Genomic DNA, 57267 nt, shown 5'->3' on the forward strand with positions numbered 1-57267 from the left:
AGCCGAGGCAGAACCCCTCGTTGACCACGGTGTCGTCAAGGCGCGCGATAGGGGTCTTGAGGATGTGCGTGGACGGCGTCTGCCCTTTGGTGAGACCGACGCGCCCGTCCCTGTCGACGATGACCGGCAGCTTGTCCTGGGCGCCGGCCAGCGAGAGGCGGTACCCACCGTCCTCGTCGGCGTGCATCGGACGGGTCGGCAGCTCGTCGATGAGACGTGTGAGCGCGTCGTCGTCGAGCCATTCGATCTCGCCGGTCGAGGCCCCGGGCGGCTCACCGGGCGGCTGCAGGCTGATGGCCCCCGCCGTGTCGCCGGCGACCGCCGACAGCAGGGCGAAGTCGTTCGCGCCGCTGACGCCGAGCCGGCGGGCGAGGAGATCCCGAGGAACGCTCTCCGGGAGCAAGCCGCCGAAGAACGCCCCGACGGCCTCGCTCGAGAACGCGCCGTCAAGCGGAAGGGACTGAGATAGCGGCGGCATGCCGCTGTCGACCCAGGACTCGGCGTAGGCGAAACCCGGCGTGAGGCTGCCGTCCACCAGCATCCCGGCGAGACGACCGAAGCACCAGACCTCGAGCGTTCGCTCAGCCTCCGGCATCGGGGTCCTCGAGCTCGAGCCGGACGCCGAGCGCGGTGATCACGCGAAGCGTCTCCTCCAAGCGGACTGACGCTTTCCCCCGCTCGAGCTCGCTGAGGAAGCGGATGCCGACCCCCGCCGCCAGCGCGACGTCTTCGAGACGAAGCCCGCGCGCCTTGCGGGCAGCGCGGAGGGCGGTGCCGAGGTCGTCGGCTGTGCGGATTGCGTGGGTCTGTGACATTGTCCCGATCGGGATATCGAGAGAAGTCTGCCTATGTCATTGGCAGATATTGTCCCGATCGGGAATTCTAGCAGGATTTGAGCGCAGAACTGCGAAATTATCCCGATCGGGATTGTTAGACCTGTGATGGAAGGCGCGCGCGGCGCGCGGCGCGCTACAGCCGGTTCGGGTCCGCCGGCGCTTCGGCGGCTGGCGTCTCCGGCTCCCAGTCGACCTCGTGGCCGAGGCCGGCGGACTTCAGGACCTTCAGCGACAGCAAGGCGCACTTCATGCGGGTGGCCGAGATGTCGATGCCGAGGAGGTCGAGGATGAAGGAGCGGTCGAGCTTGAGGAGCTCTTCGACGGGCATGCCGACGATCTCGTCGGAGGCCATGGAGGCGCTCGCTTGGGAGATCGCGCAGCCGTGGCCGTCGAAGCGGATCTCCTCCACCTTGCCGTCGTCGCCGACCTTCAACATCACCTTGAGTTGGTCGCCGCAGAGCGGGTTGTGGTCTTCTGCTTCGAGGTCCGGAGACTCCATCGGACCCCAGTTGTGGGGCCGCTTGTAGTGCTGGAGGATCTCCTCGCGGTACAGGTCGTCCATGGCGAAAGCCTCCCGGCGTCAGGCGAAGATGCGGCGTACTTCGGCGAGGCCGTCGACGAGCTGGTCGACTTCCTCGCGGGTGGTGTGGACGGCGAACGACGCGCGCGTCGTCGCCGACTCGCCCAGGTGCTGCATGAGCGGCTGGGCGCAGTGGTGGCCGGCGCGAACGCAGACGCCGCGGCGGCCGAGGATCTCGGAGACGTCGTGCGGGTGCACGCCCTTTAACGCGAAGGACACCAGCGCGCCGCGCTGCTCGACGTCGCGCGGGCCGTGGATCGTCACGTCCTCCTCGGCGCCGAGGCGCTCCAGCGCGTACGCGGTCAGCTCCAGCTCGTGAGCGCGGACGCTCTCCATGCCCAGATCACCGACGAGCCAGTCGATCGCGGCACCAAGGCCAATAACTTCTGCGATCGCCGACGTCCCCGCCTCGAAGCGCGATGGCGGCGCGGCCCACTTCACGTCGTCGAAGGACACCGACGAGATCATGTGCCCGCCGCCGATCAACGGCTCGGTGTCCAACAGCACGTCACGGCGTCCGTGCAGGACGCCGACGCCCGTCGGCCCGTAGGCCTTGTGGCCGGTCCAGGCGTAGAAGTCGGCGTCGATCGCACCGAGGTCGACCGGGATCTGCGGCACGGCCTGCGAGCCGTCGACCACCGTGACGACGCCGTGCTCGCGGGCCTCGCGGACGATGTCAGCTGCCGGCGTGATCGTGCCGACCACGTTGGAGACGTGCGCGAACGCGAGCACCTTGGCGCCCGGCAAAAGCCGCGTCAGAGCCTCTCGATCGAGCAGGCCGTCGCCGTCCAGCGGCACCTCGACCAGCTCCGCCCCGACCTCGCGCGCCAGCATCCACCACGGCACGAAGTTCGAGTGGTGCTCCATGCGCGTGACCAGGATCCGGTCGCCCGCGCCGACGTGCTTGCGGCCCCACCCGTGCGCGGCCACGTTCAGCGCCTCGGAGGCGTTGCGCGTGAAGACCGTGTCCCGCGCCGCCCAGTTCAGGGCGCGCGCGATGCGCGTGCGCGCCCCCTCGAACAGGTCGGTCGCCTCGACGGCCAGCGGATAGGTCCCGCGGTGCACCGAGGCGCGATGGTGACGGTAGTACTCGTCCATCGCCGCCAAGACGACGTCCGGCGTCTGCGACGTCGCGGCGCTGTCGAGGTAGGCGACGCCCTCACGCGCGAGCGTGGGGAACTGCGAGCGAACGTCGAGCGAGGTGGTGGCGGCCATGGTCGAGGGCGAAGGGCTTAGGCGCCGACGCCCGCCTCTTCCTTGATGTTGGCGTAGCCCTCGGCCTCGAGCTGGGTGACGAGCTCCGGCCCGCCCTCCTTGATGATCCGGCCGTTGAACATGATCGACACGCGCTCCGGCTGCACGAGGTGCAGGATGCGCTGGTAGTGGGTGATGATCAACACCCCCATGTCGCTGCCCTTGGCAATCGTGTTGACCCCGTTGGCCACCACGTTCAAAGCATCGATGTCGAGGCCGGAGTCGGTCTCGTCGAGGATCGCCATCGCCGGCTGCTGGAGCGCGAGCTGAAGCGTCTCCAGGCGCTTCTTCTCGCCACCGGAGAAGCCGTCGTTGAGGTAGCGGCCGACGAACTCGCGCGGGACGTTGGTCAGCTCCATGGCCTCTTCAACCGTCTTGCGGAAGTCCTTGAGGGAGATCTCGGCCTCGCCGCGAGCCTCGCGGTGGGCGTTCAAGACCATGCGCAGGTACTTGGTGATCGTCACGCCCGGGATCGCGACCGGGTACTGGAAGGCCATGAACAAGCCGGCGCGAGCGCGCTCGTCCGGATCGGCCTCCGTGATGTCCTCGCCCTTGAAGAGGATCTGGCCCTCGGTGACCTCGAGGCCCGGGTGGCCCATGATCGCGTTGGCGAGGGTCGACTTGCCGGACCCGTTGGGGCCCATCAGCGCGTGGATCTCACCCTTGTTGACGGTGAGGTCCAGGCCCTTGAGGATCTGCTTCTCCCCGGCCTGGACGTGGAGGTTGCGGATCTCGAGCTCGGGAGCCATGAAGTTCAACTAGTCCTTGGTTCTTTCGCGGCTAGGCGACGGCGGCGGCCTTGGCCACCGCGTCGGCGGTCTGGTTCTGGGTCGGGCGGTTGGAGAAGGCGACCAGCTCGGCGAGCGTGGTCTGGGCGAGCGCCTTGACGACGCCGCCCTGGACCCGGGTCCAGAGCAGCTTGGTCGCGCACCCGTGGCCGGCGTCGGCCTCGTGGTTGCAGACCACGCGGCCGTGCGAGGACTGACCGTCCTCGGCCACGAAGCACGTCATCGGGGCGACACCGCCCTCCAGGGCGAGGACGACCTCGTCCATGTGGATCTCGGCGGGCTGACGCGTGAGGCGGTAGCCGCCGTGCGCGCCGCGCGTGGCCTCGACGAGGCCGGCCTTCTTCAACAGGGCGACGATCCGCTCGAGGTAGGCGAGGGGCAGGGCCTCCGCTTCGGCGATCGCCTTGAGCGACACCGGAGTCGGAGCGCCGGCGCCGTCGTGCTGGCGACCCAGCTCGACGAGGAGCCGCACGCCGTACTCCGCCTTGGTCGTGAAGATCATCGACCCTAATCCTACCGCAGAGGTCGGAGAAGGCGGCCTCCGGGCGCCGCGCGTCAGGCTTCGCGCGCCGCGCGGACCCCGAGGATCCCGCCGAAGACCAGCAGGCCGATCCCCGAGCCGACATCCACGAACGCCAGCAGCCGGTCGCCGACGCGCGAGCGGATCGCGGCCATCGTCAGCGAGAGCGTGGTGAACCAGGTCAGCGTGCCGGCGCCGACGCCCAGGCAGAGCAGCAGCGTGTCGGACGTGCCGTCGACCGACGAAGCCGTGGACGCCGCCGCGAACACCGCGGCCCAGGACAGGATCGTCGACGGGTTCGACGCGGTCGCCGCCAGCGACGTCAGGAACGCGCGCCCCGGCGTGCCGACCTCCTCGACCGACTCGCCGCCCAGCCGCACGCGGAACGCCGACCACAGCGTCCGGGCGCCGAGCAGGATCAGCACGCCCGCGCCGACGAGGCCCAGCGCGAGCCGCAGCGCGTCGATCTCCAAGAGCTGTCCCGCGCCGAGCGCACCTAGAAGCGCGTACGTCGCGTCCACCACCGCCGCGCCCGCGCCGATCGCGATGCCCGTGCCCACCGCGCCCCGCAGCACCGTGCGGATGCACAGCAGCGAGATCGGGCCGATCGCCGCGGCCACGACGAAGCCGAGGCCGAATCCGAGGGCGAGCAGGTGCATCGCGGCAGTGTTTCAGACGGCTGTGGCCTCGCCTACGGGTGCTGTCTCGACGCTCTCGGCGTCCCCTGGGCCGCGCCGACGCCGTCGCGCCCGGACCGCGAACGCCACCGCGTTGGCCGCCAGCCCCGCGAGCCCGAGGAACGACAGCCAGCGCCCGATGACGAACGCCGGCGGTCGCTTGGCCGCGACGGTCAGCGTCGGCGCCTCGACCTGCACGATCGCGCGCCCGCCGGTGCTGATGCCCACAAAGCGCCCGCCGGACAGGTCGAGCAGCTTCCACAGCCCGGCGACGTTCGTCACGACCGACGAGCCCGGCGGCGCGGGCGCGCGCGCCGTGACGCGTCCGTGGCCAGCGGCCTCCGGGTCGAACGCCATGTACGGCAGCTTCGCCGGGTCTTCGAGGTAGGGCTCGTTGGCCTGCGCGTAGTCCCAGATGCCGATGGAGAGCTCATCGCCGGTGTAGTAGGCGGGGAAGCCCTTCCACTCCTCGTAGGTCGCGGGGTCGCGGTGCACGTCGGACTGCCAGACCGCGCCCGCCACCGAGACGACCGCGATGATCGCCAGCGCCGCACCCAAGCCGGCTCGCGCCCGTGCCGGCACCGAAGCGCCCTTCAGCAGCACCAGCCCGGCCAGGACCCCGCCGCTGACCATCAGGTTGATGTAGCTCTCCAACCTGTAGGAGAACTGCATCATCACGAACGGCCCGTGCAGGACTCCTACCTGGGTCATCGCGAGCAGCACGATCGCCCCGACCACCACAAGAGCCCCCAGGGCGCGCAGCCACGGGTCGCGCAGGCGCGGCCGGGCGAGCGCGACGACGACTAGCGTCCACCCCATCGCCAGGACCGGCAGCGCGAAGGCCTCGTGCGGCACCTTCGGCTCGACCGTCCCGCGGCTGAGCGTGAGCAAGTGCTTCAGGTCGACGTTGGGCCGGGTGTCGTGCAGGAACTTCTCCCACTGCCAGCGCAGGTGGGCGATGCTGGTGTCGGGCCCGTAGACGAGGTCCGGGATCAAGAACCAGGCGTTGACGAGCACCGCGGGCACCGCGATCGCCAGCACGCGCAGGACGCCCGCGCGGGTGACCATCGCCCGCGCCTCGGGAACCGCGAGCAGCAACGCCGCCCCGGTTAGCAGCAGCACCACTGAGCCGCACAGCAGCGTCAGGTTGTGGCTGCCGGTGAAGACCAGGGCGCTCCCGCCCAGCGCGAGCGCGGGCCCCGCGCGCAGGCGGTCGGCGCGCAGGACGCTCAGGCCCGACGCGGCCAGCAGCGGCAGCATCGCCACCGCGACGTGCTCCGGCCAGTCGCCGCGCACGTACAGCAGGGTCATCGCGTAGGCGGTCGTGACGAACACCAGGCCCGGCGCGTGGGCCGCGAGCCCCCGCAGCCCGGCCTGGCGGGCCAACCACCACCAGCCGCCGTAGGAGGCGGCAGAGGCCAGGAGGAAGCTGAAGATGTAGGCGTGCCGCGTCGAGCCGCCGATCAGCGCCAGCGCGCCCGTCAACACGTACAACGTCCCGCCGTAGAAGGCGTAGAACGCGGAGAAGAGCCCCGAGTCGTTGTGCAGCCACAGCGACGGCCCACCATCGCGCAGCGCCTCGCCCTGATGCAGGACGTACCAGTAGTGCGTGTAGAAGTCGACCCCGCGATCGGAGCCGCCGAAGATCAGCGGCCGCGCGAGCAGCACGATCAAGGCGGTCGCGCCGACCGCCTCGACAACCCATGAGAGACGCCGACCGGTGGGCATCCGCGCGACCGTACCGGCGGGTAAGGCGGCGCGTTCGAACAGGCCTTGACGCCTGGCAATGCGGCAGACTCCCCAGCCGTGCCGGTCCGACGTACGCTCGCCGCCCTCGCCGTCGTCGGCGCGGCGATCCTCCCCACCACCGTTCACGCCCAGAGCGAGGCCGAGCCGCCGGACACCAACCCGTGCAACGACGCGGTCCTGCAGCTCGTCTGCCCGGACCTGCGGATGGCGCCGCCGACGGACCTGCGCGTGCGCAAGGTCGGCAAGGTCGTGCGGCTGCTGGCGACCAACCGGATCGTCAACGTCGGCAAGGGGCCGCTGGAGCTGCGCGCGCAGCACACGGGCAACCCGAAGACGTCGGGGTACCGGTTCGCGGAGGCCACGCAGGTGATCCGCAACCGCGCGGGCGTCCCGGTCTTCTTCCCGATGGCCGGCTGGGTGTACTGGAAGGCGATCCCCCGCCAGGGCCACTACTGGAAGTACTGGCGCGCGGCGCGCTTTGAGCTCTGGACGCTGAACGCCGACGGGACGCGCAACAAGCTCCAGCGGACGGGGCCGAAGCTGTCGTACTGCTTCCGCGACCTCAAGCGCGTGCGCGGCTGGAAGCGGTCGCCGAAGAAGCGGATCTACCCCGCCTGCTCACAGACGTTCGGGCGCAAGGAGCTGCGGCTGGGCGTGTCGCCGGGATGGGCGGACATCTACCCGTCGACCTACCACGAGAACTGGATCTCGGTGACCGGCCTGCGCGGCTGCTTTGCGTTCGTGCACCGCGCGGACCCGCTCGGCGACCTCGTAGAAGAGCACGAGGACAACAACATCGGCGAGCGGATCATCCGCCTCCCGCCGCGCAAGGGGAGCGTCGCGCCGCGCGGCTGCCCCTCTGCGAGGTAGGATTCGCAGCGCATGTCGCTCGTCATCGCCCTCAGCGCCTTCAAGGCCACGTTCGGCCTCGTCGTCGTCTTCTTCGTGCTGTTCCCGGTGCTTCTGCACGGGCTCATCGGCTACGCGCTCGCCGCGTCCGCGGGTGAGCACCAGGAGAACCTGGAGCTCATCGAAGGCGACGACTCCGCGGCCTAGCCCGCCGCGCCGAAGCTACCCCGCGATCTGGGCGCGTGCCGCGTCGAGGTCGCCGTATCCGTTGGCGCTCAGGTACGCGACCACGTCGCCGTTGAGGCGGTAGGTGATCGCGAACTGGCCTGACGCGACGTCGCCGTCGATCGTCTCGTCGTCCCAGCCGGACGGCGCTGGCCCGACGTACTCGATCGAAGCCCAGTTGGCGAGGTCGCTGAAGAAGTACGGGACCTCGTCGTGGGGCTTGCCGGCGCCGAGCATGTTGCGGGCGACCGTGCGACCGTGGGCGGCGGCGACCTCCTCGTGCTCGATCCGGACCACGCGACCGTGGACGACCGAGTCGTACTCGGCGATGTCGCCGGCGACGTAGAGACCGGGCGCGCCCTTGGCCTGGAGCTGCGCGTCCGCCTCCACCCCACCGTGCGAGCCGATCGTGAGGCCGGACTTGCGGGCGAGCATGACGTCGGGCTGGGCACCGACGCCGATGACGACGACCTGCGCGGGGAGCGTGTCGCCGCCGGCCAGGACGACCCGCGCGATGCGATCGCCGTCGCCTTCGCCCTCGAAGCGCTCGACCTCGGTGCTCGCGCGGACGGTGACGCCGTGTGCCTCCAAGACCGAGCGCACCCACGCGCCCGCCGCCAGGCCGAACGCGCGTTCCATCGGCTCCTCCTCGAGCAGCACGACCGTGACCTGCTTGCCGAGCTTGGTCAGCGTGGCGGCCGACTCGCAGCCGATGTAGGAGCCGCCGACGCAGACGACCTGCTGGGCGTCCTCGGCGTCCTTGCGCAGCGTGTCGGCGTTGCCGAGCGCGCGCAGGTAGTGCAGGCCGTCGAGCTGTGCCCCGTCGACCTGCAGCCGCCGGACCATCGCGCCGGTCGCGATCAGCGCGGTGTCGTAGGAGACCGTCTCCTTCGTCGACAGCGTCGCGGTCTTGTTGTCCGTGTCGAGCGTCATGACCGAGGTGCGTGTCAGCACCTCGACGTCGTCGGGCAACTCGATCAAGGCATCGTCCTTGCCTTCGTCGCCACCCAGGTAGCCCTTGGTGATCGGCGGCCGGTGGTAGGGCGGATCGAGCTCGCGCCCGACGAGCAGGATCGTCCCGGTGGCACCCTCGTCGCGCAGCGCTTGAGCGCACGCCGCGGAGGCGATGCCGCCGCCGATGAGGAGGTGATCGACGTGTCGGTCGGCCATGGGCCGCAGTCAACCACGTCGTGGCCGCTAGTGGGTCGGCGCGACCAGCTCCTGCTCGGCGGAGATCGAGCGGCGCGCGAGGCGGCCGTCTTCGAGGACCTCGTAGGCGCCCATGCGACGCAGCGGCGGCGAGTAGAGGTGGATGGTGACCGCAGGGTCGTCGCCGAGGTGCAGGACGCGGTGGATGTCGGTGGCGTCGAAGGAGAAGACGGCGCCGGGGCCGACTTCGCGCACGGCGGGATCGCCGCCGAGCGCGAGGGTCTCCTCGCGGACGTGGCCGGCCGCGACGCCGACGGCACCGTGGGAGTCGTCGTGGTCGTGGAAGCCGGTGTCGTTGCCGTCGTTCCAGCAGATCAGCCAGGCCTCGAGGTGGTCGTCCTTCTCGAGCAGGTGGTAGGTCCGCAGTCCGCTCGGGTCGTGGCGGATGTGCTCCTCCCACTCCTCGCGGCGGCTGAGGATGTCGACGGCGGCCAGCTCCAGCTCGGCGCGGGACAGGTCGCGATCGTGGTGCGGTCGACGGATCATGTGGGGACGCTCCTCCCGTGCAGCAGCCGGTGGACGTTGGTGGTGGACATCAGCGCGTCGGCGTCCTTGCCGAGCGGTGGGTGCAACGGCGGGTCGACGACGGGACGGTCAGAGCCCGTCACCAGCTGGTCGACCCCGACGACGCCGGCCATCGCCGCGATCGCGCGCGGGCCGTAGGACGACGTGTCGTAGAAGAGGTTGGCGTTGTTGATGGCCTCGGCCGGACCGCCGCGCAACGACAGGCGCTCGGCGTGCAGCGGCGCCAGGCCGGCGAGCATCGCGAAGCAGACGCGCAGCGTCGGGTGCGACGGCAGGCCCCAGCCGAGGAACGCGTGCCAGGCCAGGTGGACGTCGCTGACGTAGGTGGTCAGCGCGGGCCACCAGGCGGCGTCGCCGTCGTCGCGTGCGGCCGCAGGCGGGCCAATCGGCCCCGGATGGACGAAGAGCGGCGCGTCGCGGGCGGCGAGCGCGGCCAGCACCGGCCCGGCGGCCTCGACCAAAGACGGCGAGGCCAGCGCCGCCGCCGGCAGCGAGATCCCAACCGCGCCGCGATCGAGCAGCGCGTCGACGTCGCCCGGCACCGCGCCGTGGACCGGCAGCGCGCCCCACACCCCAAACACGTCGCCGGCCGCGAAGACGCCGTCGTGCCAGGCGTCGAGCAGCGGGCGCGACTGATCCTCGTCCAGCGCTTCCACCCCCAGCGGCGTCGACATGCACAACAACGCGCGATCGAGCCCGGTCGCGCGCAGCCCCGCCGCCCGGACGACCGGGTCGTGGGTCGCGGTCCCGAACGGGCTGTCGGGCTCGCCGGGCACCGAGATGACCCAGCCGCGCCCGTCACGCCGGACCGCGGGGGCGTCCGAGCGCGCGGCCAGCGCGGCGACGAACCCCTCAGGCCAGAGGTGCTGGTGGACGTCTGTGGCGACCATGGTGTTCTGGTGATCGGCCATCTGAGCCAATTCTACACAATCTCAGTCGAGATTCCTCGATTTGTCCGTGAACAGCCGCGGCCAAAACCCCGCATCCAGCGCTCAAGTTCTCGGTCCTCCGTGCCGTTGCAAGGGACATGCGACGTGCCCTCGCCGCGTTCTTCGCGCTGCTTGCGACCACCGGCCTCGCTGTCTCAACGACGGCGAGCGCCAAGCCGATCCAGCACGTCGTCGGCGGCACCACCGCCGCGAGCAGCGCCGACGCCCCGTGGCAGGCGCTCGTCCTCCCGCCCGGTCACCTCTGCGGCGGCTCGATCCTCGACGCCACCCACGTCGTCACCGCCGCCCATTGCGTCTACGACGAGGACACCGGCGTCATCACCTCGCCGAGCGCGCTCACCGTCCGCGCCGGCATCACCAGCCGCTTCAGCGCCGGCCAGCACCCCGCGGTCGTCGGCGTGACGCTCAACCCCGCCTACAACCCCTACGAGGCGACCGGCGACGCCGCGATCCTCACGCTCCAGGCGCCGGGCTTCACGCTCAACGGCACGACCGTCGCCGCGATCCCGCTGGCCGACGCCTCCACGGTCTTCGACGCCACGACCAACCTGCGCCTCAGCGGCTGGGGCTCGACCGCCCAGCGCTCGCCCAACGACACCACCATGGGCACGGCCGCCAACGACCTCCAGGTCGCCAACGGCCTGCACACGTCGACCACGTGCGCCACGGTCTACGCGCCGTTTGACGCCGACCAGCTCCTCTGCGCCGGCCAGGAGAACAAGGACGCCTGCCAGGGCGACTCCGGCGGACCGCTCGCCGTCCCGACCGGCGGCGCCACCTTCGCGCTGGCCGGGATCGTCAGCGGCGGTGCCGGCTGCGCCTGGCCTGGCTACCCCGGCTACTACGCGCGCGTCGCCAACACCCAACTGCACGCCTTCCTCGCCCAGCGCGGCGTCGGCTACGCGGTATCTGACCCGGTCAACACCTCGGCGCCGGAGCTCACCGGCACGCCGACGCCCGGCAACCGCCTGTTCTGCGAGCTCGGAGGGTGGAGCAACGCGCTCAACTACGACGTCGAGTTCCGCGCCAACGGCACGCCGATCGCCTACGGATCGACGACGCTGACGATCCCCGCCGCGCTCCTCGGCGCCTCGGTCACCTGCGTCGTGACCGCCTACGGCCTGTCCGGAACCGCCGAGGCGACCTCGGCGCCGGTCACGATCGCCGCCGCGACGCCTTCAGGCCCGACGGTCGTGGTCGTCCCGCCGCGCACCACCACGCCGACGATCGCCACGACCGCCGACACCGTCGCCCCGCGCGCCAAGGTCATCAAGTCGAAGTGCTCGCGTACGGTCTGCCGCCTGGACGTGACCGCGATCGAGCCGCTGCCGAGCTCCGGCCTGAAGACGATCACCGGCAGGGTGACCACCACCTACAAGGTGCGCTGCGGCAAGCGCCGCTGCGCGAAGACCAAGACCCAGAAGCTGAAGACGCAGATGATCGGCCCGGCGGTCTACCGCCTCACGACGCCGGCGCTGCGCCTGGGCAAGCACGTGTTCTCGCTGGTCGCGACCGACCTGGCCGGCAACCGCCAGGTCAAGGCCACCACCTTCACCAAGACCACGCGGTAGACGGTGCTAGGCGACGGGCACGCCGCGCAGCAGCGACCGGTACGCCGCGTGCGTCTGGCGCGCAACGTCAGACCAGTCGAAGCGCAGCACGTGCTCGGAGGCCTCGGCGATGAGCCGGTCGCGCAGCGCGTCGTCGGTCAGCACGCGCTCCATGTGGCGACCGAGCGACTTGGGGTCTTTGCTCTGGAAGCGCAGCCCAACGCGCTCGTTGGGCACGACCTCGCGCAGCCCGCCGGTGTCGGCGACGATGCACGGGCACCCGCTCGCCATCGCCTCTAGCGCCACCAGCCCGAACGGCTCGTAGATCGACGGGACCACGGTCAGGTCCGCGATCCGGTAGAGCGAGTGCAGGACGTCGTCGCCGATCCACCCCATGAACGTGCCGTGGTCGGTCAGCCCGAGCCGGCGCGCCTGGTCCTTCAGCTCCCACTCGTGCGTGCCGGACCCCGCCACCAGGAAGCGGACGCCGCCGACGCGGGCGATCACGCCGTCCTTGCCGGCCAGCGCCTCCAGCGCGTGCTGGAAGCCTTTCTCATACACCAACCGCCCGACCAACAGCACCAACTTCTCGTCGGGCTTGGCGAACTTCGCGCGCAGCGCGTCGAGGTCTTGTACGGGTTGCAGGTCGCCGGGGTCGATCCCGTTGGGCGCGACGACGACGCGGTCCTCGGCGATCCCGAAGACGTCGGAGACGTGCCCGCGCATGTAGTGCGAGCAGACGAGCACCTGGTCGGCGACGTGCACCATCCAGCGCTCGGTGCGGTGGATGTCGGACTGCGGCGGCTTGTGGACCCAGCCCTGGTGGCGCCCGTGCTCGGTCGCGTGCACCGTGGTGACGAACGGGATCTGGGCGCGATCGGCCAATCGCTTGGCGGCGACCGCGACGAGCCAGTCGTGTCCGTGGACGAGGTCGAAGTCGTGCTCGGCGACCAGCTCGGCCCCACGCTCGAGCAGGTCGTGGTTCATCCGCCCGACCCACTGCACGAACTCCGGCAGCGCGGTCGGGTAGTGGGGCTCGCGCACGCGGTGGACGTGCACGCCGTGGCGGATCTCGTCCAATGGCCCGCGCTCGCCCGCGCGGGTGAGGACGTGAACCTCCATGTCCTCGTCGGCGACCAGCGCCTCGCTCAGCTTGCGGACAGCCCGCGCCAGCCCGCCTTCGACGATCGGCGGGTACTCCCAGGAGACGACGAGGACACGCAACGGCACCTGCCGCACAGGCTACTTGGCCGACTGGCCAGGATGCGAGCTCGTGCGGACCGCCGCGTTCAGCGCTTGACGAAGAGCGTCTGCCCCGCGCGGACGAGCTTCGTCGCGCCGGTCGCGCGGCTCTTGACCGACACCGCGCCCTCAAGGACCGTCGTGCGCGTGCCGTCGCAGGTATCGGTGGTCAGCCAGCGCGTGCCGCGGACGGTCGCGACCGAGCCGCCGCCGCGCGTCTCGAAGCTCCCGTTGCTGTCCTGGCCCCAGAGCTTGCGGATCGGCTTGCGCGCCTTCTTCTTGGTGGCCTTGGCCGCGCGCGAGACGTAGCCCGAGGTCCGGCACCCCGCCCAGTCGCCGCCCGCCAGCACGATCTGCGTCAGCCCCTTGCGGTCCTTGGGCTGGCGGACCTCGAAGACGCCACCGGAGAATCGGCCGGTCTGCGTGTGCCCGGCGGCGTCCAGCGCGCTGCGCAGCTCGACCTCGCCATCGCGGGTGTCGATGCGCGTGCCGGTCGGCAGCGTGGCCGCGGACGTCAGCGCGACCGACCCGCCGCCAGGGACGCGGACCGTGACCGTGCCGGAGACCGTGGCGAGCGCGACGGTCTGGCCGAGCGTGGGCGGCGGCGCGGCGTCGGTGGACGTGGACGTGGCAGGGGCGACGGCCGGCGCGGGCGCGGGCGCGGCGGCCGGGGCCGGCTGCGTGGTGCTCGCGGGTGCGGTGGTGCTCGGCGGGACCGCGGTCGTCGCGGGCGCAGCGGTGGACGCGCCACCGGGATGCGGATGCGGGTGGGGGTGCCGGTGGCCCTGCGCGACGGTGGGCGCGACCGCGGCGAGCAGGACGATCAACAGCGGGCCGATGAGCGAGCGGGCGCGGGTTAAAACAGCGTTAGGGAACACGACCGCACCATGATGGGCATGCGCCATCTCGGGCTGGACGTCTGTTTCAGCGCGTGGCGGCCTTCAGCTCGTCCAAGAAGGCCGCAACGGCCGGACGATGTTCGGCACCGGACCGCACGACCGCCAGGACCTGGCGCGAGAGCGGCGGATCGAGCGGGCGCAGCGTCACCGATGGCGGGCACTGGTCGTGGGCGATCTCCGGGATCATCGCGATCCCGACGCCCTCCGCGACCAGCGCGGCGACCACGGCGAAGTCGTTGCTGAAGGCCACGATCCGCGGCTCGTGACCGGCGGCGTGGCAGGCGTGCAAGACGACCTCGTGGCAGCTCGTCCCCGGGTGGCCGGCGATCCACGGGCGACCGACGAGCGCGGCGAACGACGCCGGCGCGTCCTCGTGGCCCGGCCCGGTCGCCAGGTGCAGCGGGTCGTCGAACAGCTCGACGACTCCGAAGGCCGGACCGAACTCGCGCGGCACGTACGGAAAGCGCTGGGCGATGACGACGTCCAGCTCGCCGAGGCGCAGCATCGGCACGGAGTCTTGGGGCTCGGCGTCGCGCACATGGACGTCGAGGCGCTCGTGACCCAGCATCGCGGCCGTCACACGCGGCAGGATCGAGCGGGCGAAGGACGAGAACGCGGCGACCCGCAGCGTGCCCGTGACCTCCGAGGACGCCGCCTCCAGCTCGGCCTCCGCGGCCTCCAGCTGGGCCAGCACCGCGTCGGCGTGGACGACCAGCGTGCGGCCCGCGTCGGTCAGCGTCAGCCGCCGGCCCTCGCGCTCCAGCAGCGCCACACCCGCCTCGCGCTCCAGCGCGGAGAGCTGCTGGGAGACCGCCGAGGGCGTGAACGCGAGCGCCTCCGCGGTCGCCGCGACCGTCCCGCGCTCGGCCAGCTCACGGAGCACCTTCAGTCGTTTCACATCCAGCGGCATGAAGCACAGCTTACGGCCGCGCCAAGCAACCATCGCTGGTGCTAAACGATTGACGCCGCCAAGATCCACCGATCGCACGAAACCCGCGATATGCGCGGGTTGCGCGCGATCGACCGTCGCCATGCCCCTTCGCCACCGCCTGCTCGCCGTCGCCGTCGCCGCCACCTGGGGGCTGAACTTCGTGGTGATCGAGGTCGGGCTGGAGGAGGTGCCGCCGCTGCTGCTGTGCGCGTTGCGGTTCGCGCTGGTCGGCGTGCCGCTGGCGTTCTTCTTCAAGCGGCCGCCGATCCCCTGGCGGCTGATCGCCGGGATCGGCGTCGCGCTGGGCGTGGTCAAGTTCGGGTTGTTGTTCACGTCGATGGACGTCGGGATGCCGGCCGGGCTGGCGAGCGTGGTCCTCCAGGCGCAGGCGCCGTTCACGCTGTTGCTCGCCGCCGCCGTGCTGCGCGAGACGCCGTCGCGTGGGCAACTCATAGGCCTTGGTTGCGCGTTGGCCGGGATCGGCGTGATCGCGGCGTCGCGCGAGGGCGGCGTGACCGCGGCGGGGTTGTCGATGTGCGTCGCGGCCGCCGCGGCGTGGGCGGTCGCCAACCTGATGATGAAGCGCTCGAGCGCCGCCGATCCGCTGGCGTTGATGGTGTGGATCTCGCTGATCCCGCCGCTGCCCCTGCTCGCGCTGTCGCTCCTCGTCGACGGCCCGCACGCGGTCGGCGACGCGCTGGCGCACCTCGACCTGAAGTCGATCAGCGCGATCGCCTACATCGCGTTCCTCTCCACCCTCGGCGGCTTCGCCGCCTGGTCCTGGCTGATGCGCGCCTACCCCGCGGGCCAGGTCGCCTCGTTCGCGCTGCTCGTCCCGCCCTTCGGCCTCGCGTTCGGCGCGCTGCTGCTCGGCGAGCCGGTCGGCCCGCAGCAGCTCCTCGCCGCCGCGCTGGTCGTCGCGGGCGTCGCTCAGGCGACGCGTTCGAGCAGCGCGCGGCCGGTCGGGCCGAGCACGCCGCCGAGCGTGGCGCCGTCGGGCAGCTCGTACTCCTCGCCGCTGAGCACGTCGCGCCAGCGGCCGGCGACAGAGGGCGGCAGCTCCCAGCCGCCCGCGCCGGTGGCGCCGTCGCGGATCGCGACCACGACGAGCACCGCGTCGCCGCGCACGAACGCGACCGCGTCGTCGCCCGCCGGGACCGGCACGTAGTCGCCGCGCGCGTCGAAGGCCTCGGGCCGACGGCGGCGCAGGTCCAGCGCGGCGGCGACGAGGTGCAGCTTGATGGTGTCGGCAGTGGGCGGCGCGCCGTCTTGCAGCGCGGTCAGCGCCTCGCGCCGCGCGGCCCAGTCGACCGGCCGGCGGTTGTCGGGGTCCACGAGCGAGTAGGCCCACAGCTCGTCGCCCTGGTAGACGTCGGGCAGGCCCGGGACCGTCAGCTTCAACAACGTCTGCGCGAGCGCGACGCGCACGCCGAGGTCGGCCACGCGCGAGACGATCACGTCGAACCCGTAGCGGAACGGGCCGTGGTCGAGGAGCGCCACGGCGAACGCCTTGACCGCCGCCTCGTGCTCCAAGTCAGGGTCGATCCAGTTCGACGACAGCTTGGCCTCGCGGAGCGCCTTCTCCAGATAGGGCTCCAGGCGGTCGGCCTCGATCGGCCAGGCCCCGGCGAGCGTCTGGTAGATCAGCAGCTCCTCGGCCGGCGTCGGCGCGCCGCGCTTCGCGTCACGCAGCGGCTTGTTCACCTCGGTCCACGAGCGGACCGCGCCCGCCCACTCGTCGGCCATCCACGTCAGCGCGACCAGCCGCGCGCGGACGTCGCCCGAGCGCTTGGTGTCGTGCGTCGAGGAGACCAGGAGGTTGTCGGGCAGCCGCTGCGCGTTGCCGGCGTGGAACGTGTCGATGGAGATCCCGAAGCGGCCGGGGTCGCCGCCGACCTCGTTGAGCGCCAAGAGCCGAACGTAGCGGTAGAAGGCGGTGTCCTCGACGCCCTTGGCCATCACCGGCGACGTCGTCTGCTGGAAGCGCCAGACGAACTCCGCGGGCACCGACGGGTCGTCGAGCGTCAGCGCGCGGCGGATTTGCCCCGGCACGTCGCGCAGCGCCTCACGGTCGGCGGGCTCCACGCGCCCGGTGTCGGGCTCGACGTAGGTGCGGTAGACCGGCAGCGCGCACAGCGCCTCCGGCAGCAGCTCCGCGACCTCCGGCCACAGCCGCCCGAGCCGTTCGACCTCGGGCGTGAACGGCCCGGTCGCCTGTTGGAGCTTGGCCTCGTCGGCGATCTCGCCGAACGCCCGCGGGTCGCCGACGAGCGACACGTATAACTCGGTCAGCGGATCCTCGGCCGCCGGATCCACGAACAGCGCCGCGACGTCGTTGGCGAACTCGTAGCCGACCGTGCCGGAGACCGGCCAGTCGGCGCGCAGATGCTCGCCGGGGTCGAGGATCTTCTCCACCCATACGTGTTGGACGCCGCGGTCGCGAAGCCGCCGCAGGTACTCCAAGGGGTTGCGCAGCCCGTCGGGATGATCGACGCGCAGCCCGTCGACCACGCCCTCCTCGACCAACCTGATGGCCAACCCGGACATCGCCTCGAAGACCTCTGGGTCCTCGATCCGCACGCCCGCCAGCTCGTCGATGTCGAAGAACCGCCGCCACTTCCCGCTCACCGGATCGACGTCGAAGAACTGCTCGCGCAGCTTCGGGTCCGACCAGTAGCGGTTGGCGTCGTCGGTCGCCAGGTGGTTGGGGACGACGTCGAGGATCAACCCCATGCCCAACTCGCGGGCGGCCGCCGCCAACGCGCGCAGGCCGTCCTCCCCGCCCAGGGCATCGCTGACGCGGCCCGGGTCGACGACGTCGTAGCCGTGCGTCGAACCTTCGCGCGCTTGGAACGACGGCGACAGGTACAGATGCGAGCAGCCGAGGTCGGCGATGTAGGGCAGCAGCGCCTGGGCCGCCGCGAAGTCGAGGTCGGTCCCGAGCTGGAGCCGGTACGTCGCGCGAAGCGGCGCGCGGCCGTCGCTCACGCCGCCCTCCGCAGCACGGTGATCGACCGCGACGTCACGTAGCACTCGCCGCGCGCCTTGTAGTCCTCGGCGCCGGGCTCCAGCCACGGCGCGGCGGTCGACAGCTCGACCGTCCACTGCCGCCCGAAGCGCTGCGCGGGCAGGTAGAAGACCTGGTCCTCGTGCAGCGCGTTGAACAGCACCAGGAACGAGTCGCCCTCGACCGGCTGCCCGTGGCGGTCGCGCGCGCCGGTCGCCTGGCCGTTGAGGAAGATGCCGAGCGAGCGGTGGTCCGGGTTCTCCCAGTCGCGCCGCGTCATCCGGCGCCCGTCGAGGCGGAACCACCACACGTCGGGCAGCCCCGGCTCAGACTGCTCGCCCGCCAGGAAGTGCTCGCGCCGGAAGACCGGCTCGCCGCGACGCAGCGCGATCAGGCGCCGCGTGAACTCCATCAGCTGGCGGCCCTCGTCGCCGATCTCCCACTGGTACCAAGAGATCTCGTTGTCCTGGCACCAGCCGTTGTTGTTGCCGAACTGCGTGCGACAGAGTTCGTCGCCGCCGAGCAGCATCGGCACGCCCTGGCTGAGCAGCAGCGTCGTCAGGAAGTTGCGCTGCTGCTTGGAGCGCAGCTTGAGGACCTCTTCGTCGTCGGTGTCCCCCTCGGCGCCGCAGTTCCACGAGCGGTTGTCGTCGGTGCCGTCGCGGTTGCCCTCCTGGTTGGCGTCGTTGTGCTTGTCGTTGAACGAGACGAGGTCGCGCAGCGTGAAGCCATCGTGGGCGGTGACGAAGTTGATGGAGGCAAACGGCGAGCGGCCGTCGTCGGCGTACAGGTCGCTGGACCCTGCGAAGCGCGCGGCGAAGTCGGCGATCGACGCCTGCCCACGCCAGAAGTCGCGCATCGTGTCGCGGTAGATGCCGTTCCACTCGCTCCACAGCACCGGGAAGTTGCCGACCTGGTAGCCGCCCGGGCCGACGTCCCACGGCTCGGCGATCAGCTTGACCTGCGAGAGCACCGGGTCCTGGTGGATGGTGTCGAAGAACGATGACAACCGGTCGACGTCGTAGAACGTGCGCGCCAGCGTCGAGGCGAGGTCGAAGCGGAAGCCGTCGACGTGGCACTCCAGGACGAAGTAGCGCAGCGAGTCCATGATCAGCCGCAGGACCGCCGGCTGCACCGCGTTGAGCGTGTTGCCCGTCCCGGTGAAGTCCATGTAGAAGTGCGGGTCTTCAGGCGACAGGCGGTAGTAGGCCTGGTTGTCGACGCCCTTGAACGACAACATGGGACCGAGGTGGTTGCCCTCGGCGGTGTGGTTGTAGACGACGTCGAGGATGACCTCCAGCCCCGCGCGGTGCAGGGCCTTCACCATCCCCTTGAACTCCTTGAGGTTCTCGCCCGGCTCGCGGTTGGCGGCGTAGGGCGAGTGCGGCGCGAGGTAGCCGATCGTCGAGTAGCCCCAGTAGTTCTTCAGGCCGTGCTCGTGCAGGAACGACTCGTCGGCGATGTGGTGCACCGGCAGCAGCTCGATGGTCGTGACGCCCAAGTCCTTCAGGTAGCCGACCATCTCGTCGGAGGCCAGCCCCGCGTAGGTGCCCTGGAGCTCTTCCGGCAGGCCGGGGAACTGCTTGGAGATGCCCTTGACGTGGGTCTCGTAGATCACCGTCTCGGTCCACGGCGTTCGCGGGTGGCGGTCGTCCTCCCAGTTGAAGGACTCATCCACCACGACGCACTTGGGGATCGCGGGCGCGCTGTCTTCGTCGTCGAACTCGAAGTCGGCGTCGTCGGTCGCCTCGCCCTCGGGCGGCGTGTAGGGCAGCGCGTTGGCGGCGTCCCAGTCGATCGTGCCGTCGATCGCCTTGGCATAGGGGTCGATCAGCAGCTTGTTGGGGTTGAAGCGCTTGCCCTGGGCCGGGTCGTAGGGGCCGTAGACGCGGTAGCCGTAGCGCTGCCCCGGCCCGACGCCGGGCAGGTAGCAGTGCCAGTTGTGCGCGGTCTGCTCGACCACGTCGACGCGCTCCTCGTTGCCGTCGCGGTCGAACAGGCACAGCTCGACGCGCTCGGCGTTCTCGGAGAAGAGCGAGAAGTTGGTCCCCTGGCCGTCCCATACGGGACCAAGCGGGAACGGCTCTCCTGGCCAGGCGTCGCGCGCGCTCATGCGCGGAACCCCGCGGCGAGGACGCCGGCGAGGGGTGGCAGCAAGACGAGCCCGTCCTCGCGTAGGGATGCGGCCTCATGGGTGGCGAGCACGATCTGCCGGACGGCCTCTCCGGGCACGACCTGCTCTTGGTCTGCGAAGTTCATCAGCAAGGTGTAATCCCCGCGCCGGACGCGCATCCAGCGCGCCTCGGAGTCGGCCCGGACGTCATCGACGGGTCCGCGGGGCAGCGCGCGACGTACCCGAAGCAGGTCGGCGTACAACCCTTTCAGCGCCGAATCCTCCGATCGGGTGAGCTTGGAGCGCTCGAAGGTCGCGGGATCCTGGGGATCCGGGACCTCCTCGCCCGCGAAGCGCGCGAACGCCGCGAACTCCCGGCGGCGCCCCTCGCGCGTGGCGGTCGCGATCTCCTCGTCGATGTGGTCGGTGAAGAACTGAAACGGCGCGTCCTCGCCGTACTCCTCGCCCATCCACAGCATCGGTGTGTAGGGCGACAGCAGCGTGGCGAACGCGGCCAGCGGCCGGGCCTCGTGCGGCAGGCGATCGCCGAGCGCGCGGTTGCCGACCTGGTCGTGGTTCTGGTCGAAGACGACGAAGCGCTCCGGCGGGCAGCCGGCGGCGGGCGCGCCGAAGCGGCGCTTGCGGAACTCCGACCAGCGGCCGTCGTGGACGTGCGGGTCGCGGAAAGCGTGCGCGAGGTCGTTGACCGACCCGAACTCCGCGTAGTAGCCCTCGGACTCGTCGGTGACCAGCGTGCGGATCGCGTGGTGGACGTCGTCGGCCCACGCCGCGTCGCAGCCCCAGCCGCCGGCTTCGGCGTCGCGGACCACCTTGGGGTCGTTGAGCCCCGACTCGGCGATGACGAGCGCCGTGCTCCGAGCGGCGTGCACGCGCCGCGCAACCTCGGCGACGACGTGCTCGGCCGACTGGTCGAAGATCGCGTGGATCGCGTCCAGCCGCAGCCCGTCGATGTGCAGGTCGCGGACCCACATCTCGCACGCCTGGACCGCCCACTCGCGAACCGGCCCGGACCAGTCGCCGTCGTAGTTGATGGCCTCGCCCCAGAAGGTGGAGTACTTGTCGGTGAAGTAGGGGCCGAAGGCACGGATTGCCTTCTCGCCCGACGCGCCGACGTGGTTGAGGACGAGGTCGAGGATCACGCCGATCCCCGCACAATGGGCGGCGTCGACCAGGCGTTGCAGTCCGTCAGGCCCGCCGTAGGCCTGGTGCGCGGCCCAGAAGTAGACGCCGTCGTAGCCCCAGCCGCGCTGGCCCGGGAAGTCGGCGACCGGCATCAGCTCGATCGCGGTGACGCCCAGTTCGGCGAGGCCGGCCAAGTACGGGATGACCGCGTCGAACGTGCCCTCGTCGGTGAACGTCCCGACGTGCAGCTCGTAGACCACCAGGTCTTCCAGCGGGACGCCGGGCCAGCCCTGGTCGCCCCACGTCCACGCGGCGGGGTCGACGATCCGCGACGGCCCGCGCAGACCCTCGGGCTGCAGCCGCGTGTGCGGGTCGGGCAGCGGCGCGCCGCCGTCCAACACGTAGGCGTAGTCGTCGCCCGCGGCGGCCTCGACGACCGCGGTCCAGGTCCCGTGCCCCTCGGACTCCATCGCGTGCTCGCGCCCGCTCACGACCAGCGTCGGCTCGTGGTCCAGCGAGAACACGCGGAAGCGGACGGTCCCGTCGCCGAGGGGCACCGCGCCCAGCGGTGCCTCCCACGGCAGGGCCGCTGGCTCAGAAGACATTGGCGCTCAACCAGTCGGAGGCGAAGAAAGCGGCGAACAAAGGCACCAACAACCACATGATGGGATGGATCTCGCGCACGCGGCGCCGGGCGATCATCGTCACGACGTAACCGAAGACGCCCAATCCGATGCCCGCCGAGATCGAGAACGTAAGCGGGATGCCCACGATCACCAGGAACGCCGGGACCGCGTCCTCGGGCTGTTCCCACTCGATCCCGCGCACGAGCTGGATCATCAGGTAGCCGACCATCACCAAGGCCGGCGCGACCGCCGGATGGATGGTGGTGTCCTTGCTGACGGCCACGCCCTGACCGACGACCGCGATCAACGGCACGAAGAAGATCGTCAGCGCGAACAGCGCGCCGGTGACCACGGAAGCCAGCCCCGTCCGCGCGCCCTCCGCAACGCCCGCGCCGGACTCGACGTAGGTCGTCACCGACGAGACGCCCATCGCGCCGCCGCCGGCCGCCGCGGCGCTGTCCACCAACAACAGGTTGCGGATCTTCGGGACCTCGCCCTTCTCGTCCAGCAGGCCGCCCGCGGACGTCACCGCGTAGGCGGTGCCCACGGTGTCGAAGAAGTCGGTCATGAACAGCGCGAAGATCACCGGCACCAGCGTCCAGGTGAGCGCGTCGCCGAGCGCATCGGGATCGAGGCCGTCGCCGATCGTCGAGAAGTCGCCCGAGTGCGGCCAGCGCGCGACCGCGTCCGGCCCGTCGAGCACGCCGAAGATCAGCCCCAGCACGGTCGCCGTCGCGATCCCGATCAGCACCGAGCCGCGGATGTTCGCCGCGCTGGCGCCCAACCCCACCAAGATGCCCGCCAGCGCGATCAGCGCCGGGCCGGACGTCAGGTCACCGAGCGCGATGCCCGTCGCCGCGTCGTTGACGACGATCCCGCCGTCGCGCAGCCCGACCAAGGCGATGAACAACCCTATGCCCACGCCGATCGCCAGCTTCAGCGACGTCGGCACCGCGCGGACAACCGCCTCGCGCAGCCCGGCCAGCACCAGCACGACCGCGACCGCGCCCTCCAGGACGATGCACGCCATCCCGACGTCGGGCGCGACCTTGCGGCCCAAGATGATGTCGAACGCGACGACCGCGTTGATGCCCAGCCCCGACGCCAGCGCCAACGGCAGGTTCGTCGCCAGGCCCATGATGATGGTGAACCCGGCCGCGGCCAGCGCGGTGGCCACGGCGACCGCGTCGAACGGCAGCCCCGCGGCCGACAGGATCGCCGGGTTGACGAACACGATGTAGGACATCGTCAGGAACGTCGCCAGGCCGCCCATCGCCTCGCGACGGACGTCCGTCCCTCGGGTTTGCAGCGCGAAGAAGCCCGTCAACGTCAGTCCTCGGGCACGAACCACAGCACGCCGAGCGGCGGCAGGGTCATCGCGGCCGAGTGCGGCTGGTGGTGCCAGGGCAGATCCTCGGCCTCCACCCCGCCGAAGTTGCCCACGCCGGAGCCGCCGTACTGGGTGGCGTCGGTGTTAACGACCTCGCGCCAGCGGCCGCCGTGCGGCAGGCCGACGCGGTAGCCCTCGCGCGGGATCGGCGTGAGGTTCATGACGCAGACCATCGTGCGGCCGTCGGTCGCGACACGCGCGAAGGCCACAACCGAGTTCTCGGCGTCGTTGGCCTCGATCCAGTAGAAGCCCTCGGGATCGCCGTCACGCTGCCACAGCGCCGGCTCGGCGGTGTAGGCGTGGTTGAGGTCGCGCACCAGGTTCTGGACGCCGACGTGGGTCCCGCCGCGGGCGGGCGGGTCCCCTTCCGGGTCGTCCTCGAGCACGTGCCAGTCCAGCGAGCGCTCGGCGTTCCACTCCTGCGGCTGGGCGAACTCCTGGCCCATGAACAGCAGCTGCTTGCCCGGATGCGCCCACTGGTAGGCGTACAGCGCGCGGACGTTGGCGAGCTTCTGCCAGTGGTCGCCCGGCATCCGCGAGTAGATCGTGCCCTTGCCGTGGACGACCTCGTCGTGGGAGAGCGGCAGGATGAAGTTCTCGCTGAAGGCGTACATCAACGAGAACGTCAGCTCGTGGTGGTGGTAGCGGCGGTGGATCGGGTCGTGCTGGAAGTAGTTAAGGGTGTCGTGCATCCAGCCCATGTTCCACTTGAACCCGAAGCCCAGCCCGCCGAGGTAGGTCGGGCGCGACACGCCCGGCCACGCCGTCGACTCCTCGGCCGCGGAGATGATCCCGGGCTCGCGGGCGTGCAGCGTCTCGTTGAGCTCCTTGAGGAACTCCACCGCCTCGAGGTCCTCGCGGCCGCCGTGCTTGTTGGGGATCCACTCGCCCTCCTTGCGCGAGTAGTCCAAGTACAACATCGACGCGACCGCGTCCACGCGCAGGCCGTCGGCGTGGTACTCCGTGCACCAGAACAGGCCCGAGGACAACAGGAAGTTCTTGACCTCGTTGCGCCCGAAGTTGAACACCAACGTGCCCCACTCCGGGTGCGCGCCGCGGCGCGGGTCCTCGTGCTCGTAGAGCGCGGTGCCGTCAAAGCGCGCCAGGGCCCAGTCGTCGCGCGGGAAGTGCGCGGGCACCCAGTCCATCAGCACGCCGAGCTCGTGCTCGTGCATGCGGTCGACGAAGGCCTTCAGGTCGTCCGGGCCACCGAGCCGCGGGTCGGGCGCGAAGTAGCCGGTCACCTGGTAGCCCCAAGAGCCCGTGAACGGGTGCGCCATCACCGGCAGCAGCTCGACGTGGGTGAAGCCCAGGTCCTTGACGTAGGCCGCGAGCTGGTCGGCGACCTCGGCGTAGGACAGCAGCCGCTCCGGGTCGTCCGGGTCGCGCCGCCAGGAGCCGAGGTGGACCTCGTAGACCGACATCGGGCGCTCGTGCTGGATCTGCTGGCCGCGCTCGGCCATCCACTCCGCGTCGTCCCACTCGTGCTCGGAGCGCGTGACGATCGCCGCGGTCTTCGGGGAGATCTCGACCTGCCGCGCGTACGGATCGGTCTTCACGCGCAGCGCGCCGCCTTGGGTGCGCAGCTCGAACTTGTACAGCGCGCCCGCCTCGACGCCCGGCAGGAACAGCTCCCAGATGCCGGTCGAGCCGAGCGAGCGCATCGGGTGCAGCCGGCCGTCCCACGAGTTGAAGTCGCCGACGACCGAGACCGAGCGCGCCGCCGGGGCCCAGACCGCAAAGGCGGTGCCGGCGACGCCGCTGAGCGTGCGCTCGTGCGCGCCGAGGCGCTCGTAGATCTCCTCGTGGCGGCCCTCGCCGGCCAGGTGCATGTCCAGCTCGCCGACGGTCGGCGGGAAGCTGTAGGCGTCGGCTTCGGTCACCGACAGCCCGTCCGGGTAGCGGGTCTCGATCTCGTAGCGCAGCGGCGGCTTGGCGCCGTCGAGGTGCGCGGCCCAGACGCCGGCCGGGTGGACCAGCTCGGCGCCGAAGTCAATGCCCTTGTCGACCTTGATGACGACCTGCTCGGCGCCCGGGCGCCAGGCGCGGACGATCGCGCCGCCGTCGCCGTCGGAGTGCGCGCCCAGCAGCGCGTGTGGGTCGGCCAGCTCGCCGGCCGCCAGCGCGTCGGCGTCCCGCTGCCAGGCCTTGGTGAAGCGCTCGTCCTGCATCGTGCGGCTCATGCCTCCGGCTCCGTCGTCTCGGGTTCGAGCAGCCGCGCGATCCCGGCCACCGGGATCTTCACCCATTCGGGCCGGTTGTCCAGCTCGTAGCGCAGCTCGTACACGGCCTTCTCAAGTTCGAAGACCGCCAGCAGTCGCTCCACGCCAGCCCGTCCGGGCGGCAGCAGCGACTGGTCGGTCTCTTCCAAGTACCCGTCGAGGTAAGCGCTACGCACGGCGTCTTCCCAGCCCTCGGGCGCGGGCGCGTCGTGCAGCAGCTCCGAGGCGGTCGCCGCGTAGGCGAACGAGCGCAGCATGCCGGCGACGTCGCGCAACGGCGAGCGCTTGCGGCGGCGCTCGACGAGCGTGCGCGCGGGCTCGCCCTCGAAGTCGAGCACGACCCAGTCGTCATCGGCGGTCAGCATCACCTGGCCGAGGTGGTAGTCGCCGTGGTGGCGGATCACGCGCCCGGCCGAGCCGACCTGCGTCAGCCGCTGGAGCTGGTCGCGCACCTCCTGGCCGCGGCCGCGGATCGGCGCCAGGACGTCGGGCGCGTCCGGGTCGTCCGCCTCCGGGAGGTCCACGAAGACGCGCTCGATCTCCTCGTCGACGGTGGCGGTCAGCAGGCCGAGCGCCTCGGCTGACGTCTCCTCGGGCGCGAATGCGGGGTCCTGGGACTCGGAGCCGAGCGTCGTGTGCAGGCGGCCGGTGACCTCGCCGAGCAGCCGCGCCCGGGCGACGAACCGCTGCGGGTCCTCGCGCAGGTCGGCGAGCGCGAGGTCCCAGCCGTCGGTCGCGCCGGCCAGGAAGTCCTGGACGATGCCGAGCGTCGCGTCGATCAGCCGGCCGCTGTGGCCGTACCAACCGCGCAGCGCGGCGATGTGCGGGAAGTCGCGCTCGGTGAGGAAGCGCAGGATCTCGAGCTCGGGGTTGGGACCTGCGCCGAGCTTCCTGTAGGCCTTGAGGACCAGCTTCTCGTCGATGACGATCGAGCTGTTGGACTGCTCTGCGCCCATCGGGCGCACGTCGCCGATCTCGGCGGGGAGCGTCGAACCCTCCACGGTGCAGAACTGCGCGACGCCGTTGGCGGTCTCGATCTCGGTGTCGGTGGCGATCAGGCGCAGGAGCGCACGGGCGGTCTCGGGATCGCCCATCGCGTCGTAGATCGCCATCGCGTCGTTGACGCAGATCACGCCCTCGGTCCAGTCGCCCTCCGGCCGCGCGCCGATCGGCAGCTGGTAGAGCTCGTGTGTGCCAGGCAGGAACTCGACCTCCAGCACAGACAGGCCGAGCGGCTGCTCGGTCAGCGGGATCGTCTCCAGCAACCGGAAGTGCGCGACCTCCTTGGACTTGGAGCCGAACCAGCGCTGGGCGATGACGAAGTCGCGCAGCGCCTCCTCGTCGGGCAGGCGCAGGGCGCCGGCGGACGCGCTCATGAGCTGGCCTCCTGGTCGTCGTCGATCTCCTCGGCGGGCTTCTCCAGCACGAACCAGAAGAAGCCGCGCGGGGCAAGCGTGAGCAAGTAGGACAACTCGCCGATGCGCGGGAAGCGCGAGCGGCCGAACATCTCGACCGGGTAGCGGCCCTCGTAGGCGCTCAAGTCCAGCTCGACGGCCTGCGCGGAGCGCGCGACGTTGTGCACGCACAAGATCACGTCGTCGGCGTAGGTGCGCAGGTGGGCGAAGATCCTGGGGTTCTCGGTCGGCAGCGGGACGTAGTCGCCCAGGCCGAAGACCGGGTGCTCCTTGCGCAATGCGATGAAGCGGTGCAGCCAGCGCAGCAGCGACGTCGGCGTGCGCAGCTGGGCCTCGACGTTGACGGCCTGGAAGCCGTAGACGGGGTCCATCAGCGGCGGCGCGTAGAGCTGGGCGAAGTCCGCACGGGAGAAGCCGCCGTTGCGGTCGCCCGTCCACTGCATCGGCGTGCGGACGCCGTCGCGGTCACCCAAGTAGATGTTGTCGCCCATGGCGATCTCGTCGCCGTAGTAGAGGACCGGCGAGCCCGGAAGCGAGAAGAGGATCGCGGTCATCAGCTCGATCTCGTCGCGGCCGTTGTCGAGCAAGGGCGCCAGCCGCCGGCGGATGCCGACGTTGATCTTCATGCGCGGGTCCTTGGCGTACTCCCCGTACATGTAGTCGCGCTCCTCGTCGGTGACCATCTCCAAGGTCAACTCGTCGTGGTTGCGCAGGAACAAGCCCCACTGCGCGGTGCGCGGGATCGCGGGCGTCCGCTCCAGGATCTCGGCCATCGGCGTCGCGTCCTCGCGGCGCAAGGACATGAACATGCGCGGCATGACCGGGAAGTGGAAGGCCATGTGGCACTCGTCGCCGTCGCCCTTGCCGTAGTACTCGACGACGTCCTCAGGCCACTGGTTGGCCTCGGCGAGCAGCACGCGGTCGGGGTACTCCTCGTCGACGGTCTTGCGGACCTTGCGCAGGAACTCGTGGGTCTCCTCCAGGTTCTCGCAGTTGGTGCCCTCGCGCTCGTAGAGGTAGGGCACGGCGTCCAGGCGGAAGCCATCCAGGCCGCGGTCCAGCCAGAAGCGCAGGACGTCGAGCATCCGCTCGTGGACGACCGGGTTGTCGTAGTTGAGGTCGGGCTGGTGGGAGAAGAAGCGGTGCCAGTAGTACTGGCCGGCGACCGGGTCCCAGGTCCAGTTGGAGGTCTCGGTGTCGGTGAAGATGATCCGGGCCTCGCTGTACTTCTCGTCCGTGTCGGACCAGACGTACATGTCGCGCTCGGGCGAGCCGGGCGGCGCGTTGCGGGCGTCCTGGAACCACTGGTGGTCAGACGACGTGTGGTTCATCACCAGGTCGGCGATGACGCGGATGCCGCGCTCGTGCGCGGCCAACATGAAGGTCTCGAAGTCCTCGACCGTGCCGTAGTCGGGGTGGATCCCGTAGAAGTCGGCGATGTCGTAGCCGCCGTCGCGCAGCGGGCTGGGGAACATCGGCAGCAGCCAGATGCAGTCGACGCCGAGCCACTGCAGGTAGTCGAGCTTCTCGGTCAGCCCGACGAAGTCGCCCGACCCGTCGTCGTTGCCGTCGTAGAAGCCGCGCATGTGGATCTCGTAGAACAACGCGCGCTTGAACCACAGCGGGTCGCGCTCGAACCAGTGCGTCGGATCGGCGGCGTGCAGCTCCTTCTCCGCCTTGACGGGCAGGTTCTGGTTCTCGGCCTCGGACGCGACGGAGGCCTCGGACTGCTCAAAGCGCGTCGGCGTGTCGTCGTGCTGGGTCTCGCGTGCCTGGGTGGCCATGACCGCTACCCCCGGACCACGCGGAACAGGTGCGCCTGGCGGTCGCCAGGGGCGAGCCGGACGTAGTTGGGGCCGACGTGCCAGTCGTACCGGCTCCCGTCGAGGAGGTCCTGGACCTGGAACTCCCAGGGCAGGCCGAGGTGGTCGGGCACGTGAACGGAGCCCTCCTGGGCCCATTGCGGATCGAGGCAGACGACGGCGAGGACCGCGTCGTCGCCGGTCTGCTTGATGTAGGCGATGAGGCCGTCGTTCTGGGTGTCCAAGAACGTGATGTTGGACAGGTGCTGCAGCGCGGGGTGCGCGCCGCGGGCCTCGTTGAGCAGGCGGATCAGGCCGTTGAGCGGCGCGCCGTCGAGCGTGCGCTGCTTGGCCTCGTACTTCTCGGAGTCCAGGTACTCCTCGCTGCCGGGCTTGACCGCGGTGTGCTCGATCCACTCATAGCCGGAGTAGATCCCGTAGGTCGGGCTCAGCGTGGCGGCCAGGACGAGGCGCGCCTCGAACATCGCGCGGCCGCCGTGCTGGAGCTGCTCGGTGAGGATGTCCGGCGTGTTGGCGAAGAAGTTGGGGCGGTAGTAGTCAGCGGTCTCGTAGGCCAGCTCCTGCACGTACTGCTCAAGCTCCCAGCGCGAGTACTGCCACGTGAAGTAGGTGTAGGACTGGTTGAAGCCGAGCTTGGCCAGCGTGCGCATCACCGCGCGGCGGGTGAAGGCCTCGGCCAGGAAGATCGTGTCCGGGTGCTTGGCGCGGACCTCGGCGATCATCCACTCCCAGAAGGCGAAGGACTTGGTGTGGGGGTTGTCCACGCGGAAGACCTTCACGCCGCGCTGCACCCACAGCAGCACGATGTCGCGCAGCGTGTTCCACAGGCCCTTCCAGTCCTCGCACTGGAAGTTGACGTTGTAGATGTCCTGGTACTTCTTGGGCGGGTTCTCGGCGTACTTGAGCGACCCGTCGGGGCGGCGGTGAAACCACTCGGGGTGCTCGGTCAGCCACGGGTGGTCGGCGCTGCATTGGATCGCGAAGTCGATGGCGATCTGCAGGCCGTGCTCGTCGGCGGTGCGGACGAGGTCGGCGAAGTCCTCGAGCGTGCCGAGCTCGGGGTGGACGGCCTCGTGGCCGCCGACGCCCTTCATGCCGATGGCCCACGGCGAGCCGGGGTCTTCGGGTCCGGCCGTCAGCGTGTTGTTGGGGCCCTTGCGGTTCGTGACGCCGATCGGGTGGATCGGCGTGAGGTAGAGGACGTCGAAGCCGAGCGCGGCGATCTGCGGGACCGCCTCTGCCGTGCCCTTGAAGCCGCCCCAGGAGCGCGGGAACAGCTCATACCAGGAGCCGAAGCGCGCACGCTCGGGGTCGGCGTCGAGGACGAGCGGCTCGTCGAGCGTCGCGGACTGCGAGCGGTCGGGGTAGCGGTCGATCGCCGCGGCGAGCTCGGGATCGAGCGCGGCCTGGTGCTTGAGCGGCTCATCGACTTCAGGATCGGAGAGGGTCTCCAGGGCGTTCTTGATGATCTTGCGATCGCCGCCCTTGGCGCGCTCCTTGGCGGCGTCCAGGAGCAGGACGCCCTCCGACAGCTCGCCGGCCAGCTCGGTCTCGCCGAAGTCGACCTTGCGGCGCAGCTCCTCGCGCCACGAGGCGAAGGCGTCGATCCAGGCCTCGATCGTCCATTGGTGGCGGCCGAGCGCCTCGACGGGGAAGCCGCCGGCGTAGGTGTCGCCCGCCACGTCCTTGTCGATGTGGGCGAGCGGGTGCTCGACCCACTTGCGGCTGTTGGGCGCCTTGACCTTGACGACGGCCTTCAGGACGTCGTGGCCGTCCGCGAAGATGGTCGCCTTGATCGCGACCTCCTCCCCGACCGTCCGCTTGGGCGCGTACCGGCCGCCGTCGATCAGCGGCTCGGGGGCGAGGATCACGATGCGCGGCGGGGCCGCGGGCTTGGTGCGCTTGGGGGAAGCGCGGGTGGGCGGGGCGGGGTCCTGCTTCACGACGCGTGTGGGGGTCTCGGTTGGTTGGTCGATCGGTCGAGCGGGCACGTAGTGGCGACTCTTCCCAGAATGACGCCTGACGAACGCAACAATCCAGTGACCGAACGCACGAACCCTTTCTCCCGCCGGTCGAGCGGCGTCCAGTTGCACCTCACCTCGCTGCCGGGCGGGCGGCTGGGCGGTGAAGCGCGGCGGTTCGTGGACTGGCTGGCCGAGGCCGGGCAGTCGTGGTGGCAGATGCTGCCGCTAGGGCCGCCGGACCGGTACGGCTCGCCGTACAAGGCGTCGTCGGCGTTTGCGGCGTGGGACGGCTTCCTGGAGAAGCCGGACGCGGAGGTCACGCGCGAGGAGATCGACGCGTTCGGCGCGCGGCACGAGTTCTGGGCGCGTTCTCTCCCGCGGCGGATGTGGGCCGACCAGGTGCGCTTCGAGCGGGAATGGGGCGCGTTGCGCTCCTATGCCGCCGACCGGGGCGTCGGTCTGATCGGAGACGTGCCGATCTATGTCGCGCCCGGCGGCTATGACCAGAAGGCGTGGCCGGAGCTGTTCGCCGATGGCGTCGTGGCGGGCGTCCCGCCGGACGCGTTCACGGCGGCCGGCCAGCGCTGGGGCAACCCGATCTACGACTGGCCCGCCATGCAGCGGCGCGGCTACGCGTGGTGGGTGGCGCGCTTCGAGCGCGTGTTCGAGTTGTATGACATGGCCCGCATCGACCACTTCCGCGGGTTCGTGGCCTACTGGGCGGTGCCGGCGGGCGATCGCGACGCGCGCGGTGGCGTCTGGCGGCGCGGCCCAGGGCGCGCGGTGTTCAACGCGGCGCGGCGCGAGCTCGGGTGGGACTCCTACGGCGCGTTCATCGCGGAGGACTTGGGCGTCATCACGCCGCCGGTCACCGCCTTGCGGCGCGGGTTGGGCTACCCGGGGATGGTCGTCCTGCAGTTCGCCTTCGACCCCGAGGACCCGCGCGGGCCGCACCGCCTGGAGAACCACCGCGACGACGTCGTGGCCTACACCGGCACGCACGACACCGACACGCTGAACGGCTGGTGGTCGACGCTGGAAGCGGCGCGCCGCGACGAGGCGCTGGCCGCGCTGCGCGCCGCCGGGTTCGCCGACGACGACATCGACTGGGGGCTCATCCGGTTGTGGATGTCCTCGGTCGCGCCGCTGGTGATGCTGCAAGTCCAGGATGTTCTGGGCCTGGGGTCTGAGGCGCGGATGAACCTGCCGGGGACCGCGAGCGGCGCGTGGAAGTTCGCGTTGCGGCGGGGTCAGCTGAAGGCCAAGCACGCCGCGCGCCTGCGTGCCGCGACCGAGGAAGCCGGGCGTGCCTGACGACGTCGGCGGCCATCCGCCGGCGTCGCCGTCAGGCATGCCGGGCGGCTTGGCCGCTGATGGGCCCGTCCTCGCGCTGGGCGACTCCATCATGTCGGGGCCCGAGGAGGGGTCCTATCGTGTTCCTCCCCGCGCGTGGCCGGAGTGGGTCGCCGCGTTGCTGGACCTCCCGTTTCACCGAATAGCCCGACCGGGTGCTTCTGCGCCCGATCTCGTGGCGCGCGAACTGTCTCGGATACGAGACGACTACGCGGTCGCGTGCGTCGGGGTCGGGACCAACGACGTGCGGTCGCTCGACTGGGACGCGGATCGCTACACGCACGCGCTCGACACCCTGTGCAGCGCGGTCGCCGCCCGCTCCGAGCGCCGCTGCCTCGCCACCGTGCCGCTCGACCTCGGCCGGCCGCGGGCCGGCGCGAAGGTCGCCGACCTCAACGCGATCGTGCGCGATGTGGCGCAATCGCACGGGTTCGCGGTGGTATCGCTCGACGACTTCGGCGGCTGGCGCTGGTGGTTCCCGGACGCCGTCCACCCAACGGCGCTCGGCCAACTGGAGATCGCGCGGCGCGCGGCGCGGGCGCTGAAGTTGGACCGGGACCCGGCGCAGCTCGCCCCGCCGGCGTCCGGACCGCGGTCTGACCTGCACTACGCGGCGACGCGCCAGATCGGCCATCTGTGGCGCGATCACCAGCGTAGACGGGCTGAACGTAACGTTTGACCACGAGCAGGAGACGTATCAATGTGGCCCGAAGAGGGCACCACCTTCCTCCTTAGGAGCGCTTCATCCGGGGTTGGGAAGGTTTCGGTGTCGTCTTGTCGGGTGACACCCGACTCCTCCCCCCACTCCCCACCGCAACTCGTGCGATTGTGACCCGTTGCACAGTTGCACAAGCAACGAATCTGGCGTAGAATTCCGAGTGTAGTTATCGGGATTTTGCCCGGGAAAGGACCTTGTTGAGCCCCTCCACCCTCACCCCCACGTTTACGAACGACGTCCTCGCGTCCCCGCTGGATCAGCTCCTGCGGCGTGCGAGCCAGTACCAGCTCCTCGATCCGGCCATGGAAATCGAGCTCGCGCAGCGCATTGAGCGCGGCGATCTCGAGGCCAAGGATCTGCTGGTCAACTCGAACCTGCGCCTCGTCGTGTCGGTCGCCCGCCACTACGTCGGCCAAGGCCTGACGCTGGACGACCTCGTTCAGGAAGGCATGCTCGGCCTCATCCGCGCCGTCGAGAAGTTCGACTACCGCAAGGGCTACCGCTTCTCCACGTACGCGACGATCTGGATCCGCCAGGCGTTGCAGCGCGGGCTGGACAACACGGGTCGCACGATCCGTCTGCCCTCCCACATGTCGCAGCGGGCCCGCCGTATCGCCCGTGTGGAGCGCGAGCTGACCGCCGAGCTGGGCGAGCCGCCGACCGACGAGAAGGTCGCCGCGGCCGCTGAGCTGGACATCGAAGAGGTCGCGCTGCTGCGTGAGCGCGACCGTGCCCTGGCCTCGCTGGATCAGACCGTCGGCGACGACGGCGAGACCGCGCTGGGCGCCCTGCTTCCCGCCGACGGTGAGACCGTCGACGAAGAGGTTGAGCGCGAGACCGAGGCGTCGGCGCTCCGTGAGGCGGTCAACCGCCTTCCGGAGGACGAGCGCGAGGTCATCCACCTGCGCTTCGGCACCGGCGGCGACGGCGAGCACACGCTCGTCCAGGCTGCCCGCCGGCTCGGCATGCCGCCCTCCAAGGCCCGTCAGGCCGAAGAGCGCGCGCTCCGTCGCCTTGCGGCGGACGGCGACGTCAAGTCGCTCCGCGTCGCGGCCTAGGCGCCAAGCAAGACATAGAAGTTGCTTCGAAGGGCGGCACTCCGGTGCCGCCCTTCGTCGTTCTCGGCCGCGTGCGACGATCTCGGCGTGAGCTCCTCCTCGCCCTCTGACGCCGCGCTCGCGCCGCCCTCCGCGCTGCCGCGGCGCGCGGGCTGGCGCGATCGGCGACGGGCGCGCAAGCGGGGCGTGGTCGCGGGGCGGGACGTCGCGGTCGGGCGCGGCGTGCGGTTCGACGTCGCCGAAGGCGGGCGGGTGGAGCTGGGCGACGGCGTGGTGCTCGGTGATGGGTGCCGGTTCCACGTCGGGCCGGGCGCGACGGTCGTCGTCGGAGCGGGCTCGTGGCTCGGCGAGCGGTGCGTGATCACCGCCCAGCAGTCGGTGTCGATCGGCGCGCGCTGCGTGTTCGGCGACGAGGTCGTCCTGGTCGACACGTCGCCGGTCGCGGGAGACGTCGAGCGGCCGGTGCGCGCGCAGGGCCTGCGCGCGGTGCCGGTCGTGGTCGGCGACGGCGTGCGGATCGGGCCGTCGGCGGCGCTGATGGCGGGCACGTCCATCCCGGACGGCGCGACCGTCGACGCGCGCGCGACCGTCGATCCGGCGTTTACCCCCGATCCAGCTCCGCGGCCGCCTGCTCGGCCCGCTCGCGGCGGTCGCGCGCCTCGCTGAGCGCCGCCTCTGCCTGCGCCAGATCCCGCTTGCGCGCCGTGATCGTCGCCTCGACCTGCTCGAGCGACCGCCGCGCCCCGTCCAGCGCCGACTCCGCCTCGGCCTCGGCCTCGTTGGCCCGCCGCAACGCGTCGCGCCGGCGCCGGACCTCACGCGGATCTGGCCCAGCCGGCTTCGCGGAGCCGGACTTCCTCGCGGAGGCGGGCGGCGTCGCGGACGCGACCAGCGCGTCGAGGCCACCGAAGCCCGACGCCGCGCGCTCCTTGAGAACGCGGCCGCTGGCGACCTCGGCGCGCGCCTCGTCGTCGACGGTCGCGGCGTGCAGCGTCGCGCGGACCTTGTCCTTGGTCGCGCCGTCGACGGGCGTCTGGGCGGCGAGCGCGTCGACCAGCGCCCGCGCTGCCTCGGCTGCCGACCGCAACACGGCCGGCTCCGCGCCGCCGAGCAGCGCCTCTTGGGCGCCGGAGAGCGCCGCGCCGGCCTCGACGAGCGCCTTGACCTCCTCGGCGTGCGTACGCGCGAGCTGGTTGACCGCCCACGCGGCGCGCGTCGGCTTGGCGAGCTTCTTGACCTCCGCGGCCCGCTCCTTCTCGCCGCCGGATCGCAGCTCCTTGGCCAGCGCGTCCCGCGCGGCCACGAACTCCTCCAGCGGCAGGCCGTAAAGGCGGTCGATCGGGTCGTCGGCCATCGGGGCATGGTCTACCCGATGCGCCCGACGGTGGGCGACGATGAACGCCTTGGCGAAGGATGCGACGGGTTTAACGGTGCATGCACGCCATCTCTCAGGCAATAGGGCTCTGGGGCCGATACAACCTGCGGTGGTGGGCAGGCACGGCAGGCATACGCTTGCGGTAATCGCGCTGACCGTCGCAACGACGGCCGCGTCGCTCGCTGCCGCCCCGGCCCACGCGATCACCGCTCCGGCCTCTGACGCCAAGCCGGACTTCGACGTCCGCGCGAGTGACCGCGCGACCGTGCCAGCCGCCGTCGCCGACGCGCGCGAGACGCTCGCCAAGCGCTTGGGCACCGAGGGCACCGTCACCGCCGACCCGGTCACGGGCGGGCTGCGCAGCGTCGTGCGCACCGACGGCTTCCTGACCGCGCCGTCGAACGACGATCCCGCCGACGTCGCGCTGAGCTACGTGCGCGCCAACGCCGCCGCCTTCGGCCTCGACGCCGCCGACCTCACCACGCTGCGCCTGACCAACCGCGAGACCGCGCCCGACGGCCTCACCCACCTCGCCTTCGCCCAGCGCGACGACGGGGTCTCCGCCTACGACTCCGCGCTGACCGCGTCGGTCACCGCCGATGGCCGCCTGCTGACCGTCGGCGGCGCGCCCGTCCACGACCTCCAGCCACCGTCGACCGAACCACCGCTCGGCCCCGCCGCCGCCCGCGCCGCCGCCCAGCGCGATCTCGGCGTCACGCCCGACGGCCGCGCCGGCGACGTCGGCACCGACCCCGCGCGCACCACGACCTTCCCCGGCACCGACGACGTCGCGGCGCTCACCACGCTCGCCGACCCCGGCGGCGACCGCCTCGCCTGGCGCCTCACCGTCTCCGGCGAGGCGCCCTACGTCTACGAGGTGCTCGTCGACGCCGCCTCGGGCGCGATCCTCACCCGGCACTCGCTGACCGACTTCGCCGCCATGCCCGCGACCGTCCACGAGCTGCACCCGGGCGACGGCACCGACCACAGCGTCGACCTCTCCGGCTGGCTCACCTCCCCGGTCACCAAGCTCAGCGGGCCCAACGCCCACGCCTACGCTGACCGCTCGCCGCCCGACGGCATCGGCGGTGACAGCGAGATCGCGCCGGCGGCGGGCAGCTACAACGCGACGGTCACGCACGCGACCCCCGCCACCAGCCCGGCCCAGCACTGCCCGACGGTGTTCGACACGTTCTGCAGCTGGGACGGCGTCACCGGCGCGTCCGCCACGGCGAACGTCCGCCAGGTCGCCGCGCAGGTCTTCTACTACGTCAACGCCTACCACGACTGGCTCGCCCAGCCCCCGATCGGCTTCACGAGCACGTCTTACAACTTCCAAGGCGGCGACCCGGTCAACGCCGAGGTCGACGACTACGCCGGGACCAACAACGCCAACTTCTCCACGCCGCCCGACGGGCAGCAGGGCAAGATGCAGATGTTCCTGTTCTCGGCCCCCTACCCGGCGGTCAACGGGGCCGACGACGCCACGCTCGTCTACCACGAGTACACCCATGGCATGACCAATAGGTTGGTCGGCGGCGACGGCCAGGCCAACGGCCTGCTCGCCCGTCAGTCCCAGGCGATGGGCGAGGGCTGGAGCGACTTCTACGCCATGGACTTCCTGGACCACCAGGGCCTGGTGACCGACACGAACTCGCCCGGCGACGTGATCGTCGGTGGCTACGTCGCCGACGACCCTGACACCGGCATCCGCACCAACGCCCTCGACTGCCCAGTCGGCGACGTCGACCCCGCCCACTGCCCGGGCACGGCCATCGCGGGCTCCGGCGGCTACACGTTCGGCGACCTCGGGCGCGTCCTGGGCTACTCGACCGACAACCCGTTCTTCGAGGTCCACGCCGACGGCGAGATCTGGGCCGAGACGCTGTGGGACCTGCGCGACGCGATCGGCGCCGACGACGCCCGCGCGCTGGTCACCTCCGCGCTGCGCCTCTCCCCCAAGCAGCCGACGTTCCTCGCCATGCGCAACGCGATCCTCGCGGCCGACACCGCCGCGGGCGGCGCGCACCACGACGAGATCTGGGCGGTCTTCGCGGCGCGGGGCATGGGCTACAGCGCGACGGTGACGTCTGCCAACGCCACCCACGCCGACGAGGCGTTCGACATCCCGCCGGTCGCCGAGGGCGGCGCACCGAGCGCGACCGCGCTCACGCTGGAGCAGGACACGCCGGTCTCGATCCCGGTCGCTAACCCCGGCACCGCGCCGCTGACCAACGTCCGCGCGACGCTGACCTCCGGGACGCCCGGGATCACCGTGCCGGCCGGCGCCGCCAACCTCGGGACGCTCGCCCCCGGCGCGTCTGCCGCGGCCGCGTTCGCCGTGCGCGCCGCGGCCGCTGCCCAATGCGGGACGGTCGGCACGCTCGCGCTGAAGGTCACCTCCGACCAGGGCACGCGGACCATCCCCTACAACCTGCCGATCGGCACCGGCTCGGCGACCGTCGGCACGCGCGCCTACAGCCCCGCCGCGCCGATCGCCGACAACGCGCCCGCCAGCGGCCTGACGTCGACCATCGCCATCCCGACCCACGGCCGTGTCGGCCACCTGCGCCTCACGCTCGCCGCGTCGCACGGTTGGGTCGGCGATCTGCACGCCTGGCTGACCTCGCCGTCGGGGACGACCGTCGACCTCCTCGAGCGCCCCGGGGTCGGCACGTCCACCAACTACTCGCCGGGCAACTTGGTGGCCTCGACGCCGCTGGTCTTCGACGACAACGCGACCAAGCCGATCCAGGAGCTCGTTAGCACCGACACGACGGTCGGCGGGATGTACGCGCCCAACCAGCCACTGTCGCGCCTGGCCGGCGAGGACCGCTTCGGCACGTGGACGCTGCGGGTCACCGACGCCCGCGCCGCGAACGCCGGGACGCTGACCTCCTGGTCGCTGGACACGGCCGCCCCGGCGTGCGCGATCACCGACGCACCGACCGGCCTCATCGACGACGACGCCACGTTCCGCGCGCGGGTGGATCCTGGCCCGCCCACCCCTGCGAGCGCCACCAGCGCTGCCTTCGAGCTTGGCCCGACCACCGCCTACGGCTTCCGCTCCCCCGCGGTCGCCCTGGCGGCCAACAGCGGGTTGACGGACTTCACGGTCAGCACGCCGGGCCTGACGCCGGGCGCGACCTACCACGTGCGCGTCGTGCTGCTGCGCGGCGGGGTCATCGTCGCGGCCGGTGCCGACCAGGCCTTCGTGGCCGGATCCGAGACGCCCTACAACGGGCGCGGCGGCAACGACGATGGTGGTGGCGACGACGGCGGGGCCGGTGGCGGAGGCGGCGGCGGGACCGACGGCGGCGGCGGGACCGACGGCGGCGCTGGCGACCAGGGCGGCGCGGGCGGCGGCGTCTTCAACATCCCCAAGGCCACCATGAAGGGCCTGGCCAAGAGCCTGCGGCTGGACCGCAACGGCCGCGCGACGCTGTCCTTCCGCGCGACGCCCGCCCGCGCGCGCGGCACGATCAAGCTGACCTACGGCACCAAGAAGACCAGCGGCGGCAGCGGCTCCTTTACGGTCCCTTCGAACGGGCGCGTCAAGCTGGTGGTCAAGGCCTCGGCCAAGCTGAAGGCGGCGCTGCGCAAGGGCAGCGCGGCCAAGAAGGGCGTCAAGGTCAAGATCTCCACCAAGATCGGGGTCACGACGTTCACCGCCACGCTGACGATCAAGCCGTACATCAAGAAGAAGGGGTGAGCTTCGACGCGGGCGCCGAAGCCCGCGCGCTGCTTACGCGCAACTGGCGCGAGGGCGAGTACCGCGGGCGCCGCTACGCGTTCTCGGTGCCGTCGCCGCGCTCCTATCCGTGGCAGTGGTACTGGGACTCGTGCTTCCACGCGATCGTGCGACGGCGCTTTGACCCGGCCGGCGCCCGGGCCGAGCTGGAGACGCTGCTCAACGCGTCGCGCGAGGACGGCTTCATCGGCCACACGGTGTTGTGGGGTCACCCGCTCGACGCGCAACGAGCCATCCGCTACAACATCGCGTCGCGCGCCGACCTGATGACCTCGACGATCCAGCCGCCGCTGCTGGCGTGGGCGTGGGCGTGGGTCGCCGGCGCGCCGGCCGCTTTCGACCCGCGCATCGAGCGCCACCACGCGTGGCTGCGCGAGCACCGCGCGCTGGAAGCCGACGGGCTGCTGTGGCTGATCCAGCCCGATGAGTCGGGCATGGACGCGTCGCCGAAGTTCGATCACGTCTGGGGGCGGGTCGCGCAGGGCCGTCCGTTGTTCCCCATGTTGATCGCGCGGAACCGGCGCCTGGGCTTCGACGCGCGGCGCGTGCGCGCCGCGGGCCACCCGGTCGTCTGCGAGGTCCTGACCAACGTGGCGTGGTCGCTCAGCGAGCAGGCGCTCGGGCGGGAGTCGCTCACGGGCGCGCTGGTCGAGCGGCTGTGGGACGAGAAGCGCGGGCGCTTCGCCGACGACGTCGTCAACGCGGTCCGCCCCACGCCTCCGGAGGCACGGCCCCGCACCTGGGACACGCTGGCGCCGCTCGCGCTGCCCGACCTGCCCGACGCGATCGCCCAGCGCCTGGTCGACGAGGTCCTGCGGGCGCCCGGCTTCAGCGGCGCGGTCCCACTGCCGGCGGTCGCGCTCGACGACCCGTCCTACTCCTCGCGCGAGACGTGGTGGGGCCGCCATCGCCACTGGCGCGGGCCGTCGTGGGTCAACAGCGCGTGGTTCGTCTCGCTGGGCCTGCGCCGCCTCGGCCTGGACGCCGAGGCCGACGCGCTCGCCGCGCGCCTGCACGCCGTCGTCGCCCGAGAAGGCTTCCGCGAGTACTACGAGGCGCGCCTCGGCTACGGGATGGGCGCGCACGACTTCGGATGGTCGACGCTGCTGTGGGAGCTGACCGACCCCGTGGAGCCTCCTACCCTGGCTCGCTGACCGTGCGCACGCTTCTCATTTCCGACCTGCACATCGGCTCGCGCCTGGGCCGCGACGTCCTGCGTCACCGCGAGGCTCGTGACCGGCTGATCGCCGCGCTGACCGAGCAGGCGATCGACCGGCTCGTGTTGCTCGGCGACACCGTCGAGCTGGCGGAAGGGCAGCCGCGCAAGGCGATGGCGACCGCCGAGCCGGTGCTGCGCGCGCTGGGCGCCGCGATGGGGCCGGAGCGCGAGATCGTGCTGGTGCCCGGCAACCACGACGCCGGGCTGACGCGCCGGTGGCTGCGAGCGCAGGGCGCGGAGCTGGCGGTCGACGCGCTCGTCCCCCACGACGCGTCGCGCGCGCTGGCCGCGGTGACATCTTGGCTGGCGCCCGCGCAGGTCTCAGTCCGGGCGCCAGGCTTCTGGGTGTCGGACCGCGTCTGGGCGACCCATGGCCATTATCTCGATCGACATCTGCTGCCCGAGCTGGCGTGGGGCCGCGCGTCGCGAGAGGTCAAGCGCAACACGGCGGTCACCGTCGTCGGGCCTGCTGCGTACGAGCGCGCTCGGCGTCCGCGCGTCGGGGCGGAAGCCCGTCTGACGCGTGTGCTGCCGCGGCCGCTGGCCACGCTGGTCGACGACGCCGCCGAGCTGCTGCGCGCGCAGTCGATGCCCAGCCCGCGCCAACTGAAGCCGCACCTGATCGCGCCGCTGACCCGGATCCTGCTCGGCCGTCAGATGCAGCGCTCCTCGATCCCCGCGCTGCTGCACGCCGCCGCGCGCGTCGGCGTGAACCCCGACTGGGTGATCTTCGGCCACGTCCACCGCAGCGGCCCGCACGAGGGCGACGACCCGGTGCTGTGGAGCGGAGCGGGAGGACGACCGCGCGCCGCCAACACCGGCTCCTGGGTCTACGAGCCCTTGTTGTTGCACAACGGCGCGCCGCCCAACCCCTACTGGCCGGGCGGCGGCGTGATCGTCGACGGCGAGGGCGACCCGCGCGTGGTCGGCCTGCTGGACGACCTCGCCGACGCGCGCGCTCTGTTCGCGCGCGTCAGCCCTGCACGACTGGGAGGCTGAAGCCGCCGCTCTGCGCCCCGCGGGCCAGCTCGTCTTCGAGCTGCGCAGCGCGGTCGCGGAAGCCCTCGACGTTGCGCAGCTTGACGTCCTCGTAGCCGCGGATGGCGTCGGGGAGGTCGGCGATCTGCGCGACCGTCGCGTGCGTGACCGGCGTGAGGCGCTCCAGCGCGCGGTCGACCAAGGCCTGGTACTCGCCCGGCAGCGCGCGCTCGATGCGGCGGACGTGGGCGCGGCCAAAGGGATCGATCCGGGTGCCGCGCAGGCGGGTGCCGGCACGCAGCGCCTTGAACATCGGGACCGCGACGCCGCGACGGATCTTCAGCTTGCGGTCCATGCCCATCGCGCGCAGCACCGGCGGGTGGAGCATCACGTACACCTTGTCTTTGCGCGCCGTGTCCGCCAGGCCGAGCAGGTGCAGGCGCGCGACCTCGTACTCGTCCTTGTAGGCGTACAGCTTGTGCAGGCCGCGGGCGTAGGCCTCGGCGATCGCGGTCTCGCCGGGCGCGCCGCGCTGCGCCTCGATCGCCGCGACGCGCGCGACGTCCTGCGCGTACTCGCGCGCCAGCTCCGCCGCGCCGTTCATGTAGGCGATCAGCTCGGGCACGCGGACCTCCAGCAGCCGCCGCAGCTCGCCGGTCGTCCCGGTGGCGTCGACGATCTCGCGCGCCGCGTCGTCCAGCTCCGCCACGTGCGGCGCGGGCTCGGTGCCGGCCACCGCCGCCGCGACCGCCTCGGGCGCCGCCACGACCGCGCGGCCCCACGCGAACGCCGCCAGGTTCTTCTCGACCGCCGCGCCGTTGAGGCGGATCGCGTGCTCCAGCGCGTCGGCGCTGAGCGGCAGGCAGCCCGCCTGGTAGGCGGCGCCGATCAACAACGTGTTGGTCGGCATGTGATCGCCGAACAAGGCCACCGACAACGCCTCGGCGTCGAAGAACACGTCCTCGCCCGCGCGCGTGGCGGCCTCGATGGCCTTCACGTTGCGATCGCGCGCCGGGAAGCGCACGCCGGTGTCGGTGACCATCGCGGCGGTCGGCGTCGCGTGCGTGTTGACCACCGCGACGGTCTTCTCCGCGCTCGCCACGAGCAGGTTCTTGGGGTTGGCCGCGCCGAGCACGTCGAAGCCGAGCAGCAGGTCGGCCGCGCCGGCCGAGGCCTTGTTGGAGCCCTCGATCGGGTCGCGTGCGATGCGCACGTCGGAGACGACCGGGCCGCCCTTCTGCGCCAGCCCGGTCTGGTCGAGACCATAGGAGTGCTTGCCGTCGAGCATCGCGGCCATCTGGATGATCTGCGAGACGGTCACGACGCCCGTGCCACCGACGCCAGGCATCCGCATGTGGAAGTCGTCGCGCGGCACGACGAGCTGCGGCGCGGGGAGCGCGTCGCGGGGCGGCAAGGGGAATCCACTCGGCGTCACCTTCGCCTTCGCCCCCGCCTTCGCGGGCACCACCGTCAGGAACGACGGGCAGTCGCCCTTCAGGCACGAGAAGTCCTTGTTGCAGGAGGACTGGTGGATCTCGGTCTTGCGCCCGAACTCGGTCTCCTTGGGCAGCACCGACATGCAGTTGGACTTCGTGCCGCAGTCGCCGCAGCCCTCGCAGACGCGCTCGTCGATCTCCACGCGCTGGACGGGCTCGGGCGCCTTGCCGCGCTTGCGCAGGCGGCGCAGCTCGGCCGCGCAGTGCTGGTCGTGCAGCAGGACCGTGACGCCGGGCGTGCGCGCCAGCTCGGCCTGCGCCTCGGGCAGCGCGTCGCGGTGGCGGACGGTCGCGATCGGATCCAGCCCGGACTTCTTGTAGCGCTTCGTGTCTTCTGTGGTGATGACGATCCGCTCGACGCCCTCCAGTGCCAGCCAGCGCGTCAGCTCCGGGACCGTCATGCCGCCGACGACGTCCTGGCCGCCGGTCATCGCGACCGTGCGGTTGTAGAGCAGCTTGTAGGTGATGTTCGCGCGCGCGGCGACGGCGAAGCGAATCGCCAGCGAGGCCGAGTGGTGGAACGTGCCGTCGCCGACGTTCTGGACGAAGTGCTGGTCGTCGGTGAAGGCCTGCATGCCGACGAACTGCGCGCCCTCGCCGCCCATCTGCGTGATGCCGGTGATCGTGCCCTTGCCCTCGGGCGAGAGCAGGACCATGGTGTGGCAGCCGATCCCGGCGCCGAGCAGCGTGTCGTCCGGGTTGGCGGTCGACGTGTTGTGCGGGCAGCCGGAGCAGAACATCGGCGTGCGCGCGAGCGTCGGCAGCGTGCGGGCGGTGGTCGCGTGGCGCGCCTCGATCAGCTCGACGTGCTGGGCGACCGATTCCGGCGCGCCGCGGCCGCCGGCGCGCAGGCGAGCGGCCAGCGCCACCGCGATCGCGTCGGCGTCCAGGTCGGACTCCGGCGCCAGCAGCGGGGCGTCGTGCTCGTCGCGCTTGCCGACGATCCGCGGCGCGTCGGGCGTTCCGTAGAGCGCGTCGCGCAACGCGGTCTCGAGGAACGGGAGCTTCTCCTCAACCACCAGCACTTCGTCGAGGCCACGTGCGAATTGGCGGAACGCCTCGCGGTCGTGCGGGTAGAGCATGCCGACCTTCATGAGGCGGATGCCGGCGCGATCGAGCGCGCGCTGGTCGAGGCCGAGGTCGCCCAGCGCCTGGACGAGCTCGTAGTACACCTTGCCCGCGGCGACGATCCCGAGCCACGCGTCGCGCGTCGGGACCGTGACCGGGTTGAGCTGGTTGAGCTGCGCGTACTGGCGGGCGAGCTCCAGGCGCGGGCCGAACATGCTGCGCTCCAGCTCCATCGAGGCGGGCGCCAGCAGGTTGCCGTCCGGCGTGTGGACGTAGGGCTTGCCGTCGTACTCGACCGTCGGGATGACCGGGCCGACCCGCTCGGGCCAGACCGCGACGGTGCCGGCGGCATCGGCGATCGCGGTGACGATCTTCAGCGCGCTCCACAGCCCGGACGCGCGCGAGCAGGCGATCGCGTGCAGGCCGAAGTCCAGGATCTCCTGCAACGTGCCGGGGAAGAAGGTCGGCATGTGCAGCGCGGCGAGCGTCGCCTCGCCGGCCGAAGGCAAGGTGGAGGACTTGCACGACGGGTCGTCACCGACCAGCGCCAGCGCGCCGCCGCGCGGGTGGGTGCCCGCGAAGTTCGCGTGGCGCAGCGCGTCCATCGCGCGGTCCAACCCGGGGTTCTTGCCGTACCAGACGCCGGTCACGCCATCGACGCGGACCCCGGCCCGCCCACCCAAAGAGGGCACCATCTGCGACCCGTAGACCGCGGTCGCCGCCAGCTCCTCGTTGAGGCCCGCCGTGAAGTGCAGGTCGTGCTCAGGCGCGATCGCGCCGAGCCCGAGGATCTCCTTGTCGACCGTCCCCAGCGGAGAGCCCTGATAGCCGGACACGAACGTCGCGGTCTTCAGCCCGCGCCGGCGGTCGGCGCGCACCTGGTCGAGCAGGATCCGGACCAGCGCCTGGGTGCCCGACAGGAAGACCGTGCCCTGCTCGAGCAGGTACTTGTCGGTCAGCTGGACGTCGGGACGGTGCAGCTTGACGGGCGGCGTCGGGCCGGTGCGTGGCGGCACGGCGGTCCCGGTCGTCGTCTCCCGATCGTTGGCGATCCCGTCCGTCGTGCGCGGCACGTCCGGCGCTCCCTCTGTCGCTGGGCAGGTCGATGACCCGCAATGGGTCAATCGACCTTACCACCAATCGCGGAGGTTCTAAACGCTTGGTCAGTTACGCGGCGGGCTTGGTCCGCGCGGAGCCCGGCAGCAGGAACTCGGGCAGCGGACGCACGAGCGCGCGGGCCGTCTCCTCTTCCCACGTCCGCTCGAGCTGGCCGACGTGCTCGTCCATCACGGCCTCGACCTCGCCCAGATCGCCGGAGCGCACGGCCGACACGGTCCGCTCGTGGATCTGGATCGTCCACTCGGGAACCAGCGGCAGATGCATCGCCATGTCGCGCGCGATCTCCAACTGGCGGAAGAGCACGCGCATCAGCGACTCGACCGTGGCGTTGCCTGACGCGCGCGCGAGCGCGAGGTGAAACTGGACGTCGAGCTGCAGGAAGCGGTCCTCCTGCTTGAGCGCGCGACCGGCGTCAACCAGCGAGCGCATGGCGTCGATCGACCGTTGCAGCGCGGCGAAGTCCTCCTCGGTGGCCCGGACCGCGGCGAGTTGCGCGACCCGCGGCTCCAGCATCCGGCGCGCCTCAAGGACGCCCGCGACCTCGCCGAGGCGCAGCGTCGAGCGCTGCCGGACCAGCTCGACGCCGACGACGTCGGTGGCGACGAACATGCCGCCGCCCGGCCCGCGGCGGACCTCCAGCAGGCCCGCGTCGACCAGCACCTTGACGGCCTCGCGCAGCGTCGGGCGGCTGATCTGCATCTGCGCGGCGAGCGCTCGCTCACCAGGAAGCTTGTCGCCCACGCGCAGCTCGCCGATCCGGACCTTGTCCGCGATCTGCTCGGCCGCCTCCTCGAAGGTTCGACGCGTCTGGACCGGCGTGAACACGCCGGGAACATACACGTCAACCGGCCCGTGGTCAGCCCCCCGAACCTATTAGGTAGGTGGGCTAGACCAGCGATATGCCGCTGTGGCGCGGCCTACGGAGCGTTCGGCGCGGGGTCCTCGTTATCGCGCTCCTCGGGCGGCGGCGTGCCCTCGCCCTCGTAGTCGGTGTCCGCATCGAACTCACCAGCGTCAGGGGTGAGCATGTCGTCGTCGTCCGGCGGGTTGGAGGACTGCGCCTCGCCGAGGGAGGCCTCACCGCCGTGGACGCGGTCCGCTCCGTGGTGCTCGCTCATGACTGCGACGATACCCGCGATGTGGTCTCCCCTCGCGGCGGCGTTCGCCGTCCTCGCCGCGGCCCTGCTCCCCACCGCGGCGCGCGCCGCGGACGTCGCCGACGTCGATCCGCTGATCGGCACCGGCGCGCGCGAGGCGAACATCCAGCGCGGCGGCGGCGCGGGCGCGACCGTGCCGGGGGCGGCGGTCCCGTTCGGGCTGGTGCAGATGAGCCCGGAGACCGCGCCCGCGCTGGCCGCGTTCGGCGCCGGCTACGACCACGACGACACGCGCATCCGCGGCTTCAGCCCGACGCACGTCAGCGGGACCGGCTGCGCGACGTTCGGCGACGTGCCGATCCTGCCGCTGGCGCGCACGGCGACGGCGCCCCCGGCGCGGCGGCCGACGTTCTCGCACGCGACCGAGTCCGCGTCGGCCGGCGCCTACGCGGTGACGGTCGACGGCGTGCGCGTCGCGCTGACCGCCACGGCGCGCGTCGGCGTGATGCGGATGACGTTCCCGCGCGGGCGGGTGGGTAGGCCCGCGACGGTCCTGGTCGATGCGGGCGGCTCGCAGAACGGCGACGACCGCGCGGCCGTGCGGATCGACCCGGCGCGTGGCGAGGTCGTCGCGAGCGCGCGGTCGGGGCGCTTCTGCGGCGCGGGCAATGCCTATGACGTGCACGTCGTGGCGCGCTTCGATGTCAAGCCGCGCGCGTGGGGGACGTGGCGGCGCGCGGCCGGCGCGCCGGGCGACGAGCGTGGGCCGGTCGTGGTCCGCGCCGGGTCGCGGCGCGCCAGCGACGCCAAGCGCGCGACCGGGCGGCGCTTCGTCCCCGGCGGGCTGCCCGCGGCGCCGATCCGCGGCGCGCGGGCGGGCGCCTATCTGCGCTTCGCGCCGGGCGCGACCGTCGAGGTTCGGCTCGGCGTCTCGCTCACGAGCGTGGCGGGCGCGCGGCGCAACCTGGCGGCCGAGGCGCCGCGCAGCACGTCCTTCACGCGGCTGCGCGCGCAGGCCCGCGCCGCGTGGGCCAAGAAGCTCGCGCGCGTCGATGGCCCGCCCGGCCCGGTCTTCGCCACCGCGCTCTACCGCGCGCTCCAGCATCCCAATGTGATTGCCGACGTCGACCCGGCGCGCGGCTGGGAGCCGCGCTCGACGATCTCCGGCTGGGACATCTACCGCACGCAGTTCCCGTTGTTGTCCATGTACTACCCAGAGCAGGCGCGCGACGTCGTCCGGACGCTCACGGCCGGGGACTGCGCGCCGCGCTGGGCGATCGGAGGCGCCGACGCGGACGTCATGGTCGGCGAGCCGGGCGCGATCCTGCTCGCCGAGGCGCTCGCCTTCGACGTTCCCGGCATCGACCGCGCACGGGCGCTGACCGTCGCGCGCCGGACGCTCGAGCCGCCGTGCCGCTCTTCAGACGGCGGCGACGCCGGGATCCTGGAGCGCGCGATCGCCGACGACGCCGTCGGCCGCGTGGCCGGCGACCCCGCCCTGCGCGCCCGGGCTAGCGCCGCCGTCCGCGCGCTGGACCTCTTCGCCCGCGCCCCCGCCGACCCGACCAGCCTCGTCGAAGGCTCCGCCGCCCAGTACGCCTTCGCCGCGCCGTTCGAGCTGGCCGGAGCGACGCCGGAGCGGCTGGAGGCCGTGCTGCGCCGACTCGACGGCGGCCCGTTCGACCCGTTCGCCGGCCTCGGCAACGAGGTCTCCTTCGCGATCCCGTGGCTCGGCAGCGTCCTTGGGCGCCCCGAGCTGACCGACGACGCCCTGCGCCGCGCGATGGCCCTCTTCACCCCCGCGCCCAGCGGCCTGCCGGGCAACGACGACGCCGGCGCGCTCTCCGCCTGGTACGTCTTAGCCGCCCTCGGGCGCTACCCGCTGTACCCCGGCAGCGCCCAGCTCGTGACGCGCTGACGGCGCGCCAATCTCGTCCGTCCGTCTTGCAGGCCTTTCGCCCAGGCCCGTGATCGGGTACGGATTCCGTCATGCCCCGTTTCCCCAAGAGACTTCTCCTGCTCGGCGGCCTGCTCGCCGGTGGCGCCGCGTTCTTCAAGAAGCGCCGTGCCGCGCAGCTGCCCGCGCCATCCGCGAGCCCCGCTCCCACCCCCACGCCGCCCGTCGCACCGCCTGCGGCTCCGCCGGTCGCGCCGCCGCCGACCGAGGCGCCCGGCCCGTCGGTGACGCCGCCGACCGCCGTCCCCGCTTCCACCACCGAGGCCGAGGAGGCCGCCGAGGCGACCAAGCCGGTCGTCCACACCGACGAGGAGTTCGTCGCCGCCGAAGAGGCCGCGGCCGCGGCTGAGGCGCGTGGCATCGGCGGCCCGCGCCTGGACGACGCCCACGGCGACGAGGCCTTCGAGGCCGTCTACGAGGCCGGCGGCGGTGAGTCCGAGGGCTTTGAGGCCGCCGAGGACGCGCTGATCGAGAACGCAACCCACGGCGACGGCCGCGCCGATCCGATCGGTGACGCGTTCACGCCGGAGGCCGAGTCCGACGAGGCCACCGTGGTCGACGGCGAGGCCGACGAGGAGCGCGTCTCCGAGCTCGACGAGGACGACACGGACCGCCGTTGATCCTCCGCCCCGACGGCGACGGCCACCTCGCGATCGGCCAGGCGTCCCACGCCTGGCTGTCGGGGCAGCTGGCGCGGGCGTGGGATCCACGCCCGGAGCCGTTCGAGGAGGTCTGCCTCGGGGCGCTGCAGCACGACGTCGGGATGGCCGAGTGGGACCTGGATCCCGCGCGCCATCCCGACACGGGCCTGCCGGTCCAGTTCTACGAGCTGGACCGGCGGACGCACCTGGCGCTGTGGACCGCCGCGCCGCACAAGGTGCTGACGCAGTCGCGCTACGCAGCGTTGTTGGTGTCCTTGCACGGCACCGGCCTGTACGAGCGCTTCCCGCCCAAGACCGACGTTCCCGAGATCGCCGCGGCGGTCGAGGCCTACATGAACGGCCAGCGCGAGCTTCAGCAGGCGTTGGCCACCGAACTGGGCGTCTCCGACGACGAGCTCAAGCGCAACCAGGCGCTGATCGCGCTGTGGGACGGGATCTCGCTCGCGCTCTGCCAGGCGCGCCTCCCCTACGAGACGCCGAGCATCCGCCTGGACCGCGCCCCCGGCGACCACGCGCTGGAGAGCTTCACCCTGGACCCGTGGCCGTTCGGCGCGGACCGCGACGCGCTCGAGGTCCGCGTCGAGGGACGTCACCTCGCGGACCCACATGCGGATCTCAGCACCGCGCCGGTCCTGACCCTTCGTCTGGGCTTGGTCGGAACGTAGTTAGCGCTTGGCAGGTTCGGGCAACGCTGGTCTTCGTGACACCGCACCACGTTGAAGGCCGCTTGCGCCCCTCGCGCCGCGCCGGCGCCGTGCACGACCTGCTCGACGCGCTCGACGTCGCGGTCGTCGTCTCGCGTCAGGCGCCATGGCAGCTCGCCGCCCTGCAGTCCGCCCTGGCCGCCGACCTCTCGCGCGAGTGGTCCGGCGGCGTCTTCGTCATCAACGACGGCGCGTCCGGCGCCGCGAGCCGCGCCGCCCGCTCAACGCTCGCCGACCACCACCCGCGTGCCCGCCGCACGATCCTCACGCTGCCGCGCCGCCTCGGCACCGCGGCCGCCGCCGATCTCGCGCTCGCCGAGGCGACCGGCGCCTACGTGGCGCTGATCGACGCCGCCACGCGGCCGTCCCCCGGGACGCTGCGTACGCTCACCGAGACGCTGGAGAACGACCACGACGCGCTCTGGGCAGCGCCGCGGTCCGCGGGCCTGGCGGTCCTGCGCCGCCTCGCGTTCCTGGACCTCGGCGGCTTTGACCCCGAGCTGCGCGGCAGCGCCGCGGTCGGAGACCTCGCGCGCCGGGCGACGATCGAGGGCTGGTCCCTGCTGACCGTCTCGGAGGCTCATGCGCACCGCGACGGACGCCCGGACCACGGCGCGTCGCGGCGCTTTCGCCGGGCGCCCGAGCCACCGCATCGCCGCCCGTGGTCGGGCAACGCGCTGCCGCTCTGGCTGCCGCGGGCGCGGCGCGCGGTGATCCGCGAGGACCTGGCTTAGCGCTCGGACACGTCGGGGTAAGGGTGGTCGCATGGACGAGACGCTCCCCGGCGTGCTGCATTGGACGACCTTCCACGAGGGCATCGGTCAGCCCGTGCACTCGCACTTCTTCGTCGAAGGCAGCGCGCTGTTTGACCCGCGCGTGCCCGAGCACGGCGGGCTGGAGGAGATCGCGCGCCACGGCCGCCCCGAGGCGATCCTGCTCTCAAACCGCCACCACCTGCGCCACGCCGAGGCGTTCGCCGAGCACTTCGACTGCCCGATCCGCGCCCACCGCTCCGGGCTGCACGAGTTCGCCGACGACGGACCCGACGTGCAGCCGTTCGAGTACGGCGACGAGGTCGCGCCGGGCGTCGTCGCGCTGGAGGTGGGCGTGCTGACCCCGGAGGACACCGCGTTTCGGATCGCGGCCGGATCGGGCGCGCTGTTGTTTGCCGACGCGCTGATCCGCGACGAGGACGGCGAGCTGACCTACGTGCCCGACGGGCTGATGGGCGACGACGCCGATGGCGTCAAGGACGGGCTCACCGCCGCGCTGGAACGGCTGCTGGAGCAGGACTTCGACGCGCTGCTGTTCGCACACGGAGCGCCCGTGGCATCCGGCGGTCGGGACCGATTGGCCGCATTCGTGGCGCAACGGCGCTCCTGACGTCCGACGTCCGTCCAAACGCACTCACATTCGGTGCGCTGGACCCGACCATCCGGGGCGTGCGCACGCCCGGGAAGGTCACCGCTGCCCTCGTAGTCACGATCGCGTCCGTGGTCGTCGCTCCGGCGAGCGCCGGCGCGCTAACGCTCGGCGGTGTGACCACCAAGAGCGTGAAGGACGTCACGGCGCGGTCGGTCACGCTCGAGGCCGAAGCGACGGTGTCGGTCCTCGGGGCGTCGGTCTCGTTCCAGTTCGGGCCGACGACGACCTACGGCCTGACGTCGGGCAACATCCTGACGTCGCTGATCGGCGTCAAGGAGACCGTGTCGGTGCCGGTCACCGGCCTGATGCCGGGGACGACCTACCACGTGCGGGCGGTCGCCTCATCGGGGCTGCTCGGCTCGGTGCTCGGGCGCGACGTCACGTTCAAGACCAAGGAGGACAAGAGCGGGGGCGACGACGGCACCGGCGTCACCATCGGCGTGACGGTCCCGGGGACGAGCGGCAGCGGCAGCGGCACCGGCTCGTCGGGCTCCGGCTCGTCCGGCTCGGGCTCCAGCGGCTCGTCGGACTCGGGCTCGTCCAGCTCCGGGTCGTCCGGCTCGGGCTCGGGCAAGGGCGACGACTCGTCGTCCTCGACCACCTCCTCTCCCACGTCCTCCTCGGGCTCGTCCGCCACCCAGGACGCCACCGACCCCGCCGCCGCGATCCCGGCCGGCCAGGCCACCGCGGCGATCACGCCGGTGCTCGGCAAGACGCTGGCGATCGCCGCCGTCCAGGGCACGGTCACCGCGACCAGCCCGACCGGCGTGGCCGTCGACCTCAGCGACGCCCGCGGCGTCCCGAGCGGGACGATCATCGACACGCGTGCGGGCACGGTCGAACTGACCACCGCGCTCACCAAGCCCGGCAGCACCCAGACCGGGCGCTTCTGGGGCGGCATGTTCGAGGTCCGCCAGACCGCGGGCGACCGCGGGCTGACCCAGATCGTGCTGCGCGGCGCGGACTTCCGCCAGTGCCAGGCCGTCGCGGCCCGCAAGCGCGTCAAGCGCTCGGCCGCCAAGCAGGCCACCAAGAAGAAGCAGCCGTCGCGGGCGCTGTGGGGCAGCGACGACCACGGCAAGTTCCAGACGCGCGGGCGCGGGTCGGTCGCGACCGTCCGCGGGACGCGCTGGATGACCGAGGACTCCTGTGAGGGCACGCTGACGCGCGTCGCCGACGGGGCCGTCGAGGTCCGGGACTTCGGCGCCGACCGCACGGTCGTCGTCCACAAGGGCCATCAGTACCGAGCGCGCGTCGCGCCATAGCCGCTCGCCGGCCGTCCCCGTCCGTGTCCACTCCGATCCGATCCACCAAGCACACCCGCGCGGTCCTGCTCGCCGGGCTGCTAGCCGCGGTCTGCGGGCTGGCGATCTGGACGACCGGCGTCGCGGGCTCGCTGGAGGACACGACGGTCTCGCAGCGCTTCCAGGTCCGGCCGGCCCACGACCCGGGCGATCTGGTGGTCGTCGGGATCGACGACACCACGTTGTCGCACTACGACGAGGACCACAGCTGGCCTTACCCGCGGTCGTGGCACGCGCAGGTGATCGACCGGCTGCGCCAGCTCGGCGCGCGCCGGGTCATCTACGACGTCCAGTTCACCGAGGCGACCACGCCCAAGCAGGACCTCGCGCTCTACGACGCAATCGGGCGCTTCCCAGGGACGGTCCTGGCGACGACCGAGACCAACGGCCGCGGCGGTACGAACGTCCTCGGCGGCGACGAGAACCTGAAGGCGGTCGGCGCGACGGCGGCGATGGCGTCGTTCCCGATCCTCAACGGCGGCGAGATCGCCCGCGTGGAGCCCTCGCGCGACGGCGTGGCGACGATCGCGGTCGCGGCGGCGCGGTCGCTCGGACACCGCGTCGATGTCAATGCCTTTGAGAAGGACGGCTCGTGGATCGACTTCCGCGGGCCGCCCGGGACGATCCCCGAGGTCTCGTTCTCGGCGGTGCGCGAGGGCGACGTGCCGGCGTCGGCGATCCGCGGCAAGGTCGTGGTCGTCGGCATGACCGCGCTGACCGGCCAGGACTCCCACCCGACGCCGACGGTCCGCGACGAGCTGATGTCCGGGCCCGAGGTCCAGGCCAACGCGCTGTGGACGGTGCTGCACGACTTGCCGATGAGGACCGCTCCGTGGTGGGTGGGCGTGCTGGCGATCCTGGCGCTCGGGCTGGCGCCGGCCGCCGCGGCACTGCGGCTGCGGGCGCTGTCGGTGGCGATCGCGCCGCTGGTCGCCGTCGCCTACGTCGGCGTGGCGTACGTCGCGTTCACGAAGGGCTGGGTCGTGCCGGTCGTCGCGCCGCTGGCGGCGCTGGCGCTCAGCGCGATCGGGACCGTGATCGCGTCCTACCTGACCGAGCGCCGCGAGCGCCAGCGCGTGTCGCAGCACAACGAGCTCCTGGAGCAGGCGGTGCGCGAGCGCACGGCCGAGCTGCACGAGACGCAGCTGGAGATCGTCCAGCGCCTGGCGCGCGCCGCCGAGTGGCGCGACGAGGACACCGGCGAGCACGTCGAGCGGATCGGGCACATGAGCGAGCGGCTGGCGCTGGCGGCCGGCTGGTCGGCGGTGGAGGCCGAGACGCTGCGCCACGCGGCGGTGCTGCACGACGTCGGCAAGATCGGCGTGCCGGACCGCGTGCTGCTCAAGCCCGGCAAGCTGGACGCCGAGGAGTGGGCGATCATGAAGACCCACGCGGAGATCGGGGCGTCGATGCTCTCGGGGTCGCCGTCGCCGCTGGTGCAGCTGGGCGAGGAGATCGCGCGCACGCATCACGAGCGCTGGGACGGCAGCGGATATCCGCGCGGGCTGCGTGCCGAGGAGATCCCGATCGCCGGACGGATCGTGGCGATCGTCGACGTCTTCGACGCGCTGCGATCGCGGCGGCCGTACAAGAGCGCCTGGACGTTGGACGAGGCGCTGACGGAGATCGTGTCGCAGAGCGGGCGCCACTTCGACCCCGAGCTGGTGGAGCTGTTCGTGCCGATGGCGCGCGAGCTGGGCGACATCGCCGACCTGGGCGATGACGACGGTCAGCTGACGCTGGCCGCATAGGTCGATCCGAGCGGTACGGAGCGGTACCATCGGATGATGGACGAGCGCTTCGCCGAGGTCGGCAACGGGATCACCCTCTGCTACGAGACGTTCGGGGATCCGACCGATCCCGCGATGGTGCTGATCATGGGCCTCGGGACGCAGATGGTCGCGTGGGACACGCGCTTCTGCGAGCAGCTCGCAAGCAACGGGTTCTACGTGGTGCGGTTCGACAACCGCGACACGGGCCGCTCGACCCGCCTGGACGGCGCGCCGGTGCCCAAGCTGCACGAGATCGCGCTGCGCCGCATCGCCCGCCCGGCCTACAAGCTGGCCGACATGGCGCTCGACACAGTGGGGTTGATGGACGCGCTGGAGATCGAGCGCGCGCACGTCGTCGGCGTGTCGATGGGCGGGATGATCGCCCAGACCGTCGCGGCCCGGCACCCCTCGCGCGTGCGGTCGCTGACGTCGATCATGTCCAACACCGGCGCGCGCTTCAGCGGCCAGCCGGCGCTGAAGACCTACCCGGTGCTGATCGGGTCCTCGCCGACCGACCGCGACGGCTTCGTCGAGCGCGGCGTCAAGACCTGGACCTTGATCGGCTCGCCCGGCTTCGAGCGCGACGACGTGGAGCTGCGCGCGATGATCGAGCTGTCGTTTGACCGCGGCGCCTCGCCAGCTGGCACGGCGCGCCAGCTCGGCGCGATCATCGCCTCCGGCGACCGCCGCCGCGAGCTGCGCGGCGTCCAGGCTCCGACGCTCGTCATCCACGGCGAGGCCGACAAGCTCGTGTCGCCGAGCGGCGGCCGCGCCACCGCCAAGGCCATCAACAACGCCCGCCTCGTCACGATCCCGGGCATGGGCCACGACCTGCCCAAGGCCGCCTGGCCCCAGATCATCACCGCCGTCGCCCAGAACGCCCACTCCGCCGACGTCGCCACCGGCGACCGCGCGGCGGTCCAAGCGGCCTAGCGCGTCCGGCCGCTCCGGCAGGGCTCACTCGCCGGCGGCCGCTCGGCGCGGCCTACACTCATCCGGGTGAGCCTGTTCCGGGGCATGAGCGGCGGACCCGACGACGGGTCCGAGCGGATCGGCGGCCTCTCCGGCCCCGATGCGATCCGCCGCGTCAGCCGCACGTCGACGCTCGCTTCCGGCACGCTCGCCTGCCCTTCCTGCGACGCACCCGTCTCCCCGGCCGGCCGCATGACGCCGGCCTCCGCGCTGGAGTGCCCGTTCTGCGGCCGCATCGGCCGCGTCCGCGACTTCCTCACGCTCGGCTCACCCACCCGGCCCGCTCACGTGATCATCCGCGTCGTCGCGCCGTCGCAGCTGCGGATCGTGCCGCGCGACGCCGACGCGAGTTAGCGCTTGCGCTTGGCGCCGAAACGACCGCCACGACGGTACTCCTTGTCGAAGATGCCGAAGAACAGCCGGTAGATCAGCGGCGTCGGCGCATACGTGCCGTCGGCGCGCATGACCGGATCCCACGCGGTTCGCCCCAGCTTCTCCACGTCGAGGACAGGCAGGTCCTTCAGCGGCGTCGGCTTGTGATCCATGGCGCTCATCGTAACGCGACCGCCGCAATCCACAAGAGTAATTCCATCATCGTTGCGATGCTGATCAATAGAAGTAGCATTACTAACCGATCCACTCGTCCGCGGTTGCGCTCGCACAGGTCCTCATGGATGAACCCCGCGATGACGAGCCAGTCGAGCCGTCCCGCGGCAGCCTCGTCCGCGAGATCGGCGTAGATCGAGCGCGGATCCAGCGAGAAGCGCATCCGCCAGGGAGCGAGGACGACGACGGAGAGCGCAAGGCCGATCATGAGCATGGCGATCGCCGACCACCCACAGAAGCCGAGCGAGCCGCGGTCGATCGCCGCGCCGCCGAGGAAGGAGGCGACCAGCGCCTGGGTCGCGACGAGCGTGCTGGTGCGCGAGCGGATGCCGGAGACCACGGACTCCTGGTCGGCGAGCGCGGCGCGGCCCAGGTCGTAGGTGATCTCCTCGAGGTGCGGCATGGCGAGCGGCGCCGAAGGTACGACGCGAGGAGGGCGGCGCGAGCGATCTGCGCAGAGTCTTCGCGATGTCCGGTCTGACTCGCCGCCAACGTCTCCCCTTCCATGACCACCATCACCGTCCTGGGCGACCACAACCCGGAGTACGTCACGCATCGGGCGCTCGATGCGGCGTTGGAGCAGTTGCCGGAAGGGGTGCGGGCGCGTTGGGTCGGGACGGATGCCGAGGTGGACGACCTCGGCGATGGGCTGTGGGTCGCGCCCGGGAGTCCGTACCGGGATGACGAGGCGGTGCTGGAGGCGATCGCCCGCGCACGCCGCGAGGGCGTGCCGCTGCTCGGGACGTGCGGCGGGTTCCAGTACACGTTGCTGTCGCTCGCCGGCCGTGGCATAAACGACCATGCGGAGACGACGCCGGACGCCGCGGATCCGCTGGTCTGCTCGCTGCCACAGCGGGTCGACGGCGAGTGGCGTCCCGTGACGCCGGTGAAGGGCACGCGGCTGGCGGAGCTGCTCGGCGACGCGCCGTTCCCCGGGCTGTTCTTCTGCGGCTACGCGCCCCGGCCGGACGCCGAGGCGGAGATCGAGGCGGCTGGGGCCCGGATCGCCGCATACGCGGACGGCATCGGCGCGGTCGCGCTCGAAGTCCCCGGCGAGCCGTTCTTGATGGCCACGCTGTTTCACCCCCAGATCGGCGCGCTCGACGGCGAGCCGCTCTCGCCCCTCATCGCCGCGTTCGCCGAGGCGACGGCGCTCGCGCGGCGCTGACCGCGCGCCGCACCGCCCTCAACCCCTCGAGCCCCCGCCTCTCGAACTCCCGCTCCGCGAGCTCCCGCCCCGCGCGCCGCCGCCCTTGTCCTTATTGCGGCGGCGCTGCAAGCGCTCGATCTCGCGCCCGAACGCCTGCTCGGACTCGTCGGCCATCGCCACGCCGAAGATCGCCAGCAGCGAGTCCGCCGCCAAGGGTCGTAGCCGCTCCAGCGCGTCACGTACCTCCGGCCAGCGCTCCTCGGGCGCGCCCGCCGCCTCGAACGGCTTCCAGACCTGCTCGACGAACAGCTTCACGTACGCCCGTGCCACGCCGTCGGCGTGCTTGCGGATCGTCGCCGCCAGGTCCATCGCTACGCCCGGCGGCACACCCAGGCGCTCCAGCTCCTTGCCGGCGCTCGTCAGCCGTGGCGTGACGTCCTCGAACGACCCGTCGCCCAAAGGACGCAACAACCCCAACTTGACCGCGCGCTGCAACAGCTCGACGTCCGTGGTCCCCCAGCGGTCCGCCAGGTCAGGCCCGGTCAGCACCTCGGGCTGGTCTGACGTGTACGGCTCGGCGACCGCGCGCAGGAACCGCAGCGGCTCCTCGGAGGACCCGGGCGCGGCCTCGACTAGCCGCCGGATCGCCTCCAGGTTGAACCCCTGCCCCTGCATCTCGCGGATCAGCTCGATCCGCGCCAGGTGCTCGGCCCCGTAGTAGCCCGTGCGCCCCCGCACCTCGGGCGGCGGCAGGAGGCCCCGGGACTGGTGGGCCCGGATGTTCCTCACGGTCATGCCCGTGCGCTGGGCCAGCTCGTCGATGGTCAGGTCACCATCGTCGAGAGCGCGCTCAGGTGCCTCCGTGACATCGGACACACGCACGAGCTTACCGCGTTTGATGTGACATGGATCGGTGTAACATCGAGCCATGGCACTTACGCACGTCTTCGCGGCGTCCGAGCCCGCGGGAGGAGCGGCGATCGATCAGGTCGCCAT

General features: G+C 71.8%; 50 protein-coding genes and 1 pseudogene (2 of these 51 only partly in view). 22 read left to right on the top strand and 29 right to left on the bottom strand.

Annotated features, from left to right (window positions below):
• From ACT01A_RS09565 to ACT01A_RS09600, 8 genes are all read right to left on the bottom strand, one after another.
• Positions 1-595 carry the 5' portion of a type II toxin-antitoxin system HipA family toxin gene (locus tag ACT01A_RS09565; protein ID WP_445152016.1) on the bottom strand. It extends 695 nt beyond the left edge of the window, so only the first 595 of its 1290 coding nucleotides appear in the window; its start codon is at positions 593-595; the stop codon falls past the left edge of the window.
• Positions 582-815, bottom strand: coding sequence for a helix-turn-helix domain-containing protein (locus ACT01A_RS09570; RefSeq protein ID WP_445152017.1), 234 nt, complete (start codon positions 813-815; stop codon positions 582-584). Before ACT01A_RS09570 ends, ACT01A_RS09565 begins: the two co-directional genes overlap by 14 nt.
• Before the next feature lie 154 nt (positions 816-969).
• Positions 970-1398 carry an iron-sulfur cluster assembly scaffold protein gene (locus tag ACT01A_RS09575; protein WP_445152018.1) on the bottom strand — a complete coding sequence of 143 codons (429 nt, stop codon included), beginning with the start codon at positions 1396-1398 and terminating at the stop codon, positions 970-972.
• A gap of 18 nt (positions 1399-1416) precedes the next feature.
• Positions 1417-2631, bottom strand: a complete 1215-nt coding sequence (locus tag ACT01A_RS09580) for an aminotransferase class V-fold PLP-dependent enzyme (protein ID WP_445152019.1) — start codon at positions 2629-2631, stop codon at positions 1417-1419.
• Positions 2632-2648: 17 nt separating this feature from the next.
• The gene (sufC, locus tag ACT01A_RS09585) at positions 2649-3419 is read right to left on the bottom strand and encodes a Fe-S cluster assembly ATPase SufC (RefSeq protein WP_445152020.1); all 771 of its coding nucleotides are present in this window, start codon (positions 3417-3419) and stop codon (positions 2649-2651) included.
• A 31-nt stretch (positions 3420-3450) separates the two neighbouring features.
• On the bottom strand, positions 3451-3960 hold the full coding sequence (locus ACT01A_RS09590) for an RrF2 family transcriptional regulator (protein WP_445152021.1): 510 nt from the start codon (positions 3958-3960) through the stop codon (positions 3451-3453).
• A 53-nt stretch (positions 3961-4013) separates the two neighbouring features.
• A complete protein-coding gene (locus tag ACT01A_RS09595) occupies positions 4014-4637 on the bottom strand; it encodes a LysE family translocator (RefSeq protein ID WP_445152022.1) in 624 nt (207 codons plus the stop codon).
• Between the two features lie 12 nt (positions 4638-4649).
• Positions 4650-6383 (bottom strand): hypothetical protein, encoded by a 1734-nt coding sequence (locus ACT01A_RS09600; RefSeq protein ID WP_445152023.1) that lies wholly within the window; start codon positions 6381-6383, stop codon positions 4650-4652.
• A 78-nt stretch (positions 6384-6461) separates the two neighbouring features.
• Here ACT01A_RS09600 and ACT01A_RS09605 point away from each other — a divergent pair, with 78 nt between their 5' ends.
• The gene (locus ACT01A_RS09605; RefSeq protein ID WP_445152024.1) at positions 6462-7274 is read left to right on the top strand and encodes a hypothetical protein; all 813 of its coding nucleotides are present in this window, start codon (positions 6462-6464) and stop codon (positions 7272-7274) included.
• A gap of 12 nt (positions 7275-7286) precedes the next feature.
• Positions 7287-7460, top strand: a complete 174-nt coding sequence (locus ACT01A_RS09610; protein WP_445152025.1) for a hypothetical protein — start codon at positions 7287-7289, stop codon at positions 7458-7460.
• Between the two features lie 15 nt (positions 7461-7475).
• Here ACT01A_RS09610 and ACT01A_RS09615 read toward each other — a convergent pair whose 3' ends face one another.
• From ACT01A_RS09615 to ACT01A_RS09625, 3 genes are read right to left on the bottom strand one after another with little or no spacing between them, the layout of a single operon-like run.
• On the bottom strand, positions 7476-8648 hold the full coding sequence (locus ACT01A_RS09615; protein WP_445152026.1) for an NAD(P)/FAD-dependent oxidoreductase: 1173 nt from the start codon (positions 8646-8648) through the stop codon (positions 7476-7478).
• 27 nt (positions 8649-8675) lie between these two features.
• Complete coding sequence (locus ACT01A_RS09620; RefSeq protein WP_445152027.1) at positions 8676-9173, bottom strand: cysteine dioxygenase; 498 nt, start codon at positions 9171-9173, stop codon at positions 8676-8678.
• Positions 9170-10123 carry an amidohydrolase gene (locus tag ACT01A_RS09625; protein WP_445152028.1) on the bottom strand — a complete coding sequence of 318 codons (954 nt, stop codon included), beginning with the start codon at positions 10121-10123 and terminating at the stop codon, positions 9170-9172. Before ACT01A_RS09625 ends, ACT01A_RS09620 begins: the two co-directional genes overlap by 4 nt.
• A gap of 116 nt (positions 10124-10239) precedes the next feature.
• On the opposite strand from ACT01A_RS09625, the gene ACT01A_RS09630 reads away from it, so the two are divergent.
• On the top strand, positions 10240-11733 hold the full coding sequence (locus ACT01A_RS09630; protein WP_445152029.1) for a S1 family serine peptidase: 1494 nt from the start codon (positions 10240-10242) through the stop codon (positions 11731-11733).
• A 6-nt stretch (positions 11734-11739) separates the two neighbouring features.
• Here ACT01A_RS09630 and ACT01A_RS09635 read toward each other — a convergent pair whose 3' ends face one another.
• Genes ACT01A_RS09635 through ACT01A_RS09645 form a run of 3 tightly spaced genes read right to left on the bottom strand, consistent with a single transcriptional unit; the run spans position 11740 to position 14763 of the window.
• Positions 11740-12942, bottom strand: coding sequence for a glycosyltransferase family 4 protein (locus ACT01A_RS09635; protein WP_445152030.1), 1203 nt, complete (start codon positions 12940-12942; stop codon positions 11740-11742).
• A 59-nt stretch (positions 12943-13001) separates the two neighbouring features.
• A complete protein-coding gene (locus ACT01A_RS09640) occupies positions 13002-13832 on the bottom strand; it encodes a hypothetical protein (protein ID WP_445152031.1) in 831 nt (276 codons plus the stop codon).
• A 46-nt stretch (positions 13833-13878) separates the two neighbouring features.
• The gene (locus tag ACT01A_RS09645) at positions 13879-14763 is read right to left on the bottom strand and encodes a LysR family transcriptional regulator (RefSeq protein WP_445152032.1); all 885 of its coding nucleotides are present in this window, start codon (positions 14761-14763) and stop codon (positions 13879-13881) included.
• Between the two features lie 121 nt (positions 14764-14884).
• On the opposite strand from ACT01A_RS09645, the gene ACT01A_RS09650 reads away from it, so the two are divergent.
• Positions 14885-15952 (top strand): EamA family transporter, encoded by a 1068-nt coding sequence (locus tag ACT01A_RS09650; protein ID WP_445152033.1) that lies wholly within the window; start codon positions 14885-14887, stop codon positions 15950-15952.
• Here the strand turns inward: ACT01A_RS09650 and ACT01A_RS09655 are convergent.
• The 8 genes and pseudogenes from ACT01A_RS09655 to ACT01A_RS09690 all read right to left on the bottom strand — a co-directional run.
• Positions 15916-17859: pseudogene (locus ACT01A_RS09655) on the bottom strand (alpha-amylase family glycosyl hydrolase); the annotation flags it as partial. The gene ACT01A_RS09650 and the pseudogene ACT01A_RS09655 overlap by 37 nt on opposite strands.
• Positions 17769-19904, bottom strand: coding sequence for a glycogen debranching protein GlgX (gene glgX / locus ACT01A_RS09660; protein WP_445152034.1), 2136 nt, complete (start codon positions 19902-19904; stop codon positions 17769-17771). The gene glgX and the pseudogene ACT01A_RS09655, both read right to left, overlap by 91 nt.
• Positions 19901-21652 (bottom strand): malto-oligosyltrehalose trehalohydrolase, encoded by a 1752-nt coding sequence (treZ, locus tag ACT01A_RS09665; protein WP_445152035.1) that lies wholly within the window; start codon positions 21650-21652, stop codon positions 19901-19903. Before treZ ends, glgX begins: the two co-directional genes overlap by 4 nt.
• Positions 21642-23000: an NCS2 family permease gene (locus tag ACT01A_RS09670; protein ID WP_445152036.1), complete on the bottom strand. Its 1359-nt coding sequence runs from the start codon at positions 22998-23000 to the stop codon at positions 21642-21644. The genes treZ and ACT01A_RS09670 overlap by 11 nt, the downstream gene beginning before the upstream one ends.
• 2 nt (positions 23001-23002) lie before the next feature.
• Complete coding sequence (gene glgB / locus ACT01A_RS09675) at positions 23003-25246, bottom strand: 1,4-alpha-glucan branching protein GlgB (protein ID WP_445152037.1); 2244 nt, start codon at positions 25244-25246, stop codon at positions 23003-23005.
• The gene (locus ACT01A_RS09680; RefSeq protein ID WP_445152038.1) at positions 25243-26661 is read right to left on the bottom strand and encodes a maltokinase N-terminal cap-like domain-containing protein; all 1419 of its coding nucleotides are present in this window, start codon (positions 26659-26661) and stop codon (positions 25243-25245) included. The genes glgB and ACT01A_RS09680 overlap by 4 nt, the downstream gene beginning before the upstream one ends.
• Positions 26658-28484: a maltose alpha-D-glucosyltransferase gene (treS, locus tag ACT01A_RS09685; RefSeq protein WP_445152039.1), complete on the bottom strand. Its 1827-nt coding sequence runs from the start codon at positions 28482-28484 to the stop codon at positions 26658-26660. The genes ACT01A_RS09680 and treS overlap by 4 nt, the downstream gene beginning before the upstream one ends.
• Positions 28485-28489: 5 nt before the next feature.
• Entirely contained in the window at positions 28490-30466 is a 1977-nt protein-coding gene (locus ACT01A_RS09690; RefSeq protein ID WP_445152040.1) for an alpha-1,4-glucan--maltose-1-phosphate maltosyltransferase, read from the bottom strand.
• 96 nt (positions 30467-30562) lie between these two features.
• Here ACT01A_RS09690 and ACT01A_RS09695 point away from each other — a divergent pair, with 96 nt between their 5' ends.
• The 4 genes from ACT01A_RS09695 (at position 30563) to ACT01A_RS09710 (ending at position 34282) form a co-directional block, all read left to right on the top strand.
• On the top strand, positions 30563-31801 hold the full coding sequence (locus tag ACT01A_RS09695) for a 4-alpha-glucanotransferase (protein ID WP_445152041.1): 1239 nt from the start codon (positions 30563-30565) through the stop codon (positions 31799-31801).
• Positions 31794-32519, top strand: coding sequence for an SGNH/GDSL hydrolase family protein (locus ACT01A_RS09700; RefSeq protein WP_445152042.1), 726 nt, complete (start codon positions 31794-31796; stop codon positions 32517-32519). The genes ACT01A_RS09695 and ACT01A_RS09700 overlap by 8 nt, the downstream gene beginning before the upstream one ends.
• Positions 32520-32755: 236 nt before the next feature.
• Positions 32756-33616 (top strand): sigma-70 family RNA polymerase sigma factor, encoded by an 861-nt coding sequence (locus tag ACT01A_RS09705; protein ID WP_445152043.1) that lies wholly within the window; start codon positions 32756-32758, stop codon positions 33614-33616.
• Positions 33617-33703: 87 nt separating this feature from the next.
• Positions 33704-34282, top strand: a complete 579-nt coding sequence (locus ACT01A_RS09710; protein ID WP_445152044.1) for an acyltransferase — start codon at positions 33704-33706, stop codon at positions 34280-34282.
• Here the strand turns inward: ACT01A_RS09710 and ACT01A_RS09715 are convergent.
• The gene (locus ACT01A_RS09715; RefSeq protein ID WP_445152045.1) at positions 34218-34970 is read right to left on the bottom strand and encodes a hypothetical protein; all 753 of its coding nucleotides are present in this window, start codon (positions 34968-34970) and stop codon (positions 34218-34220) included. The two genes, ACT01A_RS09710 and ACT01A_RS09715, sit on opposite strands and share 65 nt — an antisense overlap.
• Before the next feature lie 133 nt (positions 34971-35103).
• Between ACT01A_RS09715 and ACT01A_RS09720 the strand changes: the two genes are divergently transcribed.
• From ACT01A_RS09720 to ACT01A_RS09730, 3 genes are read left to right on the top strand one after another with little or no spacing between them, the layout of a single operon-like run.
• On the top strand, positions 35104-38703 hold the full coding sequence (locus ACT01A_RS09720) for a M36 family metallopeptidase (RefSeq protein ID WP_445152046.1): 3600 nt from the start codon (positions 35104-35106) through the stop codon (positions 38701-38703).
• Entirely contained in the window at positions 38700-39896 is a 1197-nt protein-coding gene (locus tag ACT01A_RS09725; protein WP_445152047.1) for an MGH1-like glycoside hydrolase domain-containing protein, read from the top strand. The genes ACT01A_RS09720 and ACT01A_RS09725 overlap by 4 nt, the downstream gene beginning before the upstream one ends.
• 2 nt (positions 39897-39898) lie before the next feature.
• Entirely contained in the window at positions 39899-40960 is a 1062-nt protein-coding gene (locus ACT01A_RS09730; protein WP_445152048.1) for a metallophosphoesterase, read from the top strand.
• Here ACT01A_RS09730 and ACT01A_RS09735 read toward each other — a convergent pair.
• The 3 genes from ACT01A_RS09735 to ACT01A_RS09745 all read right to left on the bottom strand — a co-directional run bounded on the left by ACT01A_RS09735 (position 40935) and on the right by ACT01A_RS09745 (position 45740).
• On the bottom strand, positions 40935-44576 hold the full coding sequence (locus ACT01A_RS09735; RefSeq protein WP_445152049.1) for an indolepyruvate ferredoxin oxidoreductase family protein: 3642 nt from the start codon (positions 44574-44576) through the stop codon (positions 40935-40937). The two genes, ACT01A_RS09730 and ACT01A_RS09735, sit on opposite strands and share 26 nt — an antisense overlap.
• 94 nt (positions 44577-44670) lie before the next feature.
• Positions 44671-45447 carry a FadR/GntR family transcriptional regulator gene (locus ACT01A_RS09740; protein ID WP_445152050.1) on the bottom strand — a complete coding sequence of 259 codons (777 nt, stop codon included), beginning with the start codon at positions 45445-45447 and terminating at the stop codon, positions 44671-44673.
• Between the two features lie 92 nt (positions 45448-45539).
• Positions 45540-45740 carry a hypothetical protein gene (locus tag ACT01A_RS09745; protein ID WP_445152051.1) on the bottom strand — a complete coding sequence of 67 codons (201 nt, stop codon included), beginning with the start codon at positions 45738-45740 and terminating at the stop codon, positions 45540-45542.
• 19 nt (positions 45741-45759) lie between these two features.
• Between ACT01A_RS09745 and ACT01A_RS09750 the strand changes: the two genes are divergently transcribed.
• From ACT01A_RS09750 to ACT01A_RS09790, 9 genes are all read left to right on the top strand, one after another.
• The gene (locus ACT01A_RS09750; protein WP_445152052.1) at positions 45760-47637 is read left to right on the top strand and encodes a glycoside hydrolase domain-containing protein; all 1878 of its coding nucleotides are present in this window, start codon (positions 45760-45762) and stop codon (positions 47635-47637) included.
• A 71-nt stretch (positions 47638-47708) separates the two neighbouring features.
• A complete protein-coding gene (locus tag ACT01A_RS09755; protein ID WP_445152053.1) occupies positions 47709-48296 on the top strand; it encodes a hypothetical protein in 588 nt (195 codons plus the stop codon).
• On the top strand, positions 48293-49003 hold the full coding sequence (locus ACT01A_RS09760) for a DUF3891 family protein (protein ID WP_445152054.1): 711 nt from the start codon (positions 48293-48295) through the stop codon (positions 49001-49003). Before ACT01A_RS09755 ends, ACT01A_RS09760 begins: the two co-directional genes overlap by 4 nt.
• Before the next feature lie 62 nt (positions 49004-49065).
• A complete protein-coding gene (locus ACT01A_RS09765) occupies positions 49066-49776 on the top strand; it encodes a glycosyltransferase (protein WP_445152055.1) in 711 nt (236 codons plus the stop codon).
• 31 nt (positions 49777-49807) lie between these two features.
• Positions 49808-50425: a hypothetical protein gene (locus tag ACT01A_RS09770; protein ID WP_445152056.1), complete on the top strand. Its 618-nt coding sequence runs from the start codon at positions 49808-49810 to the stop codon at positions 50423-50425.
• Positions 50426-50484: 59 nt separating this feature from the next.
• The gene (locus ACT01A_RS09775) at positions 50485-51732 is read left to right on the top strand and encodes a hypothetical protein (RefSeq protein WP_445152057.1); all 1248 of its coding nucleotides are present in this window, start codon (positions 50485-50487) and stop codon (positions 51730-51732) included.
• A 23-nt stretch (positions 51733-51755) separates the two neighbouring features.
• On the top strand, positions 51756-53522 hold the full coding sequence (locus ACT01A_RS09780; protein WP_445152058.1) for an HD domain-containing phosphohydrolase: 1767 nt from the start codon (positions 51756-51758) through the stop codon (positions 53520-53522).
• 36 nt (positions 53523-53558) lie between these two features.
• Positions 53559-54476 carry an alpha/beta fold hydrolase gene (locus ACT01A_RS09785; protein WP_445152059.1) on the top strand — a complete coding sequence of 306 codons (918 nt, stop codon included), beginning with the start codon at positions 53559-53561 and terminating at the stop codon, positions 54474-54476.
• A gap of 84 nt (positions 54477-54560) precedes the next feature.
• Positions 54561-54869, top strand: coding sequence for a hypothetical protein (locus ACT01A_RS09790; protein WP_445152060.1), 309 nt, complete (start codon positions 54561-54563; stop codon positions 54867-54869).
• Here ACT01A_RS09790 and ACT01A_RS09795 read toward each other — a convergent pair.
• Positions 54866-55060 carry a hypothetical protein gene (locus ACT01A_RS09795; protein ID WP_445152061.1) on the bottom strand — a complete coding sequence of 65 codons (195 nt, stop codon included), beginning with the start codon at positions 55058-55060 and terminating at the stop codon, positions 54866-54868. The two genes, ACT01A_RS09790 and ACT01A_RS09795, sit on opposite strands and share 4 nt — an antisense overlap.
• Positions 55061-55065: 5 nt before the next feature.
• Positions 55066-55524, bottom strand: coding sequence for a hypothetical protein (locus ACT01A_RS09800; protein WP_445152062.1), 459 nt, complete (start codon positions 55522-55524; stop codon positions 55066-55068).
• A gap of 102 nt (positions 55525-55626) precedes the next feature.
• On the opposite strand from ACT01A_RS09800, the gene ACT01A_RS09805 reads away from it, so the two are divergent.
• Positions 55627-56289 carry a glutamine amidotransferase-related protein gene (locus ACT01A_RS09805; protein WP_445152063.1) on the top strand — a complete coding sequence of 221 codons (663 nt, stop codon included), beginning with the start codon at positions 55627-55629 and terminating at the stop codon, positions 56287-56289.
• Positions 56290-56307: 18 nt separating this feature from the next.
• Here the strand turns inward: ACT01A_RS09805 and ACT01A_RS09810 are convergent, their stop codons facing one another.
• Complete coding sequence (locus ACT01A_RS09810; protein ID WP_445152064.1) at positions 56308-57147, bottom strand: MerR family transcriptional regulator; 840 nt, start codon at positions 57145-57147, stop codon at positions 56308-56310.
• Positions 57148-57199: 52 nt separating this feature from the next.
• Between ACT01A_RS09810 and ACT01A_RS09815 the strand changes: the two genes are divergently transcribed.
• On the top strand, positions 57200-57267 hold the start of the coding sequence (locus tag ACT01A_RS09815) for a hypothetical protein (RefSeq protein WP_445152065.1). 1825 nt of this gene lie beyond the right edge of the window; the window shows 68 of its 1893 coding nt (coding positions 1-68); the start codon lies at positions 57200-57202; the stop codon falls past the right edge of the window.

The sequence above is a fragment of the Baekduia sp. Peel2402 genome (assembly GCF_052567285.1).

What these genes read in the sequence shown, in the direction of transcription:
- ACT01A_RS09770 (WP_445152056.1), top strand. Translation starts at nt 49,808, where the DNA reads ATGGACGAGACGCTCCCCGGCGTGCTGCATTGGACGACCTTCCACGAG.
- treZ (WP_445152035.1), bottom strand. Translation starts at nt 21,652, where the DNA reads ATGTCTTCTGAGCCAGCGGCCCTGCCGTGGGAGGCACCGCTGGGCGCG.
- ACT01A_RS09750 (WP_445152052.1), top strand. Translation starts at nt 45,760, where the DNA reads ATGTGGTCTCCCCTCGCGGCGGCGTTCGCCGTCCTCGCCGCGGCCCTG.
- ACT01A_RS09610 (WP_445152025.1), top strand. Translation starts at nt 7,287, where the DNA reads ATGTCGCTCGTCATCGCCCTCAGCGCCTTCAAGGCCACGTTCGGCCTC.
- ACT01A_RS09680 (WP_445152038.1), bottom strand. Translation starts at nt 26,661, where the DNA reads ATGAGCGCGTCCGCCGGCGCCCTGCGCCTGCCCGACGAGGAGGCGCTG.
- ACT01A_RS09575 (WP_445152018.1), bottom strand. Translation starts at nt 1,398, where the DNA reads ATGGACGACCTGTACCGCGAGGAGATCCTCCAGCACTACAAGCGGCCC.
- ACT01A_RS09595 (WP_445152022.1), bottom strand. Translation starts at nt 4,637, where the DNA reads ATGCACCTGCTCGCCCTCGGATTCGGCCTCGGCTTCGTCGTGGCCGCG.
- ACT01A_RS09785 (WP_445152059.1), top strand. Translation starts at nt 53,559, where the DNA reads ATGGACGAGCGCTTCGCCGAGGTCGGCAACGGGATCACCCTCTGCTAC.
- ACT01A_RS09755 (WP_445152053.1), top strand. Translation starts at nt 47,709, where the DNA reads ATGCCCCGTTTCCCCAAGAGACTTCTCCTGCTCGGCGGCCTGCTCGCC.
- treS (WP_445152039.1), bottom strand. Translation starts at nt 28,484, where the DNA reads ATGGCCACCCAGGCACGCGAGACCCAGCACGACGACACGCCGACGCGC.
- ACT01A_RS09645 (WP_445152032.1), bottom strand. Translation starts at nt 14,763, where the DNA reads ATGCCGCTGGATGTGAAACGACTGAAGGTGCTCCGTGAGCTGGCCGAG.
- ACT01A_RS09715 (WP_445152045.1), bottom strand. Translation starts at nt 34,970, where the DNA reads ATGGCCGACGACCCGATCGACCGCCTTTACGGCCTGCCGCTGGAGGAG.
- ACT01A_RS09745 (WP_445152051.1), bottom strand. Translation starts at nt 45,740, where the DNA reads ATGAGCGAGCACCACGGAGCGGACCGCGTCCACGGCGGTGAGGCCTCC.
- ACT01A_RS09620 (WP_445152027.1), bottom strand. Translation starts at nt 9,173, where the DNA reads ATGATCCGTCGACCGCACCACGATCGCGACCTGTCCCGCGCCGAGCTG.
- ACT01A_RS09580 (WP_445152019.1), bottom strand. Translation starts at nt 2,631, where the DNA reads ATGGCCGCCACCACCTCGCTCGACGTTCGCTCGCAGTTCCCCACGCTC.
- ACT01A_RS09590 (WP_445152021.1), bottom strand. Translation starts at nt 3,960, where the DNA reads ATGATCTTCACGACCAAGGCGGAGTACGGCGTGCGGCTCCTCGTCGAG.
- ACT01A_RS09790 (WP_445152060.1), top strand. Translation starts at nt 54,561, where the DNA reads ATGAGCGGCGGACCCGACGACGGGTCCGAGCGGATCGGCGGCCTCTCC.
- ACT01A_RS09625 (WP_445152028.1), bottom strand. Translation starts at nt 10,123, where the DNA reads ATGGCCGATCACCAGAACACCATGGTCGCCACAGACGTCCACCAGCAC.
- glgX (WP_445152034.1), bottom strand. Translation starts at nt 19,904, where the DNA reads ATGAGCGCGCGCGACGCCTGGCCAGGAGAGCCGTTCCCGCTTGGTCCC.
- ACT01A_RS09600 (WP_445152023.1), bottom strand. Translation starts at nt 6,383, where the DNA reads ATGCCCACCGGTCGGCGTCTCTCATGGGTTGTCGAGGCGGTCGGCGCG.
- ACT01A_RS09800 (WP_445152062.1), bottom strand. Translation starts at nt 55,524, where the DNA reads ATGCCGCACCTCGAGGAGATCACCTACGACCTGGGCCGCGCCGCGCTC.
- ACT01A_RS09795 (WP_445152061.1), bottom strand. Translation starts at nt 55,060, where the DNA reads ATGGATCACAAGCCGACGCCGCTGAAGGACCTGCCTGTCCTCGACGTG.
- ACT01A_RS09650 (WP_445152033.1), top strand. Translation starts at nt 14,885, where the DNA reads ATGCCCCTTCGCCACCGCCTGCTCGCCGTCGCCGTCGCCGCCACCTGG.
- sufC (WP_445152020.1), bottom strand. Translation starts at nt 3,419, where the DNA reads ATGGCTCCCGAGCTCGAGATCCGCAACCTCCACGTCCAGGCCGGGGAG.
- ACT01A_RS09805 (WP_445152063.1), top strand. Translation starts at nt 55,627, where the DNA reads ATGACCACCATCACCGTCCTGGGCGACCACAACCCGGAGTACGTCACG.
- glgB (WP_445152037.1), bottom strand. Translation starts at nt 25,246, where the DNA reads ATGAGCCGCACGATGCAGGACGAGCGCTTCACCAAGGCCTGGCAGCGG.
- ACT01A_RS09570 (WP_445152017.1), bottom strand. Translation starts at nt 815, where the DNA reads ATGTCACAGACCCACGCAATCCGCACAGCCGACGACCTCGGCACCGCC.
- ACT01A_RS09615 (WP_445152026.1), bottom strand. Translation starts at nt 8,648, where the DNA reads ATGGCCGACCGACACGTCGATCACCTCCTCATCGGCGGCGGCATCGCC.
- ACT01A_RS09630 (WP_445152029.1), top strand. Translation starts at nt 10,240, where the DNA reads ATGCGACGTGCCCTCGCCGCGTTCTTCGCGCTGCTTGCGACCACCGGC.